Origin of the sequence: Bacillus sp. FSL E2-0195 (genome assembly GCF_038003645.1) — a bacterium.
GTDB classification, from domain to species: Bacteria; Bacillota; Bacilli; order Bacillales; family Bacillaceae_G; genus Bacillus_A; species Bacillus_A mycoides.
Genome location: NZ_JBBOPN010000001.1, coordinates 5144725 through 5202395, shown reverse-complemented (window position 1 = coordinate 5202395; position 57671 = coordinate 5144725). Strand labels below are relative to the sequence as shown.

Sequence of the window (57671 nt, the reverse complement as noted above, 5' to 3'; positions counted from 1 at the left end):
GTATTTGTCGTATCAATCTTTTCTGATTCTAGAAGATCGAATGTTTCGCCGTCATATAACACATCAATAGCAGTTTCTGTGCCTAGTTTGCTACCACCTTTAATCAGTACGTATTTAGCGCCTAGAGCATGGATTTTTTTTGCAGCTTCTTTCATGTCCTCAAGAGAATTAATTTTCACACCACTTAATTGATATGCTTCAAATAAGTTTGGCGTTACGACTAATGCCTTTGGAACAAGAACGTCACGTAAGCAGTCATTTGTTTCAGGATGTAACGCTTCATCCGCTCCTTTACATACCATAACAGGATCAACTACTACATTTTCGAAATTGTGCTTTTCAATTGTTTCCGCAACCATTTCGATAATTTCTACTGATCCAAGCATACCCGTTTTTAAAGCATCTACGCCAACGCCTTCAATTGTCGTTTCTAATTGTGGTTTTAATGTAGAAGCTGGGATTGGGAATACGTTATGTGCCCAACCGTTATGTGGATCCATCGTTACGATTGTCGTAAGAGATGTCATTCCGTATACACCAAGTTCTTGGAATGTTTTTAAATCTGCTTGTATACCAGCACCGCCACTTGTGTCAGAACCAGCGATAGTAAGTGCCTTATTCAATGTCATTATGAAAGCCCCCTCAAGTGATATAATGAAAACTATGTTTTCACCATTATATCAATGTTACGAATAAGTACAAAGTGAAAAGTAGATGATTTATGTTAAGTACTATTTAAAATCTTGTATGTAGGAGACGAATTATGTTTCAAGAGAATCGTACAAATGAATTAGTTATATTAAAAGAGATTGCAGAAACGTTGAATACCTCAAATGATACATATCACGTACTTCAAGCTGTGCTGGAAAAGCTGTTGAATGTAACTGGTTTAACGACAGGGTGGATTTTCCTTGCGGATGAAAATGGTAGATATACAAAATTAATTGATTACCAATTACCAGAGGGATTGAAATTCGAAAATAAACGACCGATGTGTGAGGGGAATTGCTGGTGCTTACACCGCTTTGTGGAAGGAAAACTAGAGCGAGCAGTTAATATTATTGAATGTAAGAGAATTAATAATGCGATTGAATACAACTGGGGAGATACAGAAGGGATTGTACATCATGCGACAGTACCGCTAAAAGCGGGAGAAGATGAATTTGGCGTGTTAAATGTAGCTAGCCCAGGTAAAACGCATTTTTCGGAAGAAGAATTAGTACTATTACAATCAGTTGCCTTTCAAATTGGAACGGCATTAAAGCGTACAAAACTGTATGAAAATGAAAAGAGAAGAGCTCATTATTATGTAAAGTTAGAACGCTTTATTCAAGCTTTAAGGACAATTCATAAATTTAATGCATTACCAGAAGAGATTGTAATGCAAATAGGGAGCTTATTTCTATGGGAGCAAGTTGTATTCTTTATTAGAGAAGAAAATGAACTAGCTGTGAGAGCTTCTTATAAGAAAGGTGAACTACAAGATGATTTGAGGGCAGTAGCACAGGAAGCGTTGGAAAAAGAAGAGTCTGTCTTGTCGAAGCGTCAGGTTGGTAATATAGAGCATCCCAATAGGACAGTTATCGCTATTCCGATACATATTCAAGATCATATATTTGGAGTATTAAGTGTAAGTTCTAATAATGGAGAATTTGATATAAATACGATAGATGTAGTACAAGCGTTAGCAAATCATATTTCATTAATGATAGAGAACTTAAGATTAAATGAAAAACGCCGCGAACTTGTACGAATGGAAGAGCGTAATCGTTTAGCTAGAGATTTACATGATTCTGTTTCACAAAAGTTGTTTTCATTAACGTTTATGACGAAAGGCGCTGAAGCTGTCTTAAAGGGTCAAAATGAAAAGGTAGATCAGTCTTTGTATGAGATGCGTGAATTAGCACAAGGTGCCTTAAAAGAAATGAGGACATTAATTTGGCAGCTCCGTCCGGCTGGATTAGAGAAAGGGTTATTACCAGCTTTAAAGCAATATGGTGAAAGTTTAGGATTGAAAATTCGGGAACAAGTTACAGGTGTACGTGATTTGCCGCGTGTAGTAGAAGAAGCGCTATGGCGAATTGGACAAGAAGCTTTAAATAACGTAAGTAAGCATGCGAATGTAAGAGAAGCGACGATTTATTTCAAAGTGACGGAGAAAAATGTATCATTAGAAATAGTCGATCAAGGAAATGGGTTTGTAGAAAAGGATATAAAAGAGAAGAAATCACTCGGTATGACTACGATGCGTGAAAGAGTAGAATTAGTTGGTGGAACAATTAAAATTGTAAGTAGTAAGAAACGAACGAGTATAAAAGTAAACGTACCATTATGATGTGAAAATGAGGGAAGTTTGTGAAAATAAAAGTATTGTTAGTTGATGATCATACAGTTGTTTTAAAAGGATTAGCATTTTTTCTAAGCACACAGGAAGATTTTGAATTAGTTGGTGAAGCAAATAATGGGAAAGAGGCGCTAGTGAAAGTAGGCGAAACGAGTCCAGATGTCGTATTAATGGATTTATATATGCCTGAGATGGATGGAATTGAGGCAACAGCTTGTATTAAAAAAGAATATCCAAACGTGAAAGTAATTGTATTGACTAGTTTTTCTGATCAAGCTCATGTATTGCCGGCACTAAAAGCTGGGGCGAGCGGTTATATTTTAAAAGATATCGAACCAGATCAGCTTGTTGAAGCTATTCGAAGCGCGTATAAAGGTAATATTCAATTACATCCAGATATAGCAAATGCCCTTCTTTCTCAAACATTACCACAGGAAGAGAAAGAAGAAGAACCTTCCGTTCAAGTGGATGTATTAACAGCGAGAGAAAATGAAGTATTGCAGTTATTGGCGAAAGGGATGAGTAATAAAGAAATTGCTTCTGTTTTAGTTATTACAGAAAAAACGGTAAAAGCTCATATGAGTAGTATTTTGAGTAAGTTACATTTATCCGATCGCACACAAGCAGCATTATATGCAGTGAAAAATGGAATTGTATAAGACAAAAGTCGTAAGACCTAGTTCGCCTTTAGAAGGTGGACTTTTTTTATGGAAAAATACGTCTATGTGAGGACGTAATTGTCTTGATATAAAGATAAAATGTATTTGTAAGCAACAATAATTATAAGGGAGTACCCTTTTTCGTAAGTGATATATAACAACATAAGAGTGAGTAGTAGGAGGAAAAACAATGGCAACAGTTTTATTTGTAAAAGCAAACAACCGCCCAGCGGAACAAGCAGTTAGTGTGAAATTATACGAGGCATTTTTAGCAAACTATAAAGAAGCGCATCCAAATGATACAGTGGTAGAACTTGATTTATATAAAGAAGAATTACCATATGTAGGCGTAGATATGATTAATGGTACATTCAAAGCAGGTAGAGGATTTGATTTAACAGAAGAAGAAGCAAAAGTGGTAGCAGTTGCTGATAAGTATTTAAATCAATTTCTAGAAGCTGATAAAGTAGTTTTCGGTTTCCCATTATGGAACTTAACGATTCCAGCCGTATTACACACGTATATTGATTATTTAAACCGTGCTGGTAAAACGTTTAAATATACACCAGAAGGTCCAGTTGGGCTTATTGGAGATAAGAAGATTGCGTTATTAAATGCACGCGGCGGCGTATATTCTGAAGGACCAGCAGCTGAAATGGAAATGGCTGTAAAATATGTAGCGAGCATGATGGGCTTCTTCGGCGCAACAAATATGGAAACGGTAGTTATTGAAGGACATAACCAATTCCCAGATAAAGCAGAAGAGATCATTGCAGCAGGTCTTGAAGAAGCGGCTAAAGTAGCAAGTAAATTTTAATTAAAAATATAATCGTCACTCGAAAAAACAGCATTAACATTTACATGTTAATGCTGTTTTTTTATATTAATTTGTAGTTTCGTTATGTTTAGGAAGCGGAAATGCATTCCCAATCGCTGCTGCCCCGAGCATCGGTAATAATAAATTGAGCGGGAAAAACATGAGTAATAGTAATGTTATAGCTATTGGTTTTCTTAATGCATAGCTTGAAATAGCTGTCGTGACGATGGCTACAGAAGCTATTGGATCTATAGGGATAATAGAAGCTATAGCATATCCGATACTTGATCCAGCAAATATAATTGGGAAAATATGTCCGCCGCGCCAACCCGTATTTAAACAAACGGCAGTAATACATAATTTTAAAACTCCTGAAAGAAGTAGTACCCAGAAGGATAAATGGCTCCATTCAACGACTAAATCTTTTAATTGATGTTCCCCTGAAAATAACGTGTACGGGAGAAAAGTTCCTGTAACCCCTAATAAAATACCGCCTATAATTCCAAGTGATACCTTGTATTCCCTGAAGGGGTGGATTAATTTCTCTAATGTGAATTCTAATTTGAAGTAAAAGAAACCAACTATAGCACTAATGCTAGCAAGTGGTAGAAAGGCGATCCATTCATTAAGAGCAAGAGACCCTTCCCCAAAATCAACAATAAAGGATCCACGATTATCGAGTTTACTAAGCAATAAATAAACGGAAAAACCAGCAAAAGTGGTAGCTAAATATACGATTGCTTTTTTTCCTTTCGAAAATTCATTAATTTGCTTATCCTCATTTTCATTGGGAGCTAAATAACCGAATAATGGTGCATTAAAAATAACACTTAAAGTGGCACCAATTCCAACCTCTGTTAGTTCATTCATTCCCTTTAAAGCAAATTTAAAGCGATCTCCTACCCATGTACAAAGTCCACCGATAATTCCAACAAGTGCAGCTTCTGGTCCTAAACTAGCTCCAAATATTAAAACGATAATCGCAGTTAAAGTAGCTTTATGTACAAAACGGTATTCAATTCTACCTGTTTTTTTATATTCAGCCATCACTTCCGGCATAAGACGTGGATATGTACCGAAGTATTTTTGTGTTAAACCAACGAGGATACCACCGATGATTGTTACACAAATGGTGTAATAAGGGGGAGAAGAGAAAAGAGTAGGTAAGTATCCCCAAATAAAGTGAATTCCGATATTTATTGTGACTAAAAATGACCAGACCGTGACTCCTACTATAGAGCCTAAAAGAATGCCATATAGGACGAGTATATGGTGCATGTCTTTTTTATTTGTCATGTTCTACCTCCGTTATGTAAGTTTTCCTGTAGAAAGGATTAAATATGCTAGTGTGAAATGAATTGAATATATATAGTATCTTTTTGAGAGGGTGGCTTATTCAATATATTGGGATCTCATGAAAATTTGAAACCAACGCGGTTAAACCACCTATTTAATTCTATATATGGATTGGAGTTTTTAAAAGGTCTTTTTCAAATGAATATGGAATATATTTCTTTTATTGTTTGTGTTAAATTCCTTGCATTTAATTTAGAACATTCAGAAAAACCATTTGACATCAGGAAATTATTGCTATAAAATCAACGGTAATTGCATAGTCTTATCAAGAAAAGGTGGAGGGACAGGCCCGATGAAACCTTGGCAACAGCCGTATAACGGAATTGTGCCAAATCCTGCAGGTAATAATCCTGAGAGATAAGAAAGAGCCTTAGAGCGTGTTTTCAAACTGCTCCTTTCTTGTTTTCAGGGAAGGGGCAGTTTTTTATTTTGGATAAAGTGAAACTTTAATCAGTGGGGGTTTTGCCCCTCCCCCGCTAATTATTAGCCTTCATCAATCGGGCAGTTATCTCCCGCCTAACTTCCTCGCATTTGCCGAATTTGGAGGTGGGAGTCTTACTACCCGCAAATAGCGGGATAAAAGAAAGGAGAATGAGAGATGGGAGAGTCATGGGGGAAAGGAACGATTTGTGTGCAAGGTGGCTATACGCCAAAAAATGGTGAACCGCGTGTTTTGCCACTTTATCAAAGTACAACGTATAAATACGATACGTCAGATGATTTAGCGGCACTATTTAATTTAGAGGCAGAAGGATATATATATACGCGTATTGGAAATCCTACTCTAGCTGCATTTGAGCAGAAGTTATCAGATTTAGAAGGCGGTGTAGGGGCTGTTGCAACAGCTTCTGGGCAGGCAGCCATTATGCTTGCGGTTTTAAATATTTGCAGTAGTGGAGACCATTTGCTTTGTTCTTCAACTGTTTACGGAGGAACGTTTAATTTATTTGGAGTGAGTTTGCGAAAGCTGGGCATAGATGTTACGTTCTTTAATCCTAATTTAACGGCAGATGAAATTGCGGCACTTGCTAATGATAAGACAAAACTCGTTTATGCAGAGTCGTTAGGAAATCCAGCAATGAACGTTTTGAATTTCAAAGAACTTTCAGCAGCAGCAAAAGAATTAGAAGTACCTTTTATCGTTGATAATACATTAGCGACGCCTTATTTATGCCAGGCGTTTGAACATGGGGCAAATATCATTGTCCATTCTACAACGAAATATATTGATGGCCATGCAAGTTCTCTAGGCGGGATTGTAATAGATGGAGGGAACTTCGATTGGACAAATGGAAAATACCCTGAGCTTGTCGAACCTGACCCGAGTTATCATGGCGTAAGCTATGTTCAAAATTTTGGAGCAGCAGCGTATATTGTGAAAGCACGCGTTCAGTTATTAAGAGACTACGGAAACTGTATGAGCCCATTCAATGCATATATTAGCAACATTGGCCTGGAAACATTGCATTTACGAATGGAGCGTCATAGTGAAAATGCTCTCGAAGTTGCTAAGTGGCTTGCTAATCATGATCGCATTGAATGGGTGAATTATCCAGGATTAGATAGTAATGAAAATTACTCGTTAGCACAAAAGTATTTGAAAAAAGGTGCTAGTGGAGTTTTAACATTTGGTATTAAGGGCGGATTAGAAGCAGCAAAAGAATTTATCGCAAATGTAAAGCTTGCAACTCTTGTAACGCATGTAGCTGATGCAAGAACTTGTGTAATACATCCTGCTAGTACGACGCACAGACAATTAAGCGCAGAAAATCAGCGTTTAGCTGGCGTTACATCTGATTTAATCCGTTTATCGGTCGGTATAGAAGATGTTTCTGATATTATTGCAGATTTAGAAGCGGCGCTAGTCGGAGGCAAACAACATGCCGATCATAATTGATAAAGATTTACCAGCTCGCAAAGTATTGCAGAAGGAAAATATTTTTGTAATGACGAAGGAGCGAGCAGTAACACAAGATATACGTGCTTTGAAAATTGCTATATTAAATTTAATGCCCACAAAGCAAGAAACAGAGGCGCAATTACTTCGTTTAATTGGAAATACGCCGTTGCAATTAGATGTGCATTTACTTCATATGGAATCGCATCTGTCTCGCAATGTAGCGCAGGACCATTTAACGAGCTTCTATAAAACATTTCGTGATATTGAGGATGAAAAATTTGATGGACTCATTATTACAGGAGCACCAGTTGAAACTCTTTCTTTTGAAGAGGTAGATTATTGGGAAGAGCTTGGACGTATTATGGAGTATTCAAAAACGAATGTAACATCTACGCTTCATATTTGCTGGGGGGCACAAGCAGGTTTGTATTATCACTATGGTGTGCCGAAGTATCCTCTTGCGGAAAAAATGTTTGGTGTATTTGAACATGAGGTTCGCGAGCAACATGTGAAATTGTTACAAGGGTTTGATGAAGTGTTTTTTGCTCCGCATTCTCGTCATACAGAAGTAAGAGAGAGTGATATTGAAAAGGTGAAAGAATTAACGTTATTAGCCAATTCTGAAGAAGCAGGTGTTCATCTTGCTATTGGGCAAGAGGGAAGGCAAGTTTTCGCACTCGGACATAGTGAATACAGTTGTGATACGTTAAAGCAAGAATACGAACGGGACTGCCAAAGAGGGTTAAATATTGATGTGCCAAAAAATTATTTTAAACATAATAATCCAGATGAGAAGCCACTTGTTAGGTGGAGGAGTCATGGGAATTTATTATTCTCTAATTGGCTGAATTATTATGTGTATCAAGAAACCCCTTATATATTGTAAATAATGATTGTATAACACGTGGTAGCGTTTTATTTGTAAAGATTAACCTTTATTTTTCTTAATATTCAAAATACATTGTTTTTCAGATTTTTTGTCTATATAATGGCATCTAAACACAATTTTTGAGGGGTGGACAGTATTATGAAAGACATTCAAGTGGGGTTATTAGGTCTTGGGACAGTTGGTAGTGGTGTAGTTCGTATTATTACAGATCATCAAGAACGACTTATACACCAAGTAGGTTGTCCAGTGAAAGTAACGAAAGTATTGGTGCAAAACATTGAGAAAGAGAGAGAAGTAGACGTGCCTTCTACTCTATTAACACAAGATGTGAATGAAATTTTAGATAATCCTAATATTGATGTTGTCATTGAAGTAATGGGCGGCATTGATGATGCAAAAGCATATATTTTACAAGCTTTAAAAAGCGGGAAGCACGTTGTGACTGCAAATAAAGATTTAATGGCGTTACACGGAGCGGAACTCTTAGCGGTAGCAAAAGATAATAAGGCTGATTTATTTTACGAAGCAAGTGTAGCTGGAGGGATTCCAATTTTACGAAGCATCGTAGAAGGACTTTCCTCAGATCTTATTACGAAAGTAATGGGAATTGTAAATGGAACGACAAATTTTATTTTGACGAAAATGTCAGACGAAGGGAGAGCATATAACGACGTGTTAAAAGAAGCTCAGCAGCTTGGATTTGCAGAAGCAGATCCAACATCAGACGTAGAAGGTTTAGATGCAGCAAGAAAAATGACGATTTTGGCTACCCTCGGTTTCTCTACAAATGTAGAGCTTGGAGATGTGAAGGTAAAAGGAATTACTTCTATTACAGCAGAAGATATTGAATATAGTAAGAGCTTAGGCTATACAATTAAATTAATTGGTCTTGCAAAGCGAGATGGCGAGAAATTAGAGGTTACAGTTGAGCCAACTTTACTTCCAAATGCACACCCTCTTGCGGCAGTGCAAAATGAATATAATGCTGTCTATGTGTATGGTGAAGCGGTAGGAGAAACGATGTTTTATGGACCGGGAGCAGGAAGTTTACCGACAGCGACAGCTGTTGTTTCTGACCTAGTTGCTGTAATGCAAAATATTAGGCTTGGTGTAAACGGAAATAGTGCGGTAGTCCCGCAATATCAAAAGGTACTAAAAGAGCCAGATGAAATTGTTGTGAAAAAGTTTTTAAGACTTCATGTGAAAGACGAAATTGGTGTGTTTGCAAAAATCACATCATTGTTCTCTGAGCGCGGTGTTAGTTTTGAAAAGATTATTCAAATGCCACTTGAAGAGAAAGGGAAAGCAGAAATCGTAATCGTAACGCATCGTGCTTCTCTTGCGGATTATGAGTACATTCTACATACATTGCAATCGTATGAAGAAATAGATTGTGTGAAAGCAAATTATCGAATTGAAGGAGATGCTAAGTAGTATCTCTTCTAATAAAACGAAAAAACCTATTAAGCGGCTTGCTTAATAGGTTTTTTTCTATTTAAAATTTGCGTACCAACTTGAATAAAAGCTTGAATAATCCAACCTGTTGTAAAGGATAAGATAATTGTTCCAAAATAGATTGGCCCATCTAATAAGAAGCTTAATGTTAAAAATAAAAAAGCTAATGAAATTTCTGTTCTTCTAAATGTCCATTTCTTTTTCTCAGCAACAGTTAAAACGAAAGCCTCTTGAGGTGCTGCGCAAAGGTTAGTAGAGACGTAAAGACCAATTCCGGCTCCGACGAATAGATTTCCGCAAACAAGTGTTATATATTTTGGAAGAGAGCGGATAATGTCCATAATAGTCGTAATAGAACCAACCCAATCAACAAAAAGAGAAATAAGAATCATTGTGACAATTGTGCCGATTGTAATTTGTTTTTTGTCCCAAAAGAGTACGATCAGGGTAAAAACAAAGTTAATCATGAAAATCCAAAAACCAATACTTATCCCAAAATTTTGATATAGTGCAATAAAGAAGGAATCATAAGGGCTAAGTCCAAAGGAAGTAATTGTCGTCATCATATTAATACCGATGGCGAGAATGAGTAAACCGCCAATGAAAAATATATATTCTAGTTTGAATCGAAGCATAGTTGTATATCCTTTCAAAATGTATTTGCTAAGAAAGGATATACTGTGGAAAGCTTACCAGGTCAAGCGAGAATTTTTGAGGGGAAGGGGAGAATGAGATGACTAATATAAGAAAGATTGCTGAACTTGCTGGTGTATCTGTTTCAACTGTTTCACGTGTACTCAATAATCATCCGTATGTGAATGAACAGAAACGAAAAGAGATTTTAGCGATTATTGAAGAATTAAATTATACGCAAAATGTGAATGCGATTCATTTAGTGAAAGGAAAAACGAATGTAATTGGCGTGTTATTGCCGCACGTAAATGATCAATATTACAGTGCCATTATTGGGGGGATATCAAAGGAAACCGCAAAGAACAATTATAATATGATGCTTTGCCAGACAAATTATAGCGAGGAAAAAGAGCTTGAAATTTTACATATGTTAAAAATGAAAAAGCTTGATGGAGTAATTATATGTTCACGGACAAATAGTAAGGAAAAACTTGAAGAGTATACGAAGTTTGGTCCAATTGTGATGTGTGAAGAAATAGATTCAAAATTCATTTCGAGTGTACATATTGATTACTACAAAGTATTTTTGCGCGGGATGAAAAGCTTAATAGATGCTGGTCATACACGTATCGGATATTGCATTGGAAGAAGTAATAGTATTAATAGCCAGAGGCGAAAAAAGGCGTATGAAGATTCACTTCAACAGATTGTTGTAACACCGTTAGATGCCTGGAAGTTTAAGGGCTGTTTTACGGTGGAAGATGGGCGCAATGTAGTCAGGGAATGGGCTCGTATGTCTGTAAAACCGACGGCTTTTCTTGTATCTTGCAATCATATTGCTGCAGGAATGGTAACGGAGGCGAAAAAACAAGGAATTCGTATCCCAGAGGATATTACGATTATCGGATGTGATGATCAAGAGGTGGCAAATATATTAGGTATTACGACGATTTCGCATTCTAGTAAAAATGTTGGTGTAAAGGCATTTGAATTATTATATGAAAAGATTAATGATGAGGAAATAGATGTGAAACATGTAGAGTTATTACCAGGTTTGGTAGATAGGGAAACGACATAATAGAGAAGGTGTGAAAATCGCTTTTCGAAAATTCGTTTGGTATAATTATGGACAATCTATAGGGGCTAAAAGGGGTTTTGATATGAGATCAAAATTAGTAAAAGTAATTCTACTCATTACAATTGCGTCTTTCTGTTTATTTGCATACGGTTTTGTTTCGGGTGTAAATGATGTATTAAATCCGAAAGCTTCAAAATTAATTACGAAGACTGACGTATTGGAAAAAGAGAAAAAGAAAACAGGAACGTTACAAGTAGTTAGTTTAGGTGATTCGTTAACGCGCGGCGTTGGTGATAAAGAAGGAATTGGCTATATTGGACGAATGAAAGAGAATTTACAAAAAGATTATAAACAAAAAGTTGCACTAAGCAATTTGGCAGTTAGTGGTGCGAAAATGCCCGATTTATTAAAACAAATCGAAAGCAGCGGAGCTCAATATTCAATTAAGCAAGCAGATGTAATTGTTTTAACAATTGGAGGAAATGATTTGTTCCCAGGATGGGAATCGCTCGGAAAGATAGATTTAGAGACGTATCGTCCTGATACGGAAACGTTTCAAAATGAAGCGAAGAAAATTATAGAAGAAATTCGTAAATTAAACACAGATAGTCCTATTTTTTGGCTAGGTTTATACAATCCTTTTGAGGATGTAGAAGATTTAAGAGGTTCATCAAATATTGTTGTTGATTGGAATGCTTCTTTAGAGAAGTTAGCATTAAATGATAAAAATGTATATATTACACCGACATTTGATTTATTCCAAAATCGTGGGAAAGATTTATTATACTCCGATCATTTTCATCCGAATGAAGTAGGCTACACATATATGGCAGAGCGATTAGTCCAAAACGTCGTAAGTAAATTAAAACTAGAGCAAGGAGGGATAAAATGACGACGATACTTTCTGTACGAGACTTGAAGAAGGTAATTGGAAAGAAGACGCTTGTAGAGGACATTTCATTTGATGTAAAACAAGGAGAAGTGTTTGGCTTTTTAGGACCGAACGGAGCCGGGAAAACGACAACAATTCGAATGTTAGTCGGACTGATTAAAGCGACAGAAGGTACTATTTCTATCGGTGGTTATTCTATTAAGGAAAATTTCAGAGAAGCGATGCGTCAAATTGGAAGTATAGTTGAAAACCCAGAGCTTTATACATATTTAACGGGATGGGAAAACTTAAAGCAATTTGCGCGCATGCTTGATGATATATCAGATGAACGTATTATTGAAATTGCAAAAATGGTTCATTTAGATGAGCGTATTCACGATAAGGTAAAAACATATTCCCTTGGTATGAAGCAGCGTCTTGGAATTGCACAGGCGCTGCTTGGAAACCCGAAATTGCTCATATTAGATGAACCGACGAATGGTTTAGATCCAGCTGGGATTAGAGAACTTAGGGAATTTATACATAAGCTTGTAAAAGAAGAAAATATGAGTGTATTTATTTCGAGTCACTTGCTAAGTGAAGTGCAACTGATATGCGACCGTGTTGCTATTATTCATAAAGGAAAAATGATAACAGTTGCACCTATTGAAGAGTTGATCAAAACAGCGAGTGATCGTGTGGAATGGGTCGTTACACCGATTTCCAAAGCGAAAGACATGTTAGACGCTGCTGAAGAGATAGAGGAAGTTAGTGTAGAAGATGAGCGTTTATTATGTCGTATGGATGTTGCGTCTATTAATGTTTGGAATAAGCATTTTGTAGAAAACGGGATAGATGTACATAGCGTCAAAGAGCTTGTATTTACGCTAGAAGATTTATTTATTGAACTCACAAGGGGTGAGCAACATGCGTGAATTTGCGAATCTAGTTTTAAATGAATCAGAAAAGATTTATCGTAAGAAACGAATTGTTGTTGTCATGCTTATTTTAGCAATCTTGATTCCACTTTTTGTGTATGCTCAGTATCGTGAAATAGAAACGACGCAAAAAAGGCTTGGTACGACCGATTGGAAAGTATCATTACAGCAACAAATTGTTGATTCACAAAACCGCTTGAACAATTCTAGATTGCCAGAAGAATGGCGGGATTGGTTAAAAGTAAGAGTGGAACAACAACAATATTATTTAGATCATAATATTAATCCGACTGCGCCAGGAGCACCGACATTTGTGAGGGCGTTTATTGAACAAGGAATAACGTTATTTATTCCATTGCTCGTTATGATTGTCGCCATTGATATTGTTTCAGGAGAACGAAGCGATGGTACGATGAAAATGCTTCTGACGAGGCCAATTCGGCGCTGGAAAATACTCCTTAGTAAATATGTGACGATGTTATTTTTCATTTCGCTCATATTGCTTCTTGTCGGTTTGTTTGCTTACGCATTATCAGGGCTTGTATTTGGATACTCTGGATGGAATTTACCTGTGTTAACAGGATTCGTCATTGATAAGGAAACGTTAAATACGAACTTTGTCCACCTTATTCCGCAGTGGCAATACATTTTAATGGCGTACGGACTAGCTTGGTTTGTTGCTATCGTTGTTGGAACTATATCATTTATGGTCTCTGTTTTAATTCGTAATACACCAGCTGGTATGGGCGTTATGTTAGCTGCGTTAATTGCAGGCGGCATTTTAAGTTCATTCGCAACGTCTTGGGAAGGTGCGAAATACATTTTTAGTGTCAACTTATCGCTAACGGATTATTTATCAGGAAAACTGCCTGCATTACAAGGATTATCAATGGGATTTTCTTTAATAAATTTAACGGTTTGGGCAGTAGTATCTCTTATCATTTCGTTTGTAGTATTTACAAGGCAGGATATGGTGAATTAATTGGATAGGAAGTGAAGGCATGGAAAACATTTTGCAGAATGATTGGGGACCATTACTGGGGCCAGAATTTGAGAAAGAATACTATCAAAATTTAGCTAACTTTTTAAAAGAAGAGTATGAGGAGCATGTGATTTATCCAAAGGTAGAAAATATTTTTAACGCTCTAGAGTATACAAGTTATGAAAATACAAAGGTCGTTATTTTAGGACAAGACCCATATCATGGACCGAATCAAGCGCATGGTTTAAGCTTTTCGGTACAACCTGATATTAAAACGCCGCCATCATTGCTAAATATGTATAAAGAACTTCGAGATGAATATGGTTATGAAATTCCGAATAACGGTTATTTAGTAAAGTGGGCGGAGCAAGGAGTTTTATTATTAAATACTGTGTTAACGGTTCGTCAAGGTGAAGCAAATTCTCATAAAGGAAAAGGATGGGAGCATTTCACAGATCGCGTAATCGAGTTATTAAATGATCGTAAAAAACCAGTTATTTTCATATTATGGGGACGTCATGCACAGGCGAAGAAAAAGTTAATTACGAATACGAATCATTATATTATCGAGTCCGTACATCCAAGTCCATTATCAGCAAGACGAGGTTTCTTTGGAAGTAAGCCGTACTCTAAAGTAAATACGATTTTAGTTAATATGGGCGAAAGAGAAATTGATTGGGAAATTCCAAATTTATAAATAGAAAAGGTAGTTAACAGTTGTTAACTACCTTTTTATTATTGTTGTTCGTTCTTTAGTTTTGCATCTAGTACAAAAGTACCAAATGGGATAACTGATGAAACGAATGCCCCAAGTGCCCATAAAATTGATTTACGGTGTACGATTGTTACTTGAATTACCGCAAAGATGAATAGAATAAATAAAACGCCATGAGCCATGCCTGTAATTTTAACAGCTGTTGCAAACCCTGCAAAATATTTTAATGGCATTGCTACAAATAATAGTAATAGGAAAGAAATCCCCTCAATTAAGCCGATTGCTCTTAATCTTCCGATTGGTGTAGATAACATGAAGTAGCCTCCTTTAATGTATGCTTGTATATAGTAAATTTGTATTCTTTTTCAAAATGAAATAGTCTATTTTGTTTAATTATATACAAAAAGAAAGTTTACACTACGAGAATAGTGCAAAGTTCAAAATATAGTCACAAAAGCATTGCAATTTAAATAAAAACCTATTTGAAGTATTTGACTTCAAATAGGTTTTATGAATGAAAATATTAAACAAGCGCTTCGCTTTTTAGTACAAATTTCTCTACAACTTTAGCAACACCATCGTTCATATTTGTATCTGTCACATAGTTTGCGATTTCTTTAATATCATCGGGTGCATTGCCCATCGCAACGCCAAGACCAGCAAATTCAATCATCGCTTGATCGTTATAGCTATCGCCCATTGCGATAACTTCTTCGCGTTTAATACCAAGTTTTTGGATTAGTTGGTTTAGGCTTGTTCCTTTTGTAACACCATGTTCAGTAAATTCTAAGAAGAATGGTTTAGAACGCATAACGCTTAATTGGCCTTCTAGTTGTTTTTGTAGTTTCTTTTCTACTTCAACAAGACGTTCAGCTTCTTTGTTCATTAATACTTTTACTACAGGCTCTGTTACAGCGGCTTTAAAATCATCTACTACAACGATTGGCATACCAGTAATGTCGCCCTCAATTTCAGTATACGGATTATTTTCTTCCGTTACGATATCATCGCCAATATAAGTATGAATCCATACGTCTTCAGTTTTACTAATTTCAAATAGGTTGTGAACGATTTCAGGAGATAGCGTACTACTGAAGATTTCTTCATTTGTTTTACAATTAATAATTTTTGCGCCGTTAAAAGATAGAATGAAGCTACCGTATTCCTCTAAACGAAGTTCTTTTGCAACATTGCGCATACCAAACGTTGGGCGCCCAGAAGCAAGTACAACTTTAACTCCTTGCTCTTGTGCTGTCATTAAAGCCTCTTTCGTACGAGGTGAAATTGTATGGTCGTCGCGTAATAAAGTATCATCTAAATCTAAAACAATCATTTTATAAGTCATATAGAAAATTCCTTTCTTTGTTGAAATAGAAATAAATTTTTATGAAGATAGTGGGGAATATATAGTAAGACATCGAACTTCTTTGCATGAAACTAGGAGAAGTTCTGCATTGTTAGTATAAATTATCATGAGCGTGTTGCCCATGATAATTTATTATTATCGTAACAACTCTAAAGATAGAGTGCAATAATGGAAGTTTTCCAATTTACGATGGTTGTTTTTCGTGCGAACGAGAAAATAATATTTCCAGCAAGATAGCCATTACAGATCCAAGAACAAGACCGTTACTTAAAAATGATGCTAAAAATGGTGGTAGCGTAGAAAACGCTCCTGCTGGAACGAACATAACGCCGACTCCTGTAAAGATTGAAAGACCTGCTACTTTAAATAATTGTTCTTTATTTTGTACAGTGTCATATTCGCGGAAAGCGAGACCAATCATGCTTGCAAATACAGGATAAATCGCAGCATACCCAACTGCAACGGGGATGGCTGCAAAGAATGAAGTAATCTTTGGGAATATACTAACAAGAATGATAAAGCTTGATCCTAACATAAATGGAAGGCGCTTATAAATATTTGTCGTTGCAATAAATCCTGCGGATCCAGAAATGGCAACAGGACCAATGGCTGAAAATAGACCGCCTAGCAATTGATTTATTCCTGTTATAATGCCAGCTTGTTTGAAGCGATTCTCCGCAGCATCTTCTTCATACTTAGAAACAACCTTTTGTACAACGCGAATACTTGCTAACATATTTGTTAGAAGTAGTAGTGTGACGAAAACTACCGTAATTGCCATGTTCCATTCAATGCGAGGCATTCCGAAAACGAACAGAGATGGAAGACGAATTATATCTGTCACAGGTGTTACTGGATTAGATAATCCGAAGCACGCAAATAATATCCAGCCGCAGACGATACTGAAAAGAACGGAATATTGTCCAATAATAGGTAGCTTCATAATGAAAAAAGATAGTAAAATAACAATGAGTGAAAGAATAAATACCTTTGGCTGTACTTCTGTATGTTGTCCATCAAGGCCAAACATGCCTTTTAAGAAGGAGCCACTAAGTTGTGCGACCAAAAGGAATAAATACGTTCCAATTACTGTCGGTGTAAAGTAACGAACTAGTTTATCAATAAGTCCAAAAACACTAAGAATAATACAAATGATGCCACTTAATAGGAAAGCGTACTGAAGGACCTTAAGTGTTTCATTGCTTGATCCAAATAATACGACGCCTAAACTTGCATACAAGGAGAAAATTCCCCACCAAAGGCCTGCAGGACCTTCTTGGATAGGAAGTTTATGACCAAATATAGCTTGCAAGAGACCGGCAAAACCGAGAACAAATAATGTTCTTTGTACAAACGCGATAGCTTCAGCGCCATCAAGGCCGTAACTAGTTGCGACACTAATTGGTACAATAAGACTTCCAGCTAAAATAAATAGTGCCCATTGTAAGGCAGAAAGAAATAGCTTCATTATATCAACCTCTTTCATAGATTCCGTTTTCTAGTATATACGTATTTCATTTCCTCTGGCAAAGATTGTAGATAGAGAAAAGAGTTGAAACATAATATGAATGTACGGAAGCAATTATGGATAGCGATTATATGTATGACTTTTGTTGTAATTCTAGGAATGCTATGATTTATGACAATTGAAGAGATTAGCCTGTTTCAAGCATTTTGGATGACGATGATTACTGTATTAACGGTTGGATATTGCGAATCCGTTAACAGTGCATTATATTGATACAGTATTGTATGGAATAGAGCAATCATTTGTAATTGAAGAAATTCAAGTTGGTAAAGGTTCTAACTTAGCTAGTAAATCGTTATTAGAGAGTAATGTGAGAAATCAATTTGGTGTAACAATTTTAGCGATTTTAAGAGATGGGTATATTATCCATAATCCAACGGGGCAGGAAAAACTGCAAGAACATGATATGATAATAGTATTTGGTTCAGTGGAGAAACTGAGGCAATTTGAGAAAGAACTACAAAGTAAGAGGTGACAAGGAATGCAAGTATCTAGCGATAAGGTTTTAAATAAAATGGCGAGTGAAATTGCAAAGGCAAAAAGTAGTGAAGGACAAAAATCAAAAGAGCATTTATTAGTTGTGCGTGCACTATGTGATTTATTATTAGATGAACAAGTTGAGCCTTCTACGTATAGAGAACCACAAGTTCAATCACAAATAATCGGATCTCAGCCTATAACAACAGTTCAACCGGTTATGCCAGTTTCTGGAGAACCTGTGTATATAAAAGAAGAAGGTGCAAATGGTAATTCTTTATTTGATTTTTAGGGATTAAATCGTTTGGATTATATGTGAAAATTGCTTATGATAAAAATAAAAAGGGGAATTAAGATGAAAATTTTCTTTTTACTAGGTTGTATTGCAGCGGGGCTATCTGTTGCATTAGGGGCTTTTGGAGCACATGGTTTAGAAAATAAAATTTCTGCAAAAATGTTAGAAGTGTGGAAGACGGGCGTTACATATCAAATGTTTCATGCAGGTGGCTTATTCGTAATTGCTCTATTAATGGACAAAATGCAATCATCACTTTTAAACACTGCAGGTTGGCTTATGGTAGCTGGGATTATTATGTTCTCAGGCAGTCTTTATGCATTAAGTACAACAGGTATTAAATTCTTTGGCCCAATTACACCCCTTGGTGGTGTAGCGTTTATTGTGGCGTGGATTTTAGTCGGAACTGCAGTTGTAAAAGGGTTATAAAAAACAAAAGCTGGCATTCGCCAGCTTTTTTTTATGGTCTTGGAGCATAAGTTGCTTGTTGACCAGGTAAATACGTAATTTCTCCTGGGAATTCTACATAATCTAAATAAATCATTAGTAGTAAAAAGCGTTTTCCAGATTTCGGCTCACTAATTACGATATGATCACGGCCAGCTGCCTCGATGATCCCTGTATAAGATTGTGTACCAAGCGAACTACCGCGTTCATAAGTCATTACAACTGTAGCTGGCTTACCCTTATTTAAACGAAGGATGTTTTCAATATACGATTGCTCTAGTGGTAACATACCTTGAGAAACTGCAAGTTGAGCCTGAGCAGCTTGTTGTTGCATCGCTTGCTGTTGTTGCTGTTGCTGCTGTTGTTGTGGGGTCATTTGTTGTGGTTGCACATAAGTTCCGGATGGTTGATAAAAACCTGTTCCATAGTATGGGTTTTGTTGCTGTGCCATTCAAAAATCCCTCCTCATTTTCATTCCTTAATATACGCCAGGACAATCTTCACCAGATGGTTGGAAGAAGCAGTGCTTTTTAAAACGTCCTGAATTTTGTTGGTTATACCAAGTTGGCGGGCAAGGACCTTCAGGCCTAAAGAACCATAAGGAAAAGTTGGCGGGCCAAAAACGTTGTCCCTGAATTGTCCGGCGGGCTAAGGCGATATCTTGTTCTCTCGCTCGTTGATAAAAATACCCTTTTTGAGTTGCTTCAAAACCACCAGGATTTTGATAAACCATCTGACGTAAATTTCGGACTTTTTTAAAGTCTAAGCAATCTCCGCGGACACGATTTACGCCGACATTTCCAACCATTAACATGCCTTGTTGTCCTTCTCCTTCAGCTTCGGCACGCATGAGTCTAGCTAATAACTTTACATCTTCTTCTGTATGCGCGATAACACCCATTATGTGTCACCTCTCTTTTTGGAATACCCTTCGGAAAGAGGTTTTTTCTAGATGAAGTGTGGAACAATTACTAGTTCATACGTATGAGAAAAAGGACGCAGATATGACAACCAAACGAAGTTTTACATCTAGAGGGGAAAATAAAAAAAGCTAGCGTGAGCTAGCTTTTCATCATTAAAATACTTTAGACCATAAATTTGAGAAGAAATCGCCAATTGAACGCATTGTTAATACGAACCAATTTGCTTTTTCTACTTCTTCAGTCGTTTTTGCAATAACTTTTATACTTTTATTTCCGTCTAAGAAACCATATTTATCAGATGGTTCTAAGACGATTGAACCTACCTTTGCATCTTTCTTAATAGGAGCAACTAAATGCTCATCTTCAGCAAGTGATTTATCTGCTTCAGTAGAAATTTTGTAAGGGGATTTGCTACCTTTTGCAGTAACTACTGTCACTTCTTTTTCTGGTGCAACTGTTACGTAGTCTTCTTTTCCTTTTACTACAGAAATTTTGTTGTTTTTATCTATTTTTAATTTCTGTTTTTCGAAGTTATTAAATCCATATTCAATTAATGCGCGAGATTCTGTGAAACGTTCGTCCATTGATTTCGTTTTAATAATAACAGATATAAGACGTAAATCACCGCGTTTTGCTGTAATGGTAAAACCATACCCAGCTGTATCGGAACTTCCTGTTTTTAAACCATCTGCTCCTTCATAAGAGAAAGCAGCACCTGGTAACATCCAGTTCCAATTTTCCATACGAATTGGTTTTGGATGATTATCTGGGAAGTTTCTAAATCTTTGTTTTGTATCCTCTAGCATTTCTGGATACTTTGTAATAATTGTTTTTGAGAGAATACCCATATCGCGAGCTGACATGGAGTTTTCTCCATTCGGATCAGTTCCTTCAGGATGTTTTCCTTTTAAATCAGCGTTATTTAACCCAGTAGCGTTTACAAATTTATATTTCTTTAACCCTAGTTTTTTCGCATGTTCATTTGCGAGATTTAAGAAGTTCTTTTCACTTCCTGCAAGTAATTCTGCTAAAGCAATACTAGATCCATTTGCAGAGAAGATAACGATAGAATGGTATAATTCTCTTACAGTATATTGACGTCCTTTTTCGAACGGCACGTTAGAGAATTCATTATTACGTGAAACTTCATAAGCGTAATCAGAAATAGTTACTTTCGTATCCCAAGTGATTTTTCCTTCTTTAATTGCTTCTAATACGGCATAAATAACAATTAATTTTGACATACTAGCGATAGCTAGTAATTCATCTGGATTTTGTTCATGCAGTATTTTTCCTGTATCCGCATCAAATAGCAGTGCAGCAGCTGCCTCTATATGTATTTTTTCTTCTGCATGGGATGTTGTTACTCCTAAGGAAGAAATTGACAATAGAGACGCTAGTAAAATAGACAAGATTTTCTTCATATACATCATCACCTTCGCATCGTTATTAGCATATAGCTCGTACCATTTTAGCATAAATTTGGATATAGAAAGGTTACAATTTTGTAAGGAAATTGAAAAGAATTTGTCGATTTTTATTCAAATTTGCAGAGAAAAGAAGTTTTTTGTGGGTAAATATAGAGGATAATAAAAAAAGGAACGAAATTCGTTCCTTTTTCATTATTATATGTGTAAAAATTTCTCTACTTTTTCGTCTGGTAAAATGTTCCCAACGAAGAATGTACCGAATTCACCGTAACGGGCACTTACTTCATCGAAGCGCATTTCATATATAAGCTTCTTAAATTGAAGAACATCGTCAGCGAATAATGTTACGCCCCACTCGAAATCGTCGAATCCGACTGATCCTGAAATTACTTGGCGTACTTTCCCTGCGTATTGGCGACCGATTTTACTGTGACTGTACATCATTTTTTTACGTTCTTCCATAGGAAGCATGTACCAGTTGTCATCACCTTGGCGACGCTTGTCCATTGGATAGAAGCAAATATGATTTGCTTTTGGTAACTCAGGATATAAGCGAGCTAAGATTTGTGGGTTTTGGTATGGATCTTCATCAGCTGGAAGGTAGTTGCTTAGTTCAACAACAGATACGTAAGAATATGCAGGAACTAAATATTCAGCTAATGTTGTTTTATTTAATTCTGTTTCGATTTCATTTAACTCTTCCATTGTTGGACGTAAGATCATAAGCATAATATCTGCTTTTTGACCAACAACTGTATACATTGCATGACTGCCTTTTTTTGCAGTAGCTACTTCGTTCCATTTTTCAACGACATTTAAAAATTCAGACACTGCTTGTCCGCGTTCGTCACTAGATAATGTTTTCCATGCTGCCCAATCAATAGAACGTAAATCATGTAAACAATACCAGCCATCTAACGTTGTTGTTGCTTCACTCATTCTATTCACCTCAGTTAATGATATTTTACACGTTAACTATAGCATATATAGGATTAAAAACATCTACATAAAGTTTCAGCGCATAAAATTGTCACATTTAAATTTACTTGAAAATAGGAGGAGATAAGGCTTAAAGGGGCTTTATTTCTATGCTGAATTTTATGAAAATATAATCATTTTCATTTTATCTATTTTTTGGGAGCTATAAGTTTAAAATATAGAGGAAAAGCAGTATTCTTAAAGATAGAGTTTTTTAACATATGTAGGAGGGTTTATTCGTGAGCAACTTATTTACAACAGTAAAAGAAAAAGTTCAAGGAAAAGGCATTTCTATCGTACTTCCTGAAGGAACTGATGAAAGAATTTTAGGCGCTGCAGAGCGTTTAGCAAAAGAAGAGTTAGTAAAACCAATCTTAGTTGGTAATAAAGAAGAAATTAGCGCAAAAGCAGCTAGCATGAACTTAACATTAGCAGGCGTTGATATTTATGACCCAGCTACATACGAAGAAATGGATGCAATGGTAGCATCTTTCGTTGAACGCCGTAAAGGTAAAGCAACAGAAGAAGATGCTCGCAAAATCCTTAAAGACGAAAACTACTTCGGTACGATGCTTGTATACATGGGCAAAGCACAAGGTTTAGTAAGTGGTGCAGCTCACTCTACAGCTGATACAGTTCGTCCAGCACTTCAAATTATTAAAACAAAACCAGGCGTTACAAAAACTTCAGGCGTATTCATCATGGTACGTGAAGAAGAGAAGTATGTATTCGCTGATTGCGCAATTAACATTGCACCAAACAGCCAAGATTTAGCTGAAATTGGTATCGAAAGTGCGAAAACTGCTGAACTATTCGGTATTGACCCACGCGTTGCTATGTTAAGCTTCTCTACAAAAGGTTCTGCGAAATCTCCAGAAACAGAAAAAGTGGTAGAAGCAACTCGCATTGCAAAAGAAATGGCTCCTGAATTAACTTTAGATGGAGAATTCCAATTCGATGCTGCATTCGTACCATCTGTAGCTGAGAAGAAAGCTCCAGGTTCTACAATTAAAGGTGATGCTAACGTATTCGTATTCCCAAGCTTAGAAGCTGGTAATATCGGCTACAAAATCGCTCAACGCTTAGGTAACTTCGAAGCAGTAGGACCAATCTTACAAGGTTTAAATATGCCTGTAAATGATCTGTCTCGTGGATGTAACGAAGAAGAAGTGTACAAGTTAGCTTTAATTACAGCAGCTCAAGCACTTTAATTCTATAACGAATTAATATGAAAAAAGACCATCCTATTTCTTTTGAAATGAGGGTGGTCTTTTTGGTTTCTATTTTTCTAAACCAAGTGCCTTATTATTACGGTCAATAATACGTTGTAAATTCGTCTCATATAAAGGAACTTCATCTACTGTTAGCTGAGATGGTGTTAACTTTGGCGCGAATTGTTGCAACGTTTTTAAAAGGCGCATCATTAAATCTTGCACTGTAATTGTTTCGCCAAGTAATTCAGATAGTGAAGCCATCGTACTCGGTACAATTTCAGGATACGTAAATCTTGTTTCTTCGCCTTGAATTGCTACGTTGTAAAAATCACGAACGAGTGCGGCACGCTCAGATCCGCTTCCTGTCGCACATAAGTAAATTTGTACAGCAACGCCTCCGCGAATACGACGCTGAGAAATACCAGCAAATTTTTGATCGCGAATGCTCAAATCGTAGCTACCAGGACAATAAGAACCAACAATTTCTTTTGCTTCGATAGTAACATCGTAATCTTTTAACATTTCCTTAATTAAATGCCACATCGTATCGTATCCAAGGTCGATATCGATACCCTTTTCTGTTTCTGGGAATAAAAGTGATACGTTTAAAACACCTTCATCAAGTACGACAGCAAGTCCACCAGAATTACGAACGATAACATTGAAGTCGTTTTCTTTTAAAAAGGAAATACCTTCTTCTAAATGTGGTAGGCGTGAATCTTGAATGCCAAGAACAATTGTATTGTGATGAACCCAAGAGCGCATTGTTGCAGCGGATAGACCATTTCCAATACTTGTGCATAACGTGTCATCCATTGCGAATGACTGAAGTGCATGGAAAGTTGGTCCTAAACTAGACTGATCTACAATACGCCACTCTGGCTGAGATAAAATCGAACGGGAATTGCTCATATAACTAACCCCTTATTTTTAAAATGACAATCTCTATTATAGCAAAAAATGTAGAAAGGGGTTTTCTCATATATAAATGGGAGTTTAGAGGTGAAAGAATAAAAAGGATGCATTGCATGCATCCTTTTTATTCTGCAATTTTTTCTAAGTTACCGTTTCGATCCATGCGGAAAGATGTTTGTGAGCGTTCCTCATCATCCATTACTGCTAATTTACGAGCACGGTTCATAATATTCATAAGTGTTTCGTAATCCTCTTGTACAGTATGAGATTGTTGTTCTAATTTTTCTAGTTTCTTTTCTAGTTCTTCATTTCGCAGGATTTGCGTTTTAATTTCTTGTTTCAATCTCGTATTCTCGTTTTCAAGAGCTGTTACTTTTATATTTGAAGATCCAACTGTTTGTAAAAAGTAAATAACATCTTGCATTGTTATTGAGCTTTTTGGAGCAGGGACAGTCGGCTTTTGATATGGAGTAGCTTCTGTATATTGAACAGCTGTTTCATACGGTACGTGTTCTTCATAATCAGTTATCGCCGCCGCTGAAGCTGGTGGTGTGTAAAGCAAACGTTTTTTTGTCTGTTCACCGCCCGCAGCACGCATTTTATCTTTACGATGTTTTTTTGCTAGTTGAAGAGCTTGTTCATAGCTATAGCGAACAACAGCATTCCAGCGGAAACCACAAGCAGCAGATGTGCGATTTAACTGATCTCCTACTTCTTCAAAAGCATTTAATTGAGTACTTCCTTCTCGAACATGGCGAAGCACCGTTTCAGCAAGTAATAAATCGTCCTCGTCTGTCCAAGCATCTTGTCTTACTTTCATAGATTCAACTCCCTTTCTTTTTATGAACTTCCTATTTTTATAATGGGCAAAAAAATGAGCTTTTATACAAAGCTTTTAAAAATATGGTAGATTTCAATGAAGAGAAGAAATGTGGCTATGAATGATGAAAGCTTTTGAAGGAGAAAATATAAAAAATAGGTGGCTTTATATAGGAATAGAGCTACGCCCGGAGACTTGCAACAAGCTTCAAAGAGCGGTAAAATACCATTTAGTGTTTATTTTTAAATGTACTTGTGAAAAGTTTAAAATAGAGGAAGTGTTATATATAATGGGAAACGAATTTCGTGTGTGTGATGATTGTCAGGCAACGAACGTTAAAACGTTGATTCCGAAGTTGAAAAAAGTAGATTCATGTGCAACGATTGAGGTTGCATGTCAGTCTTACTGTGGCCCTGGTCGTAAAAAATCATTCGCGTTTGTAAATAATCGTCCAGTTGCGGCTCCAACAGAAGACGAATTAATTGTAAAAATTGAAGCAAAATTAAATAAGTAAGAAAAAGAAGAGTGAACAGATTACTCTTCTTTTTTTATGTCCATAAGATAGCGTTTTGTATGAATTCGTATTTCAAAATAATGGTTGACAGTCTTTTGACGTGGTAGGTAGAATAGAAAGTGTCTGATTCTGATAATCATTATCACGAAAAAGGTCAATTCACCTAATTTTTTTATTATTATTTGAGAATAAATTTCATTTTATTAAATATATGTTGTTGGTTAGGATGGTTGAGGGATGGAAGCGAGCGCAAGGAGTATAGAACAGCAAGATGTGAATGTTAAAGAGATTAAGAGCAGACCGCTCGTTGCTTCTATTATTTTAATAGCAGGCACAATTTTGTTAGCTTTAAGTATGGCAGTTTCTATTTCGTTTGGTGCAGCAGATATTAGTTTAAAGACCGTTTGGCAAGCTGTATTTCAGTTTGATGGTTCCATAACGCACCATAACGTAATTCAAGAACTTCGCATGCCTAGAGCAATAGGGGGCGTAGTTGCAGGTGCTTTTTTAGCGGTATCAGGTGCAATTATGCAAGGTATGACACGAAATCCACTTGCATCTCCATCGTTAATGGGGATTACAGATGGTGCTGTATTCGGAATTGCAATTATGTATGCATTCTTCCCTAATTCACCTTATTTAATGTTTGTTATCGCATCTTTTATTGGAGCTGCGTTTGGAGCGAGCATTGTATATGGTATTGGGTCTTCTTCACCAGGTGGATTAACGCCTGTAAAATTAGCTTTAGCAGGTGCAGCAATTAGTGCTTTATTAGGGGCAATTTCATCTGGAATTGCATTGTATTTCAACCTTGCCCAAGAGGTAAGTATGTGGAATGCAGGCGGTGTTGCCGGAGTGAAATGGCAAAGTATTAATATGTTAGTACCGATTGGTCTTGTTTGTCTCATTATAGCAATTATGATGTCGAGATATATCACAATTTTAAGCTTTGGTGAAGAAATTGCGATTGGACTTGGTCAAAATACGACATTAATTAAATTTATCGGAACAGTACTTGTTCTTGTATTAACAGGTTCTGCGGTTTCTATGGCAGGATCAGTTGGATTTGTTGGACTTGTAATTCCGCATATGACTCGTTTCCTTGTAGGCTCAGATTATAGATGGGTTATTCCATGTTCTGCGGTCTTAGGTGGATTGCTAATTGAATGTGCAGATATGTTATCTCGCGTTATTAATCCACCATTTGAAACGCCAATTGGAGCAATTACAGCGCTAATTGGGGTGCCATTCTTCCTCTACTTAGCACGTAATGAAGGGAGAGGAAAGATGTGAGGACGAGCGTCTTAACAAAAAAGAACGTTTCTATTTTAACGATTTTAGTAGGATTAATTGTTGCTGTATTTTTAATAAGTTTAAATACAGGAACATTTAAAATTCCTCCAATAGATGTATTGAAGTCACTAGTTGGATTAGGTGCAGAAGATCAATCTGTTATTTTATTTGAATTTCGTATGCCGCGTATGGTTATTGCTATATTAGTTGGTTCTGCATTAGCTATGTCAGGTGCAATTTTGCAAGGGCTATCACGAAACCCACTTGCTGATCCAGGTATTATAGGTATTAACGCCGGAGCGGGATTAACAGTTGTTGTATTCGTCTACTTTTTCTTTGGAAAAGTTGGAACTGGTACATTTTTATCTGTATTTATCCTTCCATTCTTCGCGTTAGTTGGTGCGATATTAGCAGCGGTTATTATTTATTTACTAGCATGGAAAGACGGTGTTTCATCAACTCGATTAATTCTTGTTGGTATCGCTGTTGCAGCCGGATTTGGTGCGGTTAGTTTAATTTTCTCTATGAAGATGACATCTAACGACTTCCGTTTTGCAACGATTTGGTTGGCAGGAAGTTTATGGGGAACAGATTGGAAGTTCGTACTAAGTGTACTCCCATGGATGATTATTTTCTTACCACTTGCCATTAGTAAAGCGCACATATTAAATGTAATGAATTTAGGCGACTCTACAGCAGTTGGCCTTGGTGTAAACGTAGAAAAGGAAAGACGTAAATTATTATTTATTGCAGTTTGTTTAGCTGGTGCATCTGTTGCGGTGGCGGGAGGCATTGGTTTTATCGGTTTAATGGCTCCGCATTTAGCGAGACGCCTCGTTGGTGGTAAACATCAAATTATGTTACCAACGGCTGCATTAATAGGAACGTTCTTGCTTTTATTTGCAGATGTAATTTCAAGAAGTGTGTTACCAACTTCAGAAATACCGGTCGGTCTTGTTATTTCTGTAATTGGTGCACCATATTTCATATATTTACTTATGAGGACAAAATAAAGGGAGGCTTTTTGTATGGCAACTTTAGCAGTTGATGCGGTATCTGTTGGGTATAATGAAGGGTTAATTATAGATGGATTAACAGTTGAAATTCCGGAAGGACAAATTACAACGATTATTGGACCAAATGGTTGTGGGAAATCCACATTATTAAAAACGGCTTCTCGTATTTTGAAAGCAAAACGAGGTACTGTTTATCTTGATGGAAAAGCAATTGAGAAACAGCCAACGAAAGAAATCGCAAAGAAAATGGCGATTTTACCACAAACTGCAGAAGTGCCAACAGGCCTTACTGTGTTTGAACTTGTTTCATATGGACGTTTTCCTCATCAAAAAGGATTTGGAACATTGAAAGAAGAGGATTATCGCTACATTCATTGGGCACTTGAAGTGACGGGGATGACAGAATTCGCAAATCGTCCAGCAGAAGCTTTATCAGGTGGTCAACGTCAACGTGTATGGATTGCGATGGCTCTTGCACAAGGAACAGATTTACTTGTGTTGGATGAACCAACAACATACTTAGATATGGCTCATCAACTTGAAGTATTAAACTTACTGAAGAAATTAAACAAAGAAGAAGGCAGAACGATTGTTATGGTTATTCACGATTTAAATCATGCTTCTCGTTTCTCTGATCATATGATTGCATTAAAAGCAGGTAAGTTAATGAAACAAGGAACGCCAGATGAAGTTATGACGAGTGAAACACTTCGTAACGTATTTGAGATTGAAGCGCAAATCGTTCCATGTCCAGTAAACTGTAAACCAATTTGTTTAACATACGATTTAGCGATGATTAATAATCAATTGCGTAAAAAAGCATAATTAATAGAATTTCCCCCTCTTAAAGAGGTGAGAGGGGGAGTTCTAATGGACGTTGAGCTTCTTACCCACGGATGGGAAGTTGAACGCCCGTTAGAACGGGTTATAAACAACAATTAATAAATATATATTAATTAATTAATTGTTGTTTTGTTTCTTATAGTTACATGCAAATTATAAGAGAAATACAGCTAGAAGGAGTCGGAATATGAAGAATTTTAAAATGGCACTATTAGCAATGGTACTAGTTGTTACTTCTGTACTATTTGCAGCTTGTTCTAACAAAGAAGAAGAAAAGAAAGCAGATGCGAAAACTGAAGAGCGCACTGTACAACACGCAAAAGGGGAAATTAAAATCCCTGCAAATCCAAAGAAAATTGCTGACCTTAGTGGTTCAACAGAAGAATTATTAATTTTCGGTATGAAACCGATTATTACTGCAAATACAACACAAGAAAAAATTGATTCACATATTGAGAAGAAATTGAAAGGTGTAAAACCGGTTGGTTCTGCGTGGGGCGATAAAATTAACATCGAAGCAGTGGCTGCTGCAAAACCAGATTTAATTATTGTAAACAATCGTCAAGAAAAGATTTATGATCAATTATCTAAAATTGCACCAACAGTTATGTTAAAAACTCCATTAGACCAATGGCGTCCAAAATTCGAAGAAGTAGGTCAAATCTTCGGTAAAGAGAAAGAAACAAAAGAATGGTTCAAAAAGTATGATGAAAAAGCAAGCAAATTACATGACAAAATCGTTGCTAAAACTGGCGATGCAACATTCATGAAAATGGCTGCATATCCAAATGCATTCCGTGTATACGGTGACTACGGTTACGGTAGCGTAATCTTTGGTGATTTAAAATTACCAGCAGTTAAAGGTACACCAACTGATAAACCGTTAGTACAAATACAAAAAGAAGCTTTAATTGATTACAACCCAGATTACTTATTCGTATTTACAACTGGTGACGGTTCTCAGCGTCTAAAAGAATTCCAAGAAGAATCAATTTGGAAAAATATGAACGCTGTTAAAAACAACCATGTATTTACAATCAGTAATGAAGATGTAAACAAAGGATACTTCCCACTAGGTAAAGAAATGATCCTAGACGAAGTTACTGAGTTCATTTTAGGAAAATAATATATAAAGAAAAATCACCTTTGTTTTGGTAAAGGTGATTTTTCTTTATATAACAGGAATTAATATAGTCTTTCATTTCTTTCTGTTTCCTATATCGTTTATAATATATAGTAAGAATGCAGTAAAGAAAGGGGGATGTCGGAAAGTGGTATATTTAAACGACAAACTCAGCGAAACAAAAGTGTTTAAAGACCCAGTACATAAATATGTACACGTGCGTGATCGCGTTATTTGGGATTTAATCGGAACGAAAGAATTTCAACGCTTGCGCCGTATTAAGCAGCTTGGTACGACATTTTTTACATTTCACGGTGCAGAGCATAGTCGCTTTACTCATTCGTTAGGTGTATATGAAATTATTCGTCGTATGATTGATGATGTGTTTGATGGCAGACCGAACTGGAATGCTGAAGATAGATTGTTATGTTTATGTGCGTCATTACTTCATGATGTCGGTCACGGCCCATTTTCTCACTCGTTTGAAAAAGTATTTTCGTTAGATCATGAGAAATTTACGCAAAAGATTATCGTTGGTGATACGGAAATTAATCGTGTGTTAAGCCGTGTGGATAAGGATTTCCCGCAAAAGGTAGCAGATGTAATTGCGAAAACATCTACTAATAAATTAGCGATTAGTATGATTTCGAGCCAAATTGATGCCGATCGTATGGATTATTTATTAAGAGATGCATATTTTACTGGTGTAAAGTATGGGAACTTTGATATGGAACGTATACTGCGTGTCATGCGCCCGTACGGTAATCAAGTTGTCATTAAAAATAGTGGTATGCATGCTGTAGAGCATTATATTATGAGCCGTTATCAAATGTATTGGCAAGTATATTTTCATCCGGTAACACGTAGTGCAGAAGTAATTTTAACGAAGATTTTACACCGAGCTAAATCACTGCATGAGAAGTATTATGCGTTTAAAAATCATCCTGTTCATTTCTATTCTTTATTTGAAGAAGAAGTGACAGTAGAGGATTATTTAAAGTTAGACGAGAACGTAATGTATTATTACTTCCAAGTATGGCAAGAGGAAGAAGATCCGATTTTAAGTGACTTATGCCGTCGTTTTATGAATCGAAATCTATTTAAATATGTGGAGTTTACAGATAAGCACGGTTTAGATAATTGGATGGAGCTAAGTAGCTTATTTAAAAAGATTGGACTCGATCCAGAGTATTACTTAGTTGTGGATTCAACATCGGATTTACCGTATGACTTTTACCGCGCAGGAGAAGAAGAAGAGCGTCTGCCAATCTTACTTCTTATGCCGAACGGGGAACTTAGAGAGCTTTCGCGTGAATCGGATATTGTTGAGGCGATTACAGGTAAGAAGCGAACGGATCAAAAGCTATTCTATCCGCATGATTTAATCTATGAAGATGGAAGAAAAGGAAAATATAAAGAGAGAATTATCGAGTTGTTAGAAGGAAAGAAATAAGAAGCAGCAAAGAGCTGCTTCTTATGAAAAAACTTGAAATTATTTGTCGCTTAAGCGTTTTCCGCCAACTGCATAATGGTTTTTAGACATTTCTTCGATGAAAACAACGATGTTTTCTTCAGGAGCACCAGTTGTTTCGCTTACTGCTGCTGTTACTTTCTCAGCAAGAGCTTTCTTTTGTTCTTCTGTGCGTCCTTCTAGCATTTTCACTGTTACGTATGGCATGTATAATCGCTCCTTTTATGTAAGTTACACTCTTATTATAGCGGATTATGAGGAAGAACAATCGGAAAAACAAATAATTTCTTTTTTTGACATATGGAAGAGGAGATGAGTTATGGATCAGTTATTTAGATACCCATTGCAACAAATTCCATTGGTAGCAATGGCGATTATTATTGCGCTATCTGTGCATGAATTTGCACATGCGTATGTTGCATATAAATTTGGAGACGATACAGCGAAAAAGCAAGGACGTTTAACATTATCACCGATGGCTCATTTAGATCCTATCGGTATGATTGCTGTACTAATTCTTGGATTCGGTTGGGCAAGACCAGTACCTGTTAATCCGTATAACTTTAAAAGACCGCGTCTTGCGGGAATATTAGTTTCTATTGCGGGACCGATAAGTAATCTTATCTTAAGTGCAATAGGTTTAATTATTTGGTATAGCTTAATAACGTTTGGTGTGTTAGATGCGATGCCACTTGCAGTAGCAGATACGCTGGATCAATTTTTCCAAATTTTTATTATGCTTAATATTGTTTTACTTGTATTTAATTTATTACCAATCCCGCCACTTGATGGGTATCGCGTTGTGGAAGATTTAGCACCAGCAAATATTCGTGCGAAAATGACACAGTATGAAAAGTATGGATCAATTGCGTTATTAATTCTTGTTATTACACCGCTTAGCAATTACACAATTCAACCTATTTTCAATGTTGTTATTCCATATGTATTAGTATTTTTACAAAATATCATTGCGCCTATTTTCAGGCTTTTTTAATCATTAAGCGAGGAGGAGTTTACATATGACAGAGAAAAAGAAAAAAATCGGTTTTAATATCGTGAAAAATGATTCAACAGATGGACATGGTGGTTTTGGCGTTGGGGCATTAAGTTTAGAAAATATTTCTCCTGTATTTGTTGATGTATTAGAGAAAACTGCGTTCGTTGATATCGGTGCGATGCATGCGCGTAGTACAGTAGAAAAAGGAATTAAGTTTTTAACAAATAAAGATGAAGTTCCAAACGGAAAACCGTTTTGGCTTGTTTGGGTAACAATTGAAAGAACACCAAACGGTGCTTATTACGCAGGTGCAACAGCCTGTGAAATGACAGTTGATCGTGAAATTCGCCGCGGATATAAATCACTTCCAGAGCATGTAAATAAAATGGATAAATCCCTAAAGCGTCACATCATGATTGATCATATGGATGAATCATCTAAAAAAGTACTTGGTACATTCTTAAAAGAGCATAATGAAGCAATTTGGAACGAATCTAGTGAAGAATTGCGCCATGCATTATTAGGCGAATAAAAATAGCTGACGGATTTCCGTCAGCTATTTTTTTACCACGGGAGATATTTTTTCCACCAACCCGCCTTTTTCTTCTCTTCACTAACCTTTTCGAACTCTTCCTTATCATCAACGTGATCCATACAATACTCTGTTGGCTCTGTACCTTTTGCGAAATACATTTTCACAGAAATGGGACAATTTTTTGTAGCAATCTTACCGTTTTCAGGATTAACATCGACTGCAACAACATCTGCTGGTTGTTTAAACTCTTGTTTAGGCTGTCCATCTAATCCTTTTTCCATTGTATCGGTCCATATTTTTTTTGCGTATCCTTGTTCTGCTATGTTTGAAATGGATTTAGGTTGATCGTATCCAATCCAAACGCCTGTTACAAGTTGTGGGGTAAATCCAATCATCCAACTATCAGTTTCTGTAGAACCAGACTTTCCAGCATATGTTCTTGATAGTTTTGATAACATCGATTGACCGGTCACAGCGGCATAACTGCTTAGTTTTTTATTAAACATACCTGCCATCATTTCTTCCATCACAAAGGCTTTGCTTTTATCTAGAACTTGTTTACTTTCTAAATGAGCGTCGTATAGCATATTTCCTTCATGATCAACGATGCGCCTTATAAAGATTGGTTTTACTTCTTTCCCGCCGTTTGCAAACATGCTATAAGCATTGACCATTTCAATTGGTTTTACAGGAGATGTGCCGAGAGCAAGAGACGGAACATCTTTTAATGCGCTAGTAATACCGAATTGCTTCGCTGTTTTTGTAAGAATGTCTTCGCCTAAAAATAGATTTGTCTTCACAGCATATACGTTATCAGAAACAGCGAGTGCTTGTGCCATTGTCACAAAGTCGTCTGCATAATAGTTTTTATAATTTTTCGGTTTATATTTGGAAACACCGTCACCTAAAGTGAATACAGTATATTCGCTTTTTAAGCGCGTAGCAGGGGTGAATCCTCGTTCTAAGGCTGCGTAATATAGGAATGGCTTAAATGTAGAGCCGGGCTGACGAGCGGCTTGTGTAGCTCTGTTAAATTGACTCGTATTATAATCAGTTCCACCAACAAGGGCAGCCACTTCACCCGTTTTTGGATTCATAGAGACGAGGGCAGTTTGGATGTTTGTTGTTTCAGGTATATGATTTTTTACAGCTTGCTCTGCTACAGATTGTAATTTAGGGTCTAGCGTTGTATAAATACGTAAGCCACCTCGCTGTAAGGCTTGCTCATCTAATCCGATATCCCGAAGAAGAGAAGCTTGTACAGCATCTTGGAAATAAGGTGCGACCTCTGCAACTTTTTTCGTATCCAATGAAGCAAAAGTAAGTGTTTCCTTTTTTGCTGAGGTAGCTTGCTGTTTTGTAATATAACCTTGTTCTACCATTTCATCTAGTATGAGAGATTGACGCCCTTTAGCACGCTCCTCTTTTAAAAAGGGAGAGTAGAAGCTAGGTCCTTTCGGAATACCTGCGAGCATACTAGCTTCTGCTAATGTTAATTCTTTTGCAGTTTTATCGAAATACAGGCGAGAAGCAGCTTCGATTCCGTAAGCACCATGCCCGTAATAAATTGTATTTAAATATCCTTCTAAAATATGATTTTTATTATAGTTCACTTCAAGGCGAACGGTATACATTGCCTCTAATAGTTTACGCTTCCACGTTTTATCATGATCTAAGTATAGGTTACGAGCATACTGTTGTGTAATAGTACTAGCACCTTGTACTTTTGCCATTGCTTTTAAATCGGCAACAATGGCACCAACAATGCGCTTTATATCAAATCCATGATGTTTGTAGAATCGTTGATCTTCAATAGATAGTGTTGCCTCTTTTACATAAGGAGAAATTTCATCAAGAGATACATTATAGCGCTTTTGTGTTTCATTACTTTGTCCTATAACAGTGTCATCATTAGCGTAAAAGACACTCGTTTGCGGCACTGCAACAGGGGGAGGCCCCATAATTTTTGCAGCTATAATGATAATAAAAAAGGAAAAAACGAAAAAAAGAACACAAGAAAACATTACGGTGAAGAAAAGACGTTTATATTTTTTAAGTTTTGGATTCATAGTTTGATCCATCTTTTTCAGCCCCTCATTAATACAAGCATTATTGTATTAGTATTGAGGGTTTTCGTTTATTTTAAACAATGAAATTTTGAAAACAAAAAAGCCCCTTCAATTAAGAAAGGAGCTCAAAGGCACGTGCTGGCCAATCGGTAATGATGACATCTACACCATAGTCAATCATAGTTTGTAAATCTTTATATTCATTAATAGTGTAAGGACGAAAAACGTATCCTTGCCCCTGTGCTAATTGGACAAACTCTTTCGTTAATAATTGAAAGTTTGGATGTAATCCAGTCGCCTCGCGCCTTTTTGCTTCAGCAATAGGATCTGCAAGTGGTGTATCGTACAAAATCGCTCTTGGAATTTCTGGAGCAATTTCTGCTAATAATGAAACGGAATCGTGGTTAAATGATGAAAATACAATTTGATTGGATAGATGATATTCACGAACAAGAGCAACAACTTTTTCTTCAATATTTGGATAATGAAGAACATCTGTTTTTAATTCAATGTTAAGTTGTAAATTTGTTGTAGAGAGCCAAATAAATACTTCTCGTAATGTTGGGATTTTCGCCTCATGGAAAGAAGGATCTTTATGGCTACCAGCATCTAAAGCTTGTAATTCCTCTACAGTTTTCTCAGAAACAAGTCCCACGCCATTTGTTGTGCGGTCCACCGTTTCATCATGAATAACAACTAGTTCACCATCTTTTGATAGATGAACATCAAGTTCAATTCCGTGAGCCCCAATGCGTTCAGCCTCTTGGAAGGCAATCATCGTATTTTCTGGGTGTGTTCCTTTTACCCCGCGATGAGCGAAAATAAGTGGTTTATTCATGTGGAAATCTCCTTATCATCTCTTTTCTTTTATTATGAAACTGCTTTGAGAAAAATACAATTCATATGACAAACATTTACAAAAGTATAACAGTTGCACAAAAGTTAACGTTAACGTAAAATGTAATAATCGGTGAAGGGAGGAATACACATGTATAAAATCGATGAAGTAACAAAGCAAGTTGGTTTAACAAAGCGTACACTTCGTTATTATGAGGAAATTGGTTTAATTCATCCCCCAGAACGCAGTGAAGGGAATATTCGCCTGTATACAGACGAGGACATTGCGAGAATTAAAAGGATTGTGGAAGCGAAAGAAGTACTAGGAATTACGCTTCAAGAAATGCAACATTTCTTATCGTTAAAAGAAAGAATGGAACAAAGAAGAAATAGTGAGAATCCGCGTGACCGTGAAGTGATTCAAGAAATTAAAGAGATGCTTGAAAAACAAGTGCAAACGTTAGACGAAAAAATGGAGCAAATGCAGCGTGTTAAGGCAGAGCTAGAGGATAGTTTAAGCCGTGCAGTTACATTTTTAGAGAATACAAAAGGAGAGTAATCAAAATGGAGAGCAAACAAAAATTAGGGAGATTGATTACAGTGGTGGCTACCTTCCTTGCCTTTTCAGGTATAGGAGTAGTCGACCCAATTTTACCAAGTATTGCTGAACAAATTGGTGCTTCGCATTGGCAAGTCGAGATGTTATTTACAGCATATATTTTAACGATGGCAATTATGATGTTACCAGCTGGAATATTTGCATCAAGATTTGGTGATAAACGAATGATGACGATCGGTCTTGCGATTGTAACTGTATTTGCATTTATATGTGGTATATCGCAAACGATTGCTCAATTATCTCTTTTCCGCGCGGGGTGGGGATTAGGAAATGCGATGTTCTTTGCAACGGCGATGACATTATTAATTGCATTAAGTAAAGAAGTTCATGAAGCAGTAGGATTATATGAAGCAGCTATCGGTTTAGGGATGGCAGGTGGCCCATTGTTAGGTGGTATATTAGGTGGACATTCTTGGCGTTACCCATTTTTTGCGACGAGTATTTTAATTTCTTTAGCATTTATTTTAGTTTTCTTTTTTGTAAAAGAACCGGAGCGAAAAGTGAAGCGTAAAGCAGCAGGCGTAGGAGAATTACTTAACCTGGTGAAGTATAAACCGTTTATGCAAGGTGCCATTTCCGGGATGTTATATTACTACGGATTTTTCGTCGTGTTAGCATATTCACCACTTATTATGCATTTATCTGCTATTCAATTAGGATTTGTATTTTGCGGATGGGGATTAGCATTAGCTTACGGATCAGCAATTTTAGCGCATAAGCTAGAAGGTAAATATGAACCAAAAACATTGTTAAAAGGTAGTTTACTTGTATTTGCGATTTTCTTAATTGCACTATTCTTCGTTAAAATCATGTGGTTACAAATCGTGTTAATCGTTCTATCAGGATTAGCATCAGGCTTAAATAACGCGTTATTTACAAGTTATGTAATGGATATTTCACCTTATGAAAGATCTGTTACATCAGGTGTTTATAACTTCGTTCGTTGGTTAGGGGGTGCGATTGCTCCAATTTTATCAGGAGTCATCGGTCATACAGTTTCACCACAAAGTCCGTTTTTAGTCGGTGGAATTGTTGTGTTAGTTGGTTGCGTAATGATCTTAATTCCGATTCGTAAACCGGTAGAAATAGAGACAAAAACCCTTTCTTAAGAAAGGGTTTTCTTTCCTATTACAGAGCAATCCCTTTTCACATATATGTTAGAACCCTCTGACTAAAATATATTTTCGGTATTTTTTTACTTTTAACTATACTTTTTGGATGTTTTGTTTTATTTTTGTTAGGGGACATTAATGATGTCCCTATTATAAATTTGCATTGAAAGGCGTGATTGTACGATGGAACTATGGTTCACTGAAAAACAAACAAAGCATTTTGGAATTACGGCGCGTATTAACCGCACATTACATACGGAGCAAACAGAATTCCAAAAACTTGATATGGTTGAAACGGAAGAGTTCGGAAACATGCTTATTTTAGACGGCATGGTTATGACGACAGAAAAGGACGAGTTCGTTTATCATGAAATGGTAGCGCACGTACCTTTATTTACACATCCAAACCCTGAGAACGTATTAGTTGTTGGTGGTGGCGATGGTGGTGTTATTCGTGAAGTGTTAAAACACCCAAGCGTGAAGAAAGCAACTCTTGTTGAAATCGATGGAAAAGTAATTGAGTACTCTAAGCAGTACTTACCATCAATTGCAGGTGCATTAGATGATGAGCGTGTAGAAGTAAAAGTAGGAGACGGTTTCCTACACATCGCAGAAAGCGAAAACGAATATGACGTAATTATGGTAGATTCTACTGAGCCAGTAGGTCCAGCAGTAAACCTATTTACAAAAGGCTTCTACGCTGGAATTTCAAAAGCGTTAAAAGAAGATGGTATTTTCGTTGCCCAAACGGACAACCCTTGGTTTACACCAGAACTAATTACAACTGTGTTTAAAGACGTAAAAGAGATTTTCCCAATTACTCGTCTATACACAGCAAACATTCCGACGTATCCAAGTGGACTTTGGACGTTCACAATCGGATCTAAAAAACATGATCCATTAGAAGTAAGTGAAGAGCGTTTCCACGAAATCGAAACGAAATACTACACAAAAGAATTACACAATGCAGCATTCGCATTACCGAAATTTGTTGGCGATTTAATTAAGTAAGAGCGTTAAATTGAAATAAATAAAGTGTAAGTAACTCATTTAAGGTGTTTGTCTAGAAGGCTTGAACATGCTAGTTACTTACACTGCTACAAATGAAGTAGTCTTCTTGTGATAACAAGAAGGCCCAGGTAAATCGAGAAAGAGGAGCAATGCGCTCCAAATTTGAGAAATAGTGAAAGGTTGGGATACCTTAAGTTCCACATAAGGAGGAAAAGAATATGCGTTTTGATGAAGCTTATTCAGGTAAAGTATTTATTAAAAGTCATCCAAGTTTTGAAGAGTCAGAGGCAGTTATTTACGGGATGCCTATGGATTGGACAGTAAGTTTCCGTCCAGGATCTCGCTTTGGCCCTGCACGTATTCGTGAAGTATCAATCGGTCTTGAAGAATATAGTCCGTATTTAGATCGTGAACTAGAAGAGGTAAAATATTTTGATGCGGGTGATATCCCATTACCATTTGGGAATCCACAGCGCAGCATAGACATGATTGAAGAATATGTAACAAAACTATTAGATGCCGGTAAGTTTCCACTAGGTCTCGGCGGAGAGCACTTAGTGTCTTGGCCAATTTTTAAGGCAATGGCAAAAAAATATCCGGATTTAGCAATCATCCATATGGATGCTCATACTGACTTACGTGAGTCATATGAGGGAGAGCCTTTATCCCACTCTACACCAATTCGTAAAGTGTGCGATTTAATTGGTCCGGAAAACGTATATTCTTTCGGTATTCGTTCTGGAATGAAGGAAGAATTCGAATGGGCAAAAGAAGTAGGTATGAACTTATATAAATTTGACGTATTAGAACCGTTAAAGGAAGTATTACCGAAACTTGCAGGACGCCCAGTCTATGTCACAATCGACATCGACGTATTAGACCCAGCTCACGCTCCTGGAACAGGAACATTAGAAGCTGGAGGTATCACATCTAAAGAACTATTAGAGTCCATCGTAGCAATTGCAAATTCAAATATAAAAGTAGTCGGAGCAGACTTAGTAGAAGTAGCTCCAGTCTACGATCATAGTGATCAAACACCAATCGCAGCAAGCAAATTCGTGCGGGAAATGCTGCTCGGTTGGGTTAAATAAAAGCGTAGGTAGCTCGCTCAGAATCGCAGGTCATTGGAACGCTCGACCGAGAAGCGCTTTTGGCTTCGAACGAGAGTTTGAAATGGCCGGAGATTCTAGCTGCTGTAGCTGGATAAAATAAAAGCGCAAGCGGCTCGCTCAGAATGTGAGGGGGATGGAGCTTCAGACGTAGAGGCGTTTTTTGCCTCGAAGGAAGAAGCGAAGCCACCGATCATTCTAGCCGCTGTAGCTGGATAAAGTAAAAGTGAAGCCGACTCAAAAAGTATTTTGAGCCGGCTTCTTTTATTAATAGGTAGGTTATTATTGTCTTATTTAGTAGTTAAGTCGATATCCTTTGTCGAAACGTCGATATATGCGGAGTTGTGTTCAATATAATTTCACTTACCGTCACGCGACATAAAAAAGAGCTATTCTCAAACGATGAGAATAGCTCCCTTTCTTTACGCAACTTTCTCTTCCGAAGTAATTCCGCGAATTTCATCAGCAGAACGGATTGGATATTTGCGGAACACAATAGAACCGACGTATCCAACAATAGTGGTAACGATTCCACATAATACGGCAGCAATCGTTACTTTTATTACATCATTAAATCCGAACAGTACGAGAAGTCCTGGAATTGGTGATGCTGTCCCTGGTGCATTATTAACGAGCTGGAATAGCGACGTAATAATACCGGCAAGCGCACCGCCAACAAAGTTTGTCATATAGATAGGAATTGGATTTGCTGAGACAACATCGGCCTGTGTTAACGGCTCGATTGCCACGGCGATTGTATCTTTCTTTGAACAGATTTTTAGTCGTTTAAAGAAAATGAAGTTCATTGGGGCAGAAGCTGCTACGGCAAGACTACCAATTGCCATTGGTAAACCAGTTAATCCAAGCATTGCAGTTAGTGCCATAGAACTTAATGGAGATGTAGAAATAACTGTTATTAATCCACCAAGCATAATACCCATAATGATAGGACTTTCTGTAGTTGCAACTGAAATCATAGAACCGATTTTACCAAGTGTTGCGTTAACGAGTGGATCCATAAGCATGGCCATTCCGCGTGAAATTGGTGCAGCGATAAATAGGATTGCTAAAAACTCTACACCAGCTGGTAATTTCTTTTCGAGAAACTTCACGACGAAGGCACAAACGTATCCAGCGAAAAATCCTGGTAAAATACCGAATCCGCTAGTAGCGATACCGATTAAAACAGCGTATACGGGTGAGACACCGATTGCTAATGCGACTAAAATTGCCGCTGCGACACCGCTCATGCTACCAGAAGCTACTCCTACTGATTGTAAAAAGTCATTATGAAACATTTCTCCACCAATATAACGGTGAAATGCTTCAATAAGAAAACTTGCGATTGCTGCATTAGCTAAAGCGCCCATTGCTTTCATTCCGTAAGGCGCACGGTAACTGAAAAGTGTAAATAGACAAAGTACAACAAGTAATAGTGCTAAACCTTGCAAGATAGCCATTTGAAAATTGTCTCCTTTGATTTTTGTAATAAAAATTTGTATCATTCAATAATAATATAAAAGTTTGTTAAACGGAAAAATTTTTTATTGGGAAATCGCTGTAAGGTGAAAAACTCTTACAATAATGTAAGGAAAGTGTAAGGCATTTCGATAGAGTATAGTATGCCTTTTTTCGTATAATACAGGTATAGACATACGGCTAGTGAGAAAGCAGTGCAAACAGGAGGCGCATTTATGAAATTGGTAATTAAAGTTTTAGCTGTGTTCGCCATTATTTTAGGTGGAACAGCATATTATTTAAACACGAAAACAGAAGGTGTGCATGCTTTTGTAGACAACTTCTTTTCAAATAAAGAAATACAAGATTATTATGCTGTTATAGATAAAAGTGAGAAAAAAGACGATGAATATTTGTATACATTTAAAGGGTATACAGAAGATGGAAAGCTACAAGTTATTAAAAGAATGGTGAACCGTGAATTGCATACGGGTGCTTTTATAAAAATTTATGCAAAAGGTATGCAGGGAAAAGGATGGGCTGAAATCTCGAAAGAATCAATCCCGCAAAAAGCGTTGCAAAAAATAGAAAAACCATAAAAGGAGCGAATCGTTCGCTCCTTTTTTAGTGCGTTAAAATGGTGATAGCTGAACCTTCTTTATTAGAAATGATTTTTGCCCTTCCACCAATTGGGAAAGTAAAGATTGGAGTTGTATGTCCGAAACTGGCATTCGCAATAATAGGGATATGAGCAAGTTCAGGCTTTGAAGCAATCATTTCTTGAATGTCCTCTATCATACATTCTGTTCCTTTTTGCATTCTTCCTATAACGATGCCTTTTACGTATTCAAAATCAGTTTGCTGCATAAGAGAATGTAAATATCGATCGAAAGTTTTAAGTGTAGCTTTTCCCGTTAAACTATCTTCTTCAAGAAATAAAACTTTATTTCTTAAGCTTGGCATATATGGTGTACCTTGTAGTAAATTCAAAGTGCTCATATTTCCGCCGATAATATCCCCTGTAGCTTCTCCTTCTTGAATCGAAACATATCCTTCATTTTTAATAAATTCTCGATTTTCTTGATCCATATACCAAGAATCATCGCTCCATGTTTCAGATGGTAGGATTTCAATAGGTTCATGAGAAGTTAAGCACTTTAAAAAGTAATCGGTCGTATAATCGAGTCCTTTCTCCATTCCAAATGAAGAGAAGTGAGGACCTGAATATGTAACTAAGCCTGTTTTAGCATAAATCGCGTTACTTAAAGCGGTAATATCAGAATAACCGCAGAAAATTTTCGGATTTTCTCGAATTAAATCATAATTGAGATGTTTCAATAAACCATTAGAGTTGTATCCGCCAAGTGTCGTCAAAATGGCTTTTACATTAGGATCTCTAAATGCTTCGTGGAGGTCTTGAACTCGTGAAGAAATAGAAGAGGAAGCGAATCGATCTATCTCATCAGCATATTTTGAGAATGTAACTTGAAAGCCTATGTCGGTTAATCTTTTTATAGCAAGGTCTCTGTTTTCATTTGAGACAATACTTAAACTACAAGATGGTGAAATAACCCTTATTTCATCACCTTTTTTTAATTTTGTTAGTAGCACCAAATTCACCCCTTGAAATGAAAGAATATTTAGATTTAAAAAATATTTTAACATATGAAATAAAGTGAAGGTGAATTATTTTTTGAAAAGGAGTTTTCCTGATTTTTCAGCAGACAGACAGAGTCTTTTTTTGATATGATAGGAAAAGTGATTTATTATAAGTAGTATTTAATATCTATAACATTTGAAGGGTGTGCAAGACGTGAAGAAACAACTTGCAGGCTTGCCGGTACACGTTCATTTCGTAACAGAAATCCGTGAAGGGGCGAGGAAGGAAACCGTTGCTTTTGAAGCAAATGGTCAATACTATGTAAAAGGTCAAGGTACATATATAACATTCCAAGAGCCGAACGAACAAGGCGAAGTGAAAACAATTATTAAAATTCAAGATGAACAAGTTCTCATTATGCGTTCAGGTGCTATTTCTATGCGTCAGACGCATTTGAAAGGTGAATGGACAACTGGTACGTATACGAGTGAACTTGGTACGTTTGCATTGCAAACGAAAACTGATAACGTTCTTTTTAAATGGTCGGATGAAAAGAAAAAAGGACAACTCTTCTTAACGTACGCATTGCTTCTAAGTGAACAAGAAGCTGGCAGATATACAATTACACTTAATTTGAAGGAGGCAAAATAATGAATTCTTTAGAACAAGTAAAAGGATTGATTAAAGAAGAAATTCAAGCTGCTGTATTAAAGGCAGAACTAGCGACAGAAGAACAAATTCCAAACGTTGTATTAGAATCTCCAAAAGATAAAACAAATGGTGACTTCTCTACAAATATGGCAATGCAACTTGCACGCGTTGCGAAAAAAGCACCTCGTATGATTGCAGAAGAATTAGTTGCAAACTTCGATAAAGCAAAAGCTTCTATTGAAAAAATTGAAATCGCTGGTCCTGGTTTCATTAACTTCTACATGGATAATAGCTACTTAACAGACTTAATCCCAACAATCGTCAACGCTGGTGAAGCATACGGTGAAACGAATACTGGTAAAGGTGAAAAAGTACAAATTGAGTTCGTATCTGCGAATCCAACAGGCGATCTTCACTTAGGACATGCACGTGGTGCGGCAGTAGGTGACACTTTATGTAACGTATTAGCAAAAGCAGGATATGATGTATCTCGTGAGTACTACATTAATGATGCTGGTAACCAAATTCATAACTTAGCTCTTTCTGTTGAAGCTCGTTACATGCAAGCTTTAGGTTTAGAGAAAGAAATGCCAGAAGACGGTTACCATGGTGCGGATATCATTGGAATCGGTAAACGTTTAGCTGAAGAGTTTGGCGATCGTTATGCAAAAGCTGATGCAGAAGAAAGCTATGAATTCTATCGTTCATACGGTTTAAAATATGAGTTAGCAAAACTTCAAAAAGACTTAGCAAGCTTCCGTGTTAACTTCGATGTGTGGTTCTCAGAAACATCATTATACAAAAACGGAAAAATTGATCAGGCTCTTGCTGTATTAAAAGAGCGTGACGAAATCTTTGAAGAAGGCGGAGCAACTTGGTTCCGTTCAATGACTTACGGTGACGACAAAAACCGTGTATTAATTAAAAATGACGGTTCTTACACATACTTAACGCCAGATATCGCTTATCACCGTGATAAATTAGAGCGTGGTTTCGATAAGCTAATCAACATTTGGGGTGCTGACCACCACGGTTACATTCCTCGTATGAAAGCTGCTATTCAAGCACTAGGTTACGATAAAGAAACACTTGAAGTAGAAATCATCCAAATGGTACAACTGTACCAAAATGGTGAAAAAATGAAAATGAGTAAGCGTACAGGTAAAGCAGTTACACTTCGTGAGCTTATGGAAGAAGTAGGCGTGGACGCAATGCGATACTTCTTCGCAATGCGTAGCGGTGATTCTCATTTAGACTTCGATATGGACTTAGCTGTATCAAAATCTAATGAAAACCCAGTATACTATGCACAATATGCACATGCTCGTGTATGCAGTATCCTTCGTCAAGGTGAAGAGTTAGGATTAGCTACAGGCGGAGACGTAAATTACAAACTTGTTACTTCTGAGAAAGAAGTAGAGTTACTGAAAAAACTTGGTGAATTCCCAGCTGTAGTTGCGGATGCAGCGCAAAAACGTCTGCCACACCGCATTACAAGCTATGCATTTGAATTAGCTGCAGCATTACACAGCTTCTACAATGCAGAAAAAGTATTAAACCAAGATAACTTAGAATTAAGTAAAGCTCGTTACGAATTAATGAAAGCAGTACGCACGACACTTCAAAATGCATTAGCAATCGTAGGAGTATCTGCACCAGAAAAAATGTAATAAAGAAAAGCGGAGCCGAGTGTTCGTTTTAAATAAAAAGCAATCACATGATGTTGTGATTGCTTTTTTATATGGAATAATAAAAAAAATTATCCAACAAAAGGAGAGCTTGCATCGTCTTATATAAGTGACAGGGGGGTACGATGGAAGAAAAGATGGAGAGATCGAGTATTGGATTTGTTTCATAAAGAAGGGCCTTGTAAGAGGCCCTTTTTCTATTGAATTGTATAAGTAACAGAAAAGCTAACAGGACTGTAGTAAACGAAAGGTGCATGAAATTGAACATACATATTCCCATCTGTTTTTGCGGTAAAAATTCTCCCATAACCATCAGAATAACGTCCGATGAGATTATTATTTGTATCGTAAATGCTGTAACTAGGGGTTTTACTATTAGGATGAATTGTTAGCTCTTGTCCTTTTTTAAGGTAAATTGGTTCTTTTTCAGAGCTACTGCCAGTTTGAATAGAATAAAATTTTGTGAAGTTCTGTTCTTGAGTAGCTGCAGCAGCCTTTGTTTCAGGAATAAAAGCGGTAGCTCCTGTAACACCTGCTAAAGTCAATGCGCCTGCTAGAAAAATTTTTTTCATAGTAGAAAAGCCTCCTTATTAGTTGTAATCATTTTCGTTACAGTTAACATTGTATACGATAATTGATAGGAGAAAATATGCGTTTATGCATATATATTTTTTCTCAATAAAAAACCACCGAAGAGATCGATGGTTTTACGTATTATTAAGCCGCTTTTTGTTCTATTTGATTAACAGGTTTTTGGAGTGTGTTATAAACGCCTGTTCCGATGATTTCTAATGCCATTTTCATACGTTCTGGCGAAATGTTTTCTAATACATTATCTTGAGGTGTGTGATATACCTTTTCAATATGATAGATTAATGGATTCCAACTATCGACGCCCATCCAAATAAATAGTGCAGAAGGAATACCCACTTCAGCAAATGGTACGTGATCACTAGAGCCGAATTTTCCTTGAAGAACAAGATTATTATTTAATTGTTTACCTGCTTGCAAGGCAGCATCTGTTACAAGGTTTGTAGAACCATCAGGAGTCATAGCATATAAATTTTTTGCTTTATCATAATTTGTTGCAACCATGTCTGCGTTAAAGACACCTAAAATTCGATCACGTTCCTTTTGGGACAGACTATTAACATAATAATCAGAGCCAAGTAAGCCAGTTTCCTCAGAACCAAAAGCAATAAAACGAATTTCTTTATCAGTTTCTACATTTTGAAAAGTACGAGCCAGTTCTAATACTAATCCTGTACCAGAAGCATTATCATTTGCCCCAGGTGCTCCAACGACACTATCGTAGTGTGAACTTACAACGACGGCCTTTTCATTACCTGTACTATTTTTTGGTTTCTTTTTAGCGATGACATTTAAGGATGTTAAATTAGATTCATGTCTCGCTTTTAGGGAAAGAATTGTTGTCTCTTTTTTAGCGATTTCTTCTTTAAATGCATTTCCTTGAGCATAAGCAAGACCGAAGACAGGGATAGCCTGTTTTTTAGTTAAGCGAGGATTGAAAGTTTGTCCATAGTTTCCGCGTCCGCCAATTAAGCTGTATAAAAGAACACCTTTTGCCCCTTTACTAACAGCATTTTCAACCTGTTTATTATAATCTGCTACTGTTGCACCTCTTTCGAATAAAACAATTTTTCCGTTTACCTCATTTGGAATATCGTCTAATTTTGTACCACCTTGAACAAAGATAAGTGGAGCTGTAACAGCTTCTGTAGAAATTAGTGCATTTGGAGCAGCGCCAGCTTGCCAATTACGCTTTGTCCCTAATGGTGATTCGATAAATCCAACGTATTGATCCGGCACTTGAAAGGGTTGGTACTCTACTTCATATCCCATTGATTTAAGCTTCATACCAACATAGCGAGAAGCCCATTCTTCTGATTTTGTACCACCTGGACGGGGACCGATTGTTTCGGATAAGAAACGGATATGCTCGATGGCGCGGTTTGCATCAACTTGTTTTGTAATAGGTGGAGTCTGTGTAATTTCTGACGTGGAATCAGCTTTTGCTTGCCCGATTGGAGCTAAGCTAACGGCGAGTGATACAGCAAGCAAGGAGCTTACTATTTTTTGTTTCAGTAATTTTCTCATTTTTTCCTCTCCCATTCTTCTATTCTCTCTGACTGACAAAAGAAGACGGATAACGACTATATTTTACCTTTATATATTTGAATTTTCAATAAATATATGTTGAGAAATAAAAAACGCTATATGCACATTTACATATTTTTAGCGGATGTATGTATGCTATCATTTTAAATGAAGGATCGCTTTCTGTTTGGAAGGCTCCTACATTGCATGAATCTAGTGTACCCAAACTTTAGATTATGTAGGGAAAAGAGATCCGTTATAGGATTTCTTTTCTTTTGTTTGAATCATGTGATGATAACTATGTTTCCGCATTTCATAATTATCATCAGTGATATATGTAAGGCATCCATATGAAAATACGAGGCTGTTCAAGAGTTTTCCGTACTTTTGGACAGCCTCACCCCGTTAAAAAGGTGATACTTTGATGTATCACCTTTTTATTTTTATAAGCTTTCTGTTTATGGGGATGTTACATAATCAAAAACAGCCGCTTTAGTAGAAGGAATCTACAAAACGGCTATTTTTGATTATAGTTGAGTTAAAATAATTGGCTCGCCACGAGTGACGACAACTGTATGTTCACATTGTGCAACAAGGCTTTTATCTGGTGTAACGAATGTCCAACCATCATCACCGCGCTCAATGATATGATCAGCTTTCATAGAGATGAATGGTTCTACAGCGATAACAAGACCGTCTTTTAGAAGCGCATTATCCATTGGATCATAGTAGCTTAAGATGTGGTTTGGAGCTTCGTGTAAGCTAAGACCAATACCGTGACCAGTTAAGTTTTGAATAACGTTATATCCACTTTTATGTGCAAAGTTAGAAACAGCACGACCAATTTGATTTTGTTTTGAGCCAGCTTTTACTTTTTTCATTGCTTCCCAAAATGAGTCTACTGCTGCTTGGCAAAGTTTTTCTTTTTCTTCATCGTCACCAAGAACAAATGAGATACCTGTATCTGCATAATATCCGTCAAGTGCTGCCGATACGTCTACGTTTACTAAATCGCCTTCTTTTAATACGCGATCGCTTGGAATACCGTGAGCAACTTCTTCGTTTACACTAATGCAAGTTACACCTGGGAATTTATATTCTTTTTCAGGCGCTGAAATAGCACCGTTCTCGTCTAATACTTTTTTACCAATTAAATCAAGCTCTTTCGTTGTCATACCTGGCTTCGCTTGTTTTTTCATTTCTTCGCGTGCAAGTGCAACGATGCGGCCGATTTTTCGTAAACCTTCTAAATCTTGTTCATTACGAATAATCATGAAAACCACTGTCCTTCCTCGAATATATGTCTTATCCGATTGTATCATGTTTGTTTTTGTACTGCTACTCGCATGCGGTATGCAGGCTGATTCCTCTCATAAAGAATACATGACAATTGTCATATGGATGTCATGACGCATCATACTGTTTCCTAACTTTTCCAACGCATACAATGTAAATATAAGAAACGGCGGGGGTGGAGAGATGGAAAAGATTATTGAAGTAAATGGTGTTTCTAAAACATTTAAACATAAAAAAGCAGTAAATAACGTTTCATTTCATGTAAATAAAGGGCAAATAGTAGCATTACTCGGCCCAAATGGTGCGGGGAAAACAACGACAATTTCAATGATGCTCGGATTAAAAGATCCGACAGAAGGGAATGTTTCGATATTTGGAAAGAGCCCGAAGCATAGAGATGTTCGTAATAGCCTCGGTGCGATGTTGCAAGAAGTAAGCGTTATTGACAGCATCACAGTAGAAGAGGCAATTGAGTTATTCCGTAGTTATTATACGAATCCAGTAGCGAAAGAAACATTACTTCAGCTATCGAATTTAGAATCAGAGCGAAAGCAAAGATGTGAAAAGTTATCAGGTGGTCAAAAGAGAAGGTTGAATTTTGCACTCGCACTTGCGGGAAATCCAGATTTATTATTTTTAGATGAACCAACTGTAGGGATGGACATTACGTCTCGAAAAGTGTTTTGGGAAACGATTCGAAAGTTAGCAAGTGAAGGGAAAACGATTATTTTAACGACGCACTATTTAGAAGAAGCAGATGCGCTAGCAGATCGAATTTTATTATTTGCGAACGGAAAGATTATCGCAGATGGCACACCAGATGAGATGAAAGCGACGATTTCTCGAAAAACAATCTCGTTTTATTCGAAAGAGAAAATTCCTAAGAGTTTACTAAAGGAATTACCGCATGTAACAGAAGTACAGTCAAATGAAGGGCGCTTCACTTTAACGACGGAAGATACAGATGCCACTTTACAAGCAATTTATCAGAGGAATCTACCTGTAACAGACGTTTCAGTTGAACGTGGAAGCCTCGATGAAGCATTTGAACAGTTTGTTGCAAATCAGAAGGAGGGAATCGCATGAGAGCATTATGGATGCAATGTAAAATAGAGGTTTTACGTACGTTCCGCAATAAATTATTCATCTTTTTCTCATTATTAATGCCAGTTATGTTTTATTACATCTTTACAAATGTTATTCAAGTCCCGCAAAACGGAGATGCATGGAAAGCACATTATTTAATTTCAATGGCGACTTTCAGTATTGTAGGGACTGCCCTTTTTAGTTTCGGTGTGAGACTTTCTCAGGAAAAAGGGCAAGGATGGACACATTTGTTAAAAATTACACCGCTTCCAGAGGGAGCATATTTAGCAGCTAAAATTATTGCTCAAACAGTAGTGAATGCTTTTTCAATCTTAGTTATTTTTATGGCAGGAATATTAATTAATAATGTTGAGTTAACGATAGGCCAATGGATTGGTGCCGGATTATGGTTATTATTAGGCGTGACACCATTTTTAGCACTCGGAACAGTAATAGGTTCGATCAAAAAGGCGGATGCAGCTGCTGGCCTGGCTAATATTTTAAATATGAGCTTAGCTGTAGTTGGCGGATTATGGATGCCAATTGAAGTATTCCCAAAAGTATTAAGAACCATTGGAGAATGGACACCAACATATCATTTTGGTAGCGGGGCATGGGATATTGTAGCTGGAAAATCAATTGGATGGGAAAATATCGCGGTACTAGGAGGTTATTTCCTTATATTTGTTGTAGTATCAATATATATAAGAAAGAGACAGGAAGCGGTATAAATGATAGAGAAGAAGAGGTTTGAGTTTTTTCCGAAACATATGGGTTTCTTCCCATATATGTGGTTAGTGTATTTATTATTTCCAATTTATAATTTAACACAAGTATCGGGATGGAAGCTTGTAATAGGGATCGGTATGTTGATAGTTTTCATTATCACATACCGTCAACTTTATTTTGTTCAGAGGACGTTCGTGTTGTGGGCGTGTATTCAAATGATACTAACCTGTTTATTTGCCGTATTTTATAATCCTTTCATGATATTCTTTGGTTTTTTTACGGCAAGTGCGATGGGATTTGCGCCAAGTAAGAAGGCATTTCGTGTGTTGTTATGTTTATTAGTTGTAATGCTTGGGGCTTTTATATTTATAAATGTTAATCAACTAACAATCCCGAGTTTAGTGAATATCGTTCCGATGTTTATTTTAATGCTTCTTACGCCATTTGGAATGCGTAATTTTAATCAAAAAAAGATGTTGAAAAATCAACTAAACGAAGCAAACGAACAAATTAAAGACTTAGTAAAACGTGAGGAACGGCAGCGAATTGCAAGAGATCTTCATGACACATTAGGACACACACTATCTCTTATTACTTTAAAAAGTCAGCTTGTGGAGAAACTGATTGTGAAGAATCCAGAACGCGCAAGTATAGAGGCGAAGGAGATTACACAAACATCTCGTACAGCTTTAAAACAACTGCGCGAGTTAATTTCGGATATGCGTATGATTACAGTGGAAGAAGAACTTGAGCAAATAAAAGCGATTTTGCAAGCAGCCAATATTGAATTGGAAGTAAAGCAAGAGGCTAATTCTAGTTCGCTATCGCCAATTGAGCAAAATATTTTAGGTATGTGTTTACGTGAAGCTGTTACGAATGTCGTGAAGCATAGTAAGGCAAAGGCATGTACAGTTTCTATATTAGAATCACAGGGTGAGTTAATTTTGAAAGTAGAAGATAATGGCGTAGGTTTGGAAAATCAAAGTCATGATGGAAACGGTATTCGAGGTATGAAGGAGCGGATTTCCCTTATTGATGGAATAGTTGAACTGGATACGATCAATCCAGGGACACTGTTAACGGTGAAAGTTCCAATTGTAATTAGAACAGGAAAAGATGAGGTGAGGGCATGATTCGAATTATTATTGCAGAAGATCAACGAATGCTTCGTGGTGCATTAGGAGCCCTACTTGATTTAGAAGACGATATTGAAGTAATTGGGCAAGCTGCGAATGGTGAAGAAGCGTTAAAATTAATTGAATCGTTAAAGCCAGATATAAGTATTATGGATATTGAAATGCCGATCCAAAGTGGTTTAGATGTTGCTGAAATTTTAAAGAAAGAAAAATCATCTTGTAAAGTAATGATTTTAACAACATTTGCGCGTCCTGGTTATTTTGAAAGGGCAATGAAAGCTGGTGTTCACGGGTATTTATTAAAGGATAGCCCGAGTGAAGATTTAGCTTCAGCAATTCGAAATGTTATGAAAGGGAAGCGAGAGATTTCTCAGGAGTTAATGTTTGGCTTATGGCAGGAGAAAAATCCGTTATCAGAACGTGAAAAAGAAGTGCTTTTACTTGCGAAAGAAGGAAAGACTACAAATGAAATTGCTAAGATGCTTTATCTTTCGCCTGGTACAGTACGTAATTATATTTCTGAAGTATTAGCGAAACTGGAAGCAAAAAATAGAATTGAGGCAATTACAATTGCGGAAGAAAAGGGATGGATGTGAAAAAGAAGTTTACCTATAATCGGTAAACTTCTTTTTTGCTTATTTTCCTTGTTGTACTTCTACTACTTTACTAATTTTTGCTAGAGCCTTATATCCATGTGCTTGGAAAGCCTTTTCGAATTCTGTTGCTGTCATATTACCATATAAGTCTTTTGCAGCTTGTACAATGTGAGATTGAAGTGATTCAAAATCTTCTGCTGAAGTTGCGTAGTTTTGCAATGCACGCATAACAACTTTACTTACTTTTTCATTTCCTTGTCTTTGAACAGATATACCGTTATACGTTTTACCTTCAGCTAATTGATATAATACATGGCTGATAATTCCAGAATTCACGTGAGATTCTTGATCATTTCCATCATTATAGAAATCTTTTAAGTTTGTGTATAGTTTGTTGCCGCCGTCACCAATTTCCCCTGGGATGTCACGAATTGTTAGACCACCTAACGTATCACCCATAATCCAATTTCCTTTATCTTTCTTTACGTAATATTCTATTTGTGTACCCCAAAAATCTGCTAGACCTTCATTTAGCGCAGATGTTTCAGCACTTGGATATCGCACAATTTTATTTTTTGTCGTACCACTAAATACAGCATGTCCAAATTCATGAGCTGTTACGTCAAGAGCAGAGGTTAATTTTCCATTTAGCCCGTCACCAAAGACCATTTGATTCCAACCTGGATGCCAAAATGCATTTACATAGTTTTCTTTTACACCATCACTAACTTCAGTAGAATCAAATCCGTGGACGCTAGCAACAACTTTTGAGTCTTTATTATCGTAACTTTTCAGATTATGTTCTTTCTTAAAATAGTCGTAAATATCACTCATATTTTTCATAACACCAGCTGCTTCTTTATCTAAGAAGTTAGAGTTATCGCTTGAAATAAGTGTCCCTGGATAACCAGCTTGGCTATCGCCACCAAGGGAATCAGCGTAGTTTGCGTTGTAAATATAAATACCATTTCCGCGGGATAGATCAGCTAAATAAAATTTTCCATCAGAGCCTTTCGCAATATTAAATAATACATTTTCTTGTAGCGCATTTTTCCCAGTTCCTTGTTCTTTCGCTGGTGATAGTTTAGGTGCTGTTACTTGATTAATAGTTTTATTCTCTTTATTTTTAATAAACTTTTCTTGGAAAAGTACTTCACCAGTTTGTAAGTCCATGATTGCATTTCCGTTTATAACTTGTTCATTGTTTTCATAAGTAAATGTAAGGACCGTTGCGTATGTATAGTAGCCATCTTTTTTCTTATAAACTACCGTTTCGCTAGAAAATTCTGTTTCTGTCGCATCACTTGGAATTTGAAGTATATTGCGTAATTTAGATTTTACTTCATTTTTCGACAAAAAATTTGTTATAGTAAGATTAAGTTGTTGGTCTAAATTTTGGGCAACTTTACCACTAACAGTTGTAATTACTCCATTTTTATCTACTTTTACAATGAGATCTTGACCATATACTTTATAATTTTTGTATGTTTGTGCAAGGCGTAATTCGGTTTGATTTTCTTTTGTTTCTTTATTTGTAGGTTGAAAATCGACATTCTTTTCAGTAGTAACTTGCTCTTGTTGAGCTTTAGCCCCATTTACCTCACCTTTTAAATACTTTTTAGCAATATTCTCTTTTGTATCGTTTTGAGGTTGTGTTAATTTTCCGATTGTTAAACCAGGCTGAGCAATTTCAACTTTCACTTCATTTTTATCTAATTCTTGAGCGTGAATAGCTTCTGTTGATAAAGGACAAAGAAGACCGAATGTAACGAAAGCACTAGCAAGTTTTCTATAATTCATCTATAACACTCCTAATCTTGTATTGTGTATGTGAGATGAATTGTATGAGGAATTTGCCGAATTTTATATATATTATGCATTATTTCATATCAAAAATTGTCGAATTCACATTATTGTAGTGGTATGACAACTTAAAAAAATTAGATTGTTATAATGGGATGGTGAGTAAGTATGCACGCAGAAAAATTAGGAAGTGAAATAAAGAAAATTAGGGTAATGAGAGGATTAACACAGAAACAACTCTCCGATAATGTATGTCATCAATCGGAAGTGAGCCGAATTGAATCGGGCGCGGTATACCCAAGTATGGATATACTGCAAGGTATAGCAGCAAAATTACAAGTTCCCATTATTCATTTTTATGAGGTACTCATTTATTCCGATATTGAGAGGAAAAAGCTATTTAAAGATAGAATTCAAATGTTGAGTAAGAAGAAACAATATGCTGAAATTTATAGCATTGTTTCAAATGAATTAAAAAAAGAAAAGTTTCATCCAGAATTTAATCAGTTTCTTCTTTGGTACTATTACTTATCTGCATATGTTTTACAGAAAATTAATTTTGAATATTGCATTTTAGAGTTGAAAAAAATTGTACATCAATCATACGGAGGGATAGATGTATTTCAAAATTTATATATTGAAAATTCTATTGCAAGTATTTGTGCAGAAAATAATCAATTAGATAGGGCAATAACTTCATTTCGAGCTATTTTAGAACGGTTAGAATCGCTACATAATAATGAGGCATTCACAGTTAAGGTTCGATACAATTATGCAAAAGCTTTATATTTGAGTGATCAGTTTGAAGAGGCATTGTATCAAGTAAATGAAGCGATTGAAGCTTCTCGGTATATGGGAAGTATGGAATTAATCGGTCAATTGTATTATCAAAAGGGCGAGTGTCTTGAGAAATTAGAGTATTCATCAGATGATATTAAAGAAGTGTATAAAAAAGCGTCTTTCTTCTTTGATTTATTAGATTTACATTCTTACAAAGAGACGTTATTAAAAAAAAAGAAGTATTTAAATTAAAATGATTTGGAATATGTATAGTGGTATATTTCGTAAGTTACATCCACAAAAAGTAATTAAATATCCAAAAAATGGGTATGCATAATTGCATAAGTTGTGGATAAATTTTCATGATATATTAAAAGAAAACGATGTGGGTGATGGAATATGAAAAAACTACTTATTGGTAGTCTATTAACGTTAGCAATGGCATGGGGTATTTCATTAACAGATACAGCTTTAGAGAAAAGCCAAGTAATTTCTCATAATGATCAAGAGGTACAATTAGCTTCAGATTTACCATTTGAACATTAAAAAAACAACCGTCTTACTTAGACGGTTGTTTTTTTGTGGAGTAACCTCCAAACGTCTTTACTAGAAACAGGTTTGCTAAAGAGGAATCCTTGAATGTGGTCACAGTTTTGCTCGTGTAAAAACTTCCATTGTTCTTCTGTTTCTACACCTTCCGCAATAACCTCTAAATTTAATTCTTTTGATAGCGTAATAATGGAAGCGATAATGGCTTCTTCTAAAGGGCTATTTGTAATTCCACAAATAAATTCTCGAGCAATTTTTAATGTATTGATTGGATATTTCGTTAAATAAGCTAAAGAACTATAACCAGTTCCAAAATCATCAATTGAAATTTGAATACCGAGATTTTGAAGTTCTTCTAGTTTAGCAATTACAGAATGATTTTGATTAATCGCGATACTTTCCGTAATCTCAATATCTAGTGCTTCCGGTTTTAGTTCGGTTTCTTCCAAGACTTTTGAAATAGTTGGGATTAAATCTGAACGGTTAAATTGAACAACAGATAAATTCACACCAACCTTTAAGTGAGAAAACCCTTGGTTATGCCACTTCTTTGCTTCTAAGCAGGCTGTACGTAAAATCCAATTACCAAGTTCAATAATAAATCCTGTCTCCTCTGCTAGAGGGATGAATTGGGCAGGTGATACAATTCCGAGTTTTGGGTGTTTCCAACGAATTAACGCCTCGAAACCGATAATTTGTTTTGTTTTTGTGTTTACTTGTGGCTGGTATTCAAGGAAAAATTCATTTTGTTGTAGTGCTTTTGAAAGCTCACCTTCTAGGAAGTGTATTTCATTTTGCGCAATACTCATTTCTTTTGAGAAGAAAACGAATCTGTTTTTTCCATTTGCTTTTGCTCGATACATAGCCATATCTGCATTTTTCATTAATTCGGTTACATCGGTTCCATAGTCAGGGTACATTGCAATTCCGATACTCGGTGTAACAGAAAGTTCTTCATCTTTAATAAAGTAAGGCTTATTTAAGATAGTTAAAATTTGTTCAGCTATAAAAGAAGCACTTTTTTCAGAGTACATATCTGGTAATAGAATCGTAAATTCATCTCCGCCTTGGCGGGCAACGATATCTTTTGAACGTAAACATCCACGTAATCTTTTTGCTACTTCAATTAATAATAAATCCCCGACATCATGGCCGAGTCGATCGTTAATTTTTTTAAATCGATCTAGGTCGAGGAACATAACCGCAACGTCATTAGTGTTGTTTTGAGCTAGATTTAAAATCGTTTTTAAATCTTTTTCGAATTTCCGTCGATTCGGTAGTCCTGTAAGTGCATCATGGAAAGCCATATGCTCTACTTGCTTTTGTTTTTCATATAAAGTTGTAATATCACGTGCGATACCAAACATCCCAACAACTTCTTTATTTATAAAAGTCGGGATGAATGTAATGTGAAGGTGATAATAATAGCCTTCTTTTTCTTTTGTACGAATTTCTAGAGTTTGTGGTCTACCTTCTTTTGTAATTTGTAAAGATTTCTTCAATAATTCATGATCTTGTGGATCAATGAAGTGTTGAAGAGAATAGCTTGTTACTTCACAATAATAGGCTGTAAATAAACTTTCACAAGCCTTATTAGATTGTTGAAAAATCCCGTTCATATTTAAAGAAAAAACAGCATCAGGATGATCCTCGAATAAAGATTTATAACGTTGTTCACTTTTTGATAGTGCAGATGCGCCTTCTTCAACTTTACCTTCTAGTTGTGTAGTCAACTGTTCGTACGTATCGATTAATACTTGATTATCTTTCCACATGTAAAGTTGTCGTAAGAATAATAAGATAAGTGATAATACGAGACCGATTAACATGAACTTATCATCCCAAGGTTGAATGACAATAAAGGAAAAAGTAATGATTATACTAAAATAAGGTAATATAAAGCGTACATAATCGAATCGATAATATTTAGTCTTAGTTTCATGTTGCATTGGTTTATCTAAAATGTATAGTATGGACGATAAACCGATTAATAAAATTGAAGCAGTATGTATTAAATAAGAGACTTCAGAAGAAGTTTCCATTCCTGATCTTAACTGGAACAGGTGTATATATCCGTAAACAAGTATGATAGTGAAGCCGACAATTAATGAGATTCTACTAGAAGAATACTGTTCTCTTCTATATAAGCTAATAACGGCGTAAATTACTAATGATTGTGCAATGAAATATCCAATTAAAACCCATGTATCTGTTGTTAACATACGAAAGCTTGAAATGTCTAAAATAAAGGTTAAGGTAAAGTAAATATTCATAATAACAATAAAGATGCTATCGAATGAAAATTGAGCAAGGCCTCTAATAGAGTAATGTTTTATAAACTTTATAGCAAAGCCAGAAAAGAGCAAAATATATTGTATGATGAAGAAAGGCAATGCCTTATATGAGAATATGACTTGATCATATATAGAAAGTGAATGAAGAAATAAAGTTATCTCCATAGCTAATCCACATATACAAGTGCATAGTACTAGAACCCAAAATAGTTTGTCACCGTGCTTCATCTTCTTAATTGCTTTATATAAGCAATAGCAAGAAAAGAGTGCAGCAAAACAAAATAAGAAGAGAATTCCAATTTCTTTTA

Annotated in this window: 58 protein-coding genes, 1 pseudogene and 1 riboswitch (2 of these 60 only partly in view); of the genes and pseudogenes, 37 read left to right on the top strand and 22 right to left on the bottom strand. The window is 36.4% G+C overall.

Annotated features, from left to right (window positions below):
- A protein-coding gene (gene pdxK / locus MHH59_RS27000; protein WP_002016397.1) for a pyridoxine/pyridoxal/pyridoxamine kinase crosses the window boundary here: on the bottom strand, positions 1-629 show its 5' portion. 196 nt of this gene lie to the left of the window's left edge; 629 of the gene's 825 nt are visible here — the first part of the coding sequence; it begins with the start codon at positions 627-629; the stop codon falls past the left edge of the window.
- A 134-nt stretch (positions 630-763) separates the two neighbouring features.
- Between pdxK and MHH59_RS26995 the strand changes: the two genes are divergently transcribed.
- The 3 genes from MHH59_RS26995 (at position 764) to MHH59_RS26985 (ending at position 3820) form a co-directional block, all read left to right on the top strand.
- Entirely contained in the window at positions 764-2335 is a 1572-nt protein-coding gene (locus tag MHH59_RS26995) for a GAF domain-containing sensor histidine kinase (RefSeq protein ID WP_002130130.1), read from the top strand.
- Between the two features lie 20 nt (positions 2336-2355).
- Positions 2356-3003 carry a response regulator gene (locus MHH59_RS26990; RefSeq protein WP_002016393.1) on the top strand — a complete coding sequence of 216 codons (648 nt, stop codon included), beginning with the start codon at positions 2356-2358 and terminating at the stop codon, positions 3001-3003.
- Positions 3004-3193: 190 nt separating this feature from the next.
- The gene (locus MHH59_RS26985; protein ID WP_002167303.1) at positions 3194-3820 is read left to right on the top strand and encodes an FMN-dependent NADH-azoreductase; all 627 of its coding nucleotides are present in this window, start codon (positions 3194-3196) and stop codon (positions 3818-3820) included.
- Positions 3821-3886: 66 nt separating this feature from the next.
- Here MHH59_RS26985 and MHH59_RS26980 read toward each other — a convergent pair whose 3' ends face one another.
- Positions 3887-5116, bottom strand: coding sequence for a chloride channel protein (locus tag MHH59_RS26980; RefSeq protein ID WP_340852843.1), 1230 nt, complete (start codon positions 5114-5116; stop codon positions 3887-3889).
- 319 nt (positions 5117-5435) lie between these two features.
- Positions 5436-5540: riboswitch (SAM riboswitch) on the top strand.
- 234 nt (positions 5541-5774) lie between these two features.
- Here MHH59_RS26980 and MHH59_RS26975 point away from each other — a divergent pair.
- The 3 genes from MHH59_RS26975 (at position 5775) to MHH59_RS26965 (ending at position 9399) form a co-directional block, all read left to right on the top strand.
- A complete protein-coding gene (locus MHH59_RS26975; protein WP_002068601.1) occupies positions 5775-7073 on the top strand; it encodes a bifunctional O-acetylhomoserine aminocarboxypropyltransferase/cysteine synthase in 1299 nt (432 codons plus the stop codon).
- A complete protein-coding gene (gene metA, locus MHH59_RS26970; protein ID WP_002143920.1) occupies positions 7057-7962 on the top strand; it encodes a homoserine O-acetyltransferase MetA in 906 nt (301 codons plus the stop codon). Before MHH59_RS26975 ends, metA begins: the two co-directional genes overlap by 17 nt.
- A gap of 141 nt (positions 7963-8103) precedes the next feature.
- Positions 8104-9399: a homoserine dehydrogenase gene (locus tag MHH59_RS26965; protein ID WP_002130122.1), complete on the top strand. Its 1296-nt coding sequence runs from the start codon at positions 8104-8106 to the stop codon at positions 9397-9399.
- A gap of 29 nt (positions 9400-9428) precedes the next feature.
- Here the strand turns inward: MHH59_RS26965 and MHH59_RS26960 are convergent, their stop codons facing one another.
- A complete protein-coding gene (locus MHH59_RS26960) occupies positions 9429-10055 on the bottom strand; it encodes a YczE/YyaS/YitT family protein (RefSeq protein ID WP_002130121.1) in 627 nt (208 codons plus the stop codon).
- Positions 10056-10153: 98 nt separating this feature from the next.
- Here MHH59_RS26960 and MHH59_RS26955 point away from each other — a divergent pair, with 98 nt between their 5' ends.
- The 5 genes from MHH59_RS26955 to MHH59_RS26935 are packed head-to-tail and all read left to right on the top strand — an operon-like array spanning position 10154 to position 14619.
- Entirely contained in the window at positions 10154-11131 is a 978-nt protein-coding gene (locus MHH59_RS26955; RefSeq protein ID WP_002167305.1) for a LacI family DNA-binding transcriptional regulator, read from the top strand.
- Between the two features lie 10 nt (positions 11132-11141).
- Positions 11142-12023: an SGNH/GDSL hydrolase family protein gene (locus tag MHH59_RS26950; protein ID WP_002167306.1), complete on the top strand. Its 882-nt coding sequence runs from the start codon at positions 11142-11144 to the stop codon at positions 12021-12023.
- Positions 12020-12937 carry an ABC transporter ATP-binding protein gene (locus MHH59_RS26945; RefSeq protein WP_201057104.1) on the top strand — a complete coding sequence of 306 codons (918 nt, stop codon included), beginning with the start codon at positions 12020-12022 and terminating at the stop codon, positions 12935-12937. The genes MHH59_RS26950 and MHH59_RS26945 overlap by 4 nt, the downstream gene beginning before the upstream one ends.
- On the top strand, positions 12930-13922 hold the full coding sequence (locus MHH59_RS26940) for an ABC transporter permease (protein WP_002089839.1): 993 nt from the start codon (positions 12930-12932) through the stop codon (positions 13920-13922). The genes MHH59_RS26945 and MHH59_RS26940 overlap by 8 nt, the downstream gene beginning before the upstream one ends.
- Before the next feature lie 19 nt (positions 13923-13941).
- Positions 13942-14619 (top strand): uracil-DNA glycosylase, encoded by a 678-nt coding sequence (locus MHH59_RS26935; RefSeq protein ID WP_201057103.1) that lies wholly within the window; start codon positions 13942-13944, stop codon positions 14617-14619.
- 38 nt (positions 14620-14657) lie between these two features.
- Here MHH59_RS26935 and MHH59_RS26930 read toward each other — a convergent pair whose 3' ends face one another.
- From MHH59_RS26930 to MHH59_RS26920, 3 genes are all read right to left on the bottom strand, one after another.
- Positions 14658-14951, bottom strand: a complete 294-nt coding sequence (locus tag MHH59_RS26930) for a DUF3817 domain-containing protein (RefSeq protein ID WP_000953390.1) — start codon at positions 14949-14951, stop codon at positions 14658-14660.
- Between the two features lie 209 nt (positions 14952-15160).
- Positions 15161-15982, bottom strand: coding sequence for a Cof-type HAD-IIB family hydrolase (locus MHH59_RS26925; protein WP_002130116.1), 822 nt, complete (start codon positions 15980-15982; stop codon positions 15161-15163).
- A gap of 205 nt (positions 15983-16187) precedes the next feature.
- The gene (locus tag MHH59_RS26920; RefSeq protein WP_002167308.1) at positions 16188-17471 is read right to left on the bottom strand and encodes a purine/pyrimidine permease; all 1284 of its coding nucleotides are present in this window, start codon (positions 17469-17471) and stop codon (positions 16188-16190) included.
- Between the two features lie 171 nt (positions 17472-17642).
- Here MHH59_RS26920 and MHH59_RS30900 point away from each other — a divergent pair, with 171 nt between their 5' ends.
- The 4 genes and pseudogenes from MHH59_RS30900 to MHH59_RS26905 all read left to right on the top strand — a co-directional run bounded on the left by MHH59_RS30900 (position 17643) and on the right by MHH59_RS26905 (position 18732).
- Positions 17643-17744 (top strand): ion channel, encoded by a 102-nt coding sequence (locus MHH59_RS30900; protein ID WP_002130114.1) that lies wholly within the window; start codon positions 17643-17645, stop codon positions 17742-17744.
- Positions 17713-18006, top strand: a pseudogene (locus MHH59_RS26915) (cation:proton antiporter regulatory subunit); the annotation flags it as partial. The gene MHH59_RS30900 and the pseudogene MHH59_RS26915, both read left to right, overlap by 32 nt.
- Before the next feature lie 6 nt (positions 18007-18012).
- Positions 18013-18300: a YwdI family protein gene (locus MHH59_RS26910; RefSeq protein ID WP_001198367.1), complete on the top strand. Its 288-nt coding sequence runs from the start codon at positions 18013-18015 to the stop codon at positions 18298-18300.
- A gap of 63 nt (positions 18301-18363) precedes the next feature.
- The gene (locus MHH59_RS26905) at positions 18364-18732 is read left to right on the top strand and encodes a DUF423 domain-containing protein (RefSeq protein WP_002130112.1); all 369 of its coding nucleotides are present in this window, start codon (positions 18364-18366) and stop codon (positions 18730-18732) included.
- A 31-nt stretch (positions 18733-18763) separates the two neighbouring features.
- On the opposite strand, the gene gerQ is transcribed toward MHH59_RS26905, so the two are convergent.
- From gerQ to hemQ, 4 genes are all read right to left on the bottom strand, one after another.
- Positions 18764-19201, bottom strand: a complete 438-nt coding sequence (gene gerQ / locus MHH59_RS26900; RefSeq protein ID WP_002068595.1) for a spore coat protein GerQ — start codon at positions 19199-19201, stop codon at positions 18764-18766.
- A gap of 27 nt (positions 19202-19228) precedes the next feature.
- On the bottom strand, positions 19229-19651 hold the full coding sequence (gene cwlJ, locus MHH59_RS26895; protein ID WP_002068596.1) for a cell wall hydrolase CwlJ: 423 nt from the start codon (positions 19649-19651) through the stop codon (positions 19229-19231).
- A 174-nt stretch (positions 19652-19825) separates the two neighbouring features.
- Positions 19826-21103, bottom strand: coding sequence for a serine hydrolase (locus tag MHH59_RS26890; protein WP_002167310.1), 1278 nt, complete (start codon positions 21101-21103; stop codon positions 19826-19828).
- Between the two features lie 195 nt (positions 21104-21298).
- On the bottom strand, positions 21299-22042 hold the full coding sequence (gene hemQ / locus MHH59_RS26885) for a hydrogen peroxide-dependent heme synthase (RefSeq protein ID WP_001287592.1): 744 nt from the start codon (positions 22040-22042) through the stop codon (positions 21299-21301).
- 278 nt (positions 22043-22320) lie between these two features.
- Here hemQ and pta point away from each other — a divergent pair, with 278 nt between their 5' ends.
- Positions 22321-23292, top strand: a complete 972-nt coding sequence (gene pta, locus MHH59_RS26880) for a phosphate acetyltransferase (protein WP_000067219.1) — start codon at positions 22321-22323, stop codon at positions 23290-23292.
- A gap of 69 nt (positions 23293-23361) precedes the next feature.
- On the opposite strand, the gene MHH59_RS26875 is transcribed toward pta, so the two are convergent.
- Both MHH59_RS26875 and MHH59_RS26870 read right to left on the bottom strand, forming a co-directional pair.
- Positions 23362-24207: a lipoate--protein ligase family protein gene (locus MHH59_RS26875; protein ID WP_340852840.1), complete on the bottom strand. Its 846-nt coding sequence runs from the start codon at positions 24205-24207 to the stop codon at positions 23362-23364.
- Between the two features lie 127 nt (positions 24208-24334).
- The gene (locus MHH59_RS26870) at positions 24335-25030 is read right to left on the bottom strand and encodes an RsfA family transcriptional regulator (protein WP_002016365.1); all 696 of its coding nucleotides are present in this window, start codon (positions 25028-25030) and stop codon (positions 24335-24337) included.
- Between the two features lie 289 nt (positions 25031-25319).
- Between MHH59_RS26870 and MHH59_RS26865 the strand changes: the two genes are divergently transcribed.
- The 6 genes from MHH59_RS26865 (at position 25320) to MHH59_RS26840 (ending at position 31272) form a co-directional block, all read left to right on the top strand.
- Positions 25320-25544 (top strand): DUF1450 domain-containing protein, encoded by a 225-nt coding sequence (locus MHH59_RS26865; RefSeq protein ID WP_000526075.1) that lies wholly within the window; start codon positions 25320-25322, stop codon positions 25542-25544.
- A gap of 237 nt (positions 25545-25781) precedes the next feature.
- Positions 25782-26837, top strand: a complete 1056-nt coding sequence (locus MHH59_RS26860) for a FecCD family ABC transporter permease (RefSeq protein ID WP_000388282.1) — start codon at positions 25782-25784, stop codon at positions 26835-26837.
- Positions 26834-27850 (top strand): FecCD family ABC transporter permease, encoded by a 1017-nt coding sequence (locus tag MHH59_RS26855; RefSeq protein ID WP_002130107.1) that lies wholly within the window; start codon positions 26834-26836, stop codon positions 27848-27850. Before MHH59_RS26860 ends, MHH59_RS26855 begins: the two co-directional genes overlap by 4 nt.
- Positions 27851-27865: 15 nt before the next feature.
- A complete protein-coding gene (locus tag MHH59_RS26850) occupies positions 27866-28678 on the top strand; it encodes an ABC transporter ATP-binding protein (RefSeq protein WP_000212073.1) in 813 nt (270 codons plus the stop codon).
- A gap of 205 nt (positions 28679-28883) precedes the next feature.
- Positions 28884-29822: an ABC transporter substrate-binding protein gene (locus tag MHH59_RS26845; protein ID WP_340852834.1), complete on the top strand. Its 939-nt coding sequence runs from the start codon at positions 28884-28886 to the stop codon at positions 29820-29822.
- 145 nt (positions 29823-29967) lie between these two features.
- Positions 29968-31272: an HD domain-containing protein gene (locus tag MHH59_RS26840; protein ID WP_002130105.1), complete on the top strand. Its 1305-nt coding sequence runs from the start codon at positions 29968-29970 to the stop codon at positions 31270-31272.
- 39 nt (positions 31273-31311) lie between these two features.
- On the opposite strand, the gene MHH59_RS26835 is transcribed toward MHH59_RS26840, so the two are convergent.
- Entirely contained in the window at positions 31312-31497 is a 186-nt protein-coding gene (locus tag MHH59_RS26835; RefSeq protein WP_001147171.1) for a 2-hydroxymuconate tautomerase, read from the bottom strand.
- Between the two features lie 112 nt (positions 31498-31609).
- Between MHH59_RS26835 and MHH59_RS26830 the strand changes: the two genes are divergently transcribed.
- Positions 31610-32284, top strand: a complete 675-nt coding sequence (locus MHH59_RS26830) for a site-2 protease family protein (RefSeq protein WP_002016358.1) — start codon at positions 31610-31612, stop codon at positions 32282-32284.
- Positions 32285-32309: 25 nt separating this feature from the next.
- Positions 32310-32819 carry a YwhD family protein gene (locus MHH59_RS26825; protein ID WP_002016357.1) on the top strand — a complete coding sequence of 170 codons (510 nt, stop codon included), beginning with the start codon at positions 32310-32312 and terminating at the stop codon, positions 32817-32819.
- 32 nt (positions 32820-32851) lie between these two features.
- Here the strand turns inward: MHH59_RS26825 and MHH59_RS26820 are convergent, their stop codons facing one another.
- Together MHH59_RS26820 and MHH59_RS26815 are read right to left on the bottom strand one after the other, a co-directional pair.
- Entirely contained in the window at positions 32852-34903 is a 2052-nt protein-coding gene (locus tag MHH59_RS26820; RefSeq protein ID WP_088291712.1) for a transglycosylase domain-containing protein, read from the bottom strand.
- A gap of 100 nt (positions 34904-35003) precedes the next feature.
- Positions 35004-35729, bottom strand: coding sequence for a glycerophosphodiester phosphodiesterase (locus tag MHH59_RS26815; RefSeq protein ID WP_002068526.1), 726 nt, complete (start codon positions 35727-35729; stop codon positions 35004-35006).
- A 150-nt stretch (positions 35730-35879) separates the two neighbouring features.
- Between MHH59_RS26815 and MHH59_RS26810 the strand changes: the two genes are divergently transcribed.
- The 4 genes from MHH59_RS26810 to speB all read left to right on the top strand — a co-directional run bounded on the left by MHH59_RS26810 (position 35880) and on the right by speB (position 39561).
- Positions 35880-36287, top strand: a complete 408-nt coding sequence (locus MHH59_RS26810; protein ID WP_002016353.1) for a MerR family transcriptional regulator — start codon at positions 35880-35882, stop codon at positions 36285-36287.
- A 5-nt stretch (positions 36288-36292) separates the two neighbouring features.
- A complete protein-coding gene (locus MHH59_RS26805) occupies positions 36293-37456 on the top strand; it encodes an MFS transporter (RefSeq protein WP_002016352.1) in 1164 nt (387 codons plus the stop codon).
- Between the two features lie 186 nt (positions 37457-37642).
- Positions 37643-38470, top strand: a complete 828-nt coding sequence (gene speE, locus MHH59_RS26800; RefSeq protein WP_000424693.1) for a polyamine aminopropyltransferase — start codon at positions 37643-37645, stop codon at positions 38468-38470.
- A 218-nt stretch (positions 38471-38688) separates the two neighbouring features.
- Positions 38689-39561 (top strand): agmatinase, encoded by an 873-nt coding sequence (speB, locus tag MHH59_RS26795; RefSeq protein ID WP_002016350.1) that lies wholly within the window; start codon positions 38689-38691, stop codon positions 39559-39561.
- Positions 39562-40001: 440 nt separating this feature from the next.
- Here the strand turns inward: speB and MHH59_RS26790 are convergent, their stop codons facing one another.
- A complete protein-coding gene (locus tag MHH59_RS26790; RefSeq protein ID WP_002130098.1) occupies positions 40002-41039 on the bottom strand; it encodes a PTS sugar transporter subunit IIC in 1038 nt (345 codons plus the stop codon).
- Positions 41040-41273: 234 nt separating this feature from the next.
- Here MHH59_RS26790 and MHH59_RS26785 point away from each other — a divergent pair, with 234 nt between their 5' ends.
- Positions 41274-41636, top strand: a complete 363-nt coding sequence (locus tag MHH59_RS26785) for a YxeA family protein (RefSeq protein ID WP_002130097.1) — start codon at positions 41274-41276, stop codon at positions 41634-41636.
- 25 nt (positions 41637-41661) lie between these two features.
- Here the strand turns inward: MHH59_RS26785 and MHH59_RS26780 are convergent, their stop codons facing one another.
- On the bottom strand, positions 41662-42702 hold the full coding sequence (locus MHH59_RS26780) for a S66 family peptidase (protein ID WP_201057097.1): 1041 nt from the start codon (positions 42700-42702) through the stop codon (positions 41662-41664).
- A 148-nt stretch (positions 42703-42850) separates the two neighbouring features.
- On the opposite strand from MHH59_RS26780, the gene MHH59_RS26775 reads away from it, so the two are divergent.
- Together MHH59_RS26775 and argS are read left to right on the top strand one after the other, a co-directional pair.
- Positions 42851-43288 (top strand): DUF1934 domain-containing protein, encoded by a 438-nt coding sequence (locus tag MHH59_RS26775; RefSeq protein WP_340852827.1) that lies wholly within the window; start codon positions 42851-42853, stop codon positions 43286-43288.
- The gene (argS, locus tag MHH59_RS26770) at positions 43288-44958 is read left to right on the top strand and encodes an arginine--tRNA ligase (RefSeq protein WP_002016342.1); all 1671 of its coding nucleotides are present in this window, start codon (positions 43288-43290) and stop codon (positions 44956-44958) included. The genes MHH59_RS26775 and argS overlap by 1 nt, the downstream gene beginning before the upstream one ends.
- A 215-nt stretch (positions 44959-45173) precedes the next feature.
- On the opposite strand, the gene MHH59_RS26765 is transcribed toward argS, so the two are convergent.
- The 3 genes from MHH59_RS26765 to map all read right to left on the bottom strand — a co-directional run bounded on the left by MHH59_RS26765 (position 45174) and on the right by map (position 48416).
- A complete protein-coding gene (locus tag MHH59_RS26765) occupies positions 45174-45548 on the bottom strand; it encodes a hypothetical protein (RefSeq protein WP_340852824.1) in 375 nt (124 codons plus the stop codon).
- 145 nt (positions 45549-45693) lie between these two features.
- Complete coding sequence (locus MHH59_RS26760) at positions 45694-47094, bottom strand: M28 family metallopeptidase (RefSeq protein ID WP_033709857.1); 1401 nt, start codon at positions 47092-47094, stop codon at positions 45694-45696.
- A 527-nt stretch (positions 47095-47621) separates the two neighbouring features.
- The gene (gene map / locus MHH59_RS26755) at positions 47622-48416 is read right to left on the bottom strand and encodes a type I methionyl aminopeptidase (RefSeq protein WP_016121123.1); all 795 of its coding nucleotides are present in this window, start codon (positions 48414-48416) and stop codon (positions 47622-47624) included.
- A gap of 157 nt (positions 48417-48573) precedes the next feature.
- Here map and MHH59_RS26750 point away from each other — a divergent pair, with 157 nt between their 5' ends.
- From MHH59_RS26750 to MHH59_RS26735, 4 genes are read left to right on the top strand one after another with little or no spacing between them, the layout of a single operon-like run.
- Positions 48574-49476 carry an ABC transporter ATP-binding protein gene (locus tag MHH59_RS26750; protein ID WP_002130089.1) on the top strand — a complete coding sequence of 301 codons (903 nt, stop codon included), beginning with the start codon at positions 48574-48576 and terminating at the stop codon, positions 49474-49476.
- The gene (locus MHH59_RS26745; RefSeq protein WP_002143898.1) at positions 49473-50207 is read left to right on the top strand and encodes an ABC transporter permease; all 735 of its coding nucleotides are present in this window, start codon (positions 49473-49475) and stop codon (positions 50205-50207) included. Before MHH59_RS26750 ends, MHH59_RS26745 begins: the two co-directional genes overlap by 4 nt.
- Complete coding sequence (locus MHH59_RS26740; RefSeq protein ID WP_201057092.1) at positions 50208-51338, top strand: sensor histidine kinase; 1131 nt, start codon at positions 50208-50210, stop codon at positions 51336-51338.
- Positions 51335-51937, top strand: coding sequence for a response regulator transcription factor (locus MHH59_RS26735; protein ID WP_201057091.1), 603 nt, complete (start codon positions 51335-51337; stop codon positions 51935-51937). The genes MHH59_RS26740 and MHH59_RS26735 overlap by 4 nt, the downstream gene beginning before the upstream one ends.
- Positions 51938-51976: 39 nt before the next feature.
- Here MHH59_RS26735 and MHH59_RS26730 read toward each other — a convergent pair whose 3' ends face one another.
- The gene (locus MHH59_RS26730) at positions 51977-53737 is read right to left on the bottom strand and encodes a M4 family metallopeptidase (RefSeq protein ID WP_012262054.1); all 1761 of its coding nucleotides are present in this window, start codon (positions 53735-53737) and stop codon (positions 51977-51979) included.
- A 171-nt stretch (positions 53738-53908) separates the two neighbouring features.
- Between MHH59_RS26730 and MHH59_RS26725 the strand changes: the two genes are divergently transcribed.
- Positions 53909-54772, top strand: a complete 864-nt coding sequence (locus tag MHH59_RS26725; protein WP_002130082.1) for a helix-turn-helix domain-containing protein — start codon at positions 53909-53911, stop codon at positions 54770-54772.
- Positions 54773-54919: 147 nt separating this feature from the next.
- Positions 54920-55066, top strand: coding sequence for a quorum-sensing peptide PapR (papR, locus tag MHH59_RS26720; RefSeq protein ID WP_000734740.1), 147 nt, complete (start codon positions 54920-54922; stop codon positions 55064-55066).
- Between the two features lie 17 nt (positions 55067-55083).
- Here the strand turns inward: papR and MHH59_RS26715 are convergent, their stop codons facing one another.
- Positions 55084-57671, bottom strand: partial view of a DUF4084 domain-containing protein gene (locus tag MHH59_RS26715; protein ID WP_340852817.1) — the 3' portion only. Its footprint extends 91 nt past the window's final position; only the last 2588 of its 2679 coding nucleotides appear in the window; its start codon lies off the right edge, out of view; the stop codon is at positions 55084-55086.

Bases quoted from the DNA above. Each gene is read 5' to 3' on its own strand.
- MHH59_RS26995 (WP_002130130.1), top strand. From the start codon at position 764: ATGTTTCAAGAGAATCGTACAAATGAATTAGTTATATTAAAAGAGATT.
- MHH59_RS26985 (WP_002167303.1), top strand. From the start codon at position 3,194: ATGGCAACAGTTTTATTTGTAAAAGCAAACAACCGCCCAGCGGAACAA.
- MHH59_RS26980 (WP_340852843.1), bottom strand. From the start codon at position 5,116: ATGACAAATAAAAAAGACATGCACCATATACTCGTCCTATATGGCATT.
- MHH59_RS26975 (WP_002068601.1), top strand. From the start codon at position 5,775: ATGGGAGAGTCATGGGGGAAAGGAACGATTTGTGTGCAAGGTGGCTAT.
- metA (WP_002143920.1), top strand. From the start codon at position 7,057: ATGCCGATCATAATTGATAAAGATTTACCAGCTCGCAAAGTATTGCAG.
- MHH59_RS26965 (WP_002130122.1), top strand. From the start codon at position 8,104: ATGAAAGACATTCAAGTGGGGTTATTAGGTCTTGGGACAGTTGGTAGT.
- MHH59_RS26960 (WP_002130121.1), bottom strand. From the start codon at position 10,055: ATGCTTCGATTCAAACTAGAATATATATTTTTCATTGGCGGTTTACTC.
- MHH59_RS26955 (WP_002167305.1), top strand. From the start codon at position 10,154: ATGACTAATATAAGAAAGATTGCTGAACTTGCTGGTGTATCTGTTTCA.
- MHH59_RS26945 (WP_201057104.1), top strand. From the start codon at position 12,020: ATGACGACGATACTTTCTGTACGAGACTTGAAGAAGGTAATTGGAAAG.
- MHH59_RS26940 (WP_002089839.1), top strand. From the start codon at position 12,930: ATGCGTGAATTTGCGAATCTAGTTTTAAATGAATCAGAAAAGATTTAT.
- MHH59_RS26935 (WP_201057103.1), top strand. From the start codon at position 13,942: ATGGAAAACATTTTGCAGAATGATTGGGGACCATTACTGGGGCCAGAA.
- MHH59_RS26930 (WP_000953390.1), bottom strand. From the start codon at position 14,951: ATGTTATCTACACCAATCGGAAGATTAAGAGCAATCGGCTTAATTGAG.
- MHH59_RS26925 (WP_002130116.1), bottom strand. From the start codon at position 15,982: ATGACTTATAAAATGATTGTTTTAGATTTAGATGATACTTTATTACGC.
- MHH59_RS26920 (WP_002167308.1), bottom strand. From the start codon at position 17,471: ATGAAGCTATTTCTTTCTGCCTTACAATGGGCACTATTTATTTTAGCT.
- MHH59_RS30900 (WP_002130114.1), top strand. From the start codon at position 17,643: ATGACAATTGAAGAGATTAGCCTGTTTCAAGCATTTTGGATGACGATG.
- MHH59_RS26910 (WP_001198367.1), top strand. From the start codon at position 18,013: ATGCAAGTATCTAGCGATAAGGTTTTAAATAAAATGGCGAGTGAAATT.
- MHH59_RS26905 (WP_002130112.1), top strand. From the start codon at position 18,364: ATGAAAATTTTCTTTTTACTAGGTTGTATTGCAGCGGGGCTATCTGTT.
- gerQ (WP_002068595.1), bottom strand. From the start codon at position 19,201: ATGGCACAGCAACAAAACCCATACTATGGAACAGGTTTTTATCAACCA.
- cwlJ (WP_002068596.1), bottom strand. From the start codon at position 19,651: ATGGGTGTTATCGCGCATACAGAAGAAGATGTAAAGTTATTAGCTAGA.
- MHH59_RS26890 (WP_002167310.1), bottom strand. From the start codon at position 21,103: ATGTATATGAAGAAAATCTTGTCTATTTTACTAGCGTCTCTATTGTCA.
- hemQ (WP_001287592.1), bottom strand. From the start codon at position 22,042: ATGAGTGAAGCAACAACAACGTTAGATGGCTGGTATTGTTTACATGAT.
- MHH59_RS26875 (WP_340852840.1), bottom strand. From the start codon at position 24,207: ATGAGCAATTCCCGTTCGATTTTATCTCAGCCAGAGTGGCGTATTGTA.
- MHH59_RS26870 (WP_002016365.1), bottom strand. From the start codon at position 25,030: ATGAAAGTAAGACAAGATGCTTGGACAGACGAGGACGATTTATTACTT.
- MHH59_RS26865 (WP_000526075.1), top strand. From the start codon at position 25,320: ATGGGAAACGAATTTCGTGTGTGTGATGATTGTCAGGCAACGAACGTT.
- MHH59_RS26860 (WP_000388282.1), top strand. From the start codon at position 25,782: ATGGAAGCGAGCGCAAGGAGTATAGAACAGCAAGATGTGAATGTTAAA.
- MHH59_RS26850 (WP_000212073.1), top strand. From the start codon at position 27,866: ATGGCAACTTTAGCAGTTGATGCGGTATCTGTTGGGTATAATGAAGGG.
- MHH59_RS26845 (WP_340852834.1), top strand. From the start codon at position 28,884: ATGAAGAATTTTAAAATGGCACTATTAGCAATGGTACTAGTTGTTACT.
- MHH59_RS26835 (WP_001147171.1), bottom strand. From the start codon at position 31,497: ATGCCATACGTAACAGTGAAAATGCTAGAAGGACGCACAGAAGAACAA.
- MHH59_RS26830 (WP_002016358.1), top strand. From the start codon at position 31,610: ATGGATCAGTTATTTAGATACCCATTGCAACAAATTCCATTGGTAGCA.
- MHH59_RS26825 (WP_002016357.1), top strand. From the start codon at position 32,310: ATGACAGAGAAAAAGAAAAAAATCGGTTTTAATATCGTGAAAAATGAT.
- MHH59_RS26820 (WP_088291712.1), bottom strand. From the start codon at position 34,903: ATGGATCAAACTATGAATCCAAAACTTAAAAAATATAAACGTCTTTTC.
- MHH59_RS26815 (WP_002068526.1), bottom strand. From the start codon at position 35,729: ATGAATAAACCACTTATTTTCGCTCATCGCGGGGTAAAAGGAACACAC.
- MHH59_RS26810 (WP_002016353.1), top strand. From the start codon at position 35,880: ATGTATAAAATCGATGAAGTAACAAAGCAAGTTGGTTTAACAAAGCGT.
- MHH59_RS26805 (WP_002016352.1), top strand. From the start codon at position 36,293: ATGGAGAGCAAACAAAAATTAGGGAGATTGATTACAGTGGTGGCTACC.
- speE (WP_000424693.1), top strand. From the start codon at position 37,643: ATGGAACTATGGTTCACTGAAAAACAAACAAAGCATTTTGGAATTACG.
- speB (WP_002016350.1), top strand. From the start codon at position 38,689: ATGCGTTTTGATGAAGCTTATTCAGGTAAAGTATTTATTAAAAGTCAT.
- MHH59_RS26790 (WP_002130098.1), bottom strand. From the start codon at position 41,039: ATGGCTATCTTGCAAGGTTTAGCACTATTACTTGTTGTACTTTGTCTA.
- MHH59_RS26785 (WP_002130097.1), top strand. From the start codon at position 41,274: ATGAAATTGGTAATTAAAGTTTTAGCTGTGTTCGCCATTATTTTAGGT.
- MHH59_RS26780 (WP_201057097.1), bottom strand. From the start codon at position 42,702: ATGTTAAAATATTTTTTAAATCTAAATATTCTTTCATTTCAAGGGGTG.
- argS (WP_002016342.1), top strand. From the start codon at position 43,288: ATGAATTCTTTAGAACAAGTAAAAGGATTGATTAAAGAAGAAATTCAA.
- MHH59_RS26765 (WP_340852824.1), bottom strand. From the start codon at position 45,548: ATGAAAAAAATTTTTCTAGCAGGCGCATTGACTTTAGCAGGTGTTACA.
- MHH59_RS26760 (WP_033709857.1), bottom strand. From the start codon at position 47,094: ATGAGAAAATTACTGAAACAAAAAATAGTAAGCTCCTTGCTTGCTGTA.
- map (WP_016121123.1), bottom strand. From the start codon at position 48,416: ATGATACAATCGGATAAGACATATATTCGAGGAAGGACAGTGGTTTTC.
- MHH59_RS26750 (WP_002130089.1), top strand. From the start codon at position 48,574: ATGGAAAAGATTATTGAAGTAAATGGTGTTTCTAAAACATTTAAACAT.
- MHH59_RS26745 (WP_002143898.1), top strand. From the start codon at position 49,473: ATGAGAGCATTATGGATGCAATGTAAAATAGAGGTTTTACGTACGTTC.
- MHH59_RS26740 (WP_201057092.1), top strand. From the start codon at position 50,208: ATGATAGAGAAGAAGAGGTTTGAGTTTTTTCCGAAACATATGGGTTTC.
- MHH59_RS26735 (WP_201057091.1), top strand. From the start codon at position 51,335: ATGATTCGAATTATTATTGCAGAAGATCAACGAATGCTTCGTGGTGCA.
- MHH59_RS26730 (WP_012262054.1), bottom strand. From the start codon at position 53,737: ATGAATTATAGAAAACTTGCTAGTGCTTTCGTTACATTCGGTCTTCTT.
- MHH59_RS26725 (WP_002130082.1), top strand. From the start codon at position 53,909: ATGCACGCAGAAAAATTAGGAAGTGAAATAAAGAAAATTAGGGTAATG.
- papR (WP_000734740.1), top strand. From the start codon at position 54,920: ATGAAAAAACTACTTATTGGTAGTCTATTAACGTTAGCAATGGCATGG.